Raw genomic sequence first — 57,671 nt, 5'->3', positions numbered from 1 at the left:
TTCGCCTTCGCCGCAGCATCCCTGACCTTCGCCCTCGCCCGATAACGCCATCCCGACTCCAGCGTTGCGCGCAGCCGGCTTCCGAGGCGGGTTCGAACGCCTGCGCGGCCGCCGCGAGTCGGTTCGCTCAGGCGTCAGCGTGGTTTTCCGCGAGGCGGTTCGGTTCGTGCAGTAGTTCGCGGGTCAGGAGAGTGGCGCCCGCGACGGCACCCGGCATGAGGAATACCGCGACCAGCGGCACCAGAAAAGCCAGCCCCAGGGGCACGCCGAAGCCCCATGCCAAGCCTTTGCGGGCGCGCAGCAGAGCCAGCTGCTCGCGCAGGTGAACCGTGCGTCGCTGGAGTGCGACCGAGGTGAGCTCCTGCGTGAGGAAGAACCCGGTGACGACCACCGCGACAACCGGAATCACAGTCTGACCGACGACGGGGACGAACCCCAGCACGAACAACAGCACAGCCCACACCATGGCCCGCACCAGAATCCGAACACTGTCCCGAACCGACACCCACAACTCCCGCCACCAGGAAAGCCCAGACTCCGGCGCAATCCCATCCGGCGAGACCGACCGATCGGCCCGCTGCGAAATCACGTCATAGAACGGCGCCCCGATCACCAAGGTCACAGCGGTGAACGTGAGCACCGCCGCAAGCACCGCAAGCGCAATCAAAGCGATGTCCAACGCCCCGCGAAACAACCCCGCCCAAGGGCTCGGCCAGTGATCGGCGAACGGCGTCACCGTCTCCGTCACATCCCCGCCCCACGTGACCAGCGCAGCCAGCGCCCCCACATACAACACCAACGTCACCAACGCCGGCACGATCCCGAACCCGAAATCCCGAGGATGCTGAGCCACCCACCGCTGCCCCCGAACAAGATAGGCAAACCCAACCCCGAAATCACGCATCCCCGAACCCTACTGGCGCCCACTCACCGCCACCCGCCCGATGCGCTACGGGTTTGCGAGATGGTCCGGTGACGAGCGCCGGAACGGAGCAGGCAGTGGACGCCATCGTTGCCAACCATCCGTCGAGAAGCGTTGAGCAGCTAGGCTTCATCGGTGACCTTCACACCGAATGAGCAGCAGTTTCTCGCCGAAGCCGGGATCGGCCGGCTGGCCACGGTCTCGCCCGACGGCGTTGTGCAGAACAACCCGACCAGCTATCGGGTGAATGCCGACGGCACCATCGACATCGGCGGTATGCGCATGCACACCAGCCGCAAGTTCCGCAACGTCGCGGCGGGTAGCCGGGTTTCCTTTGTTGTCGACCAGCAGGTCTCGCTGGAGCCGTACGTCATTCGCGGCATCGAGGTGCGTGGTACGGCCGAAGCGCTCGACGACCAGGAGCCGCCGTTCCCTCCCCAGGAGCGCTCGATCATTCGGATCCATCCAGAACGGATCATCTCCTGGGGCATCGACGGCGACTCCTTCGATTTCGCCAGCCGCACACCCGGCAACTGATCGTTTTCGCAGCAGGGCCGGATCACCTGCGCTGCAACGGCAGCCGACAGCGCGCCCGCGAAGCGCCCCGACTACGGCCGGGGCGCATTCATCGTTTCTGCGCTCGGCGGCCGATCAGTTGCCGTCATCTTCGGGTTCGGGTCTTCGGGAACCTGACTGTGTAAGCCTTCGATCACATGGATCGGGGGCTTGGTTCATGTGCGGGCGCAAGCGATGAGCTCGGGGCAACCTCGAACGACTGTTGCCGACCGTGTCCGCAGGTGAGAACTTACTGTCCCTGCACGACGACGTTTTCCGCCTGTGGGCCCTTTGCTCCCTGTACCACGTCGTACTCGACGCGGTCGTTTTCCTGCAGCGATTTATAGCCGGTCGACTGGATCGCGCTGAAATGGACGAATACGTCCGGTCCACCCTCGTCCTGCGTGATGAACCCGAACCCTTTGTCTGCGTTGAAGAACTTCACAGTGCCTGTTGCCATTGGTGCCGGTCCCTTCAGATCGGACGAGTGGACCGCTCGAGCCTACCGGCCAACGTGTCTCCGCACTGGCCGGACACGGCGAACGAGGACCCTTCGGTTCGTCGCAGACCGCCGCTCGGGGGTTTGGGCCCGGGGTCCGCCGCCCGACCGGGGATAACGATTCGGTCGCTTGACCTATCGGTTGCCGGGTCATCTCGTACGGTCTGTGGCTATTCGCCCGAGCTCGACCGCGAGGACCTATACCGTGAATCTGAAGTACTGCCTGTCCACTATTGCGATCGTCGCCGCCGGGACCCTCGTCGGTATCGCCCCCGCTGCCGCCGACGCCGGCACGAAGTATGTGGCGCTGGGGGATTCGTACGCGGCGGGAGTCGGGATCTCCAATATCCTCGACAAGACCTGCTCACGCTCCGATCGCAACTACGCCCACCTGTTCGCGGCGGCACGCGGTTACAGTCTCACCGATGTCACGTGTGGCGGCGCGACGACCGACTCGGTGACCAGCACCCAGCTCTCCGCTGTCACCGCCGACACCAATCTGGTCACCCTGGGCGTCGGCGGCAACGACATCGGCTTCACCGACATCGTGAAGGACTGTGTGACGGCGGGAACCCTCGGCACGGGATCCGGGACGGGCAGCGCCGTATTCCAAAATCTCGGAACGGGAATCGCCAGCGGTAGTGCCGAGGCGCTGCTGGGGTGCAAGAACAAGTACGACGCCTCGATGCCGGCCCGGCTGTCGCAGGTCGCGGCCAAGGTCGCGAAACTGGTGTCCGACATCAAGACCCGAGCCCCGCAGGCACGGGTCGTCCTGGTCGGTTACCCGCACATCCTGCCCGACAACGCGGCCCTGTGCGCCGGGCGGCAGCCGGTGCTGCCCGCCGATGTCGACTGGGCGCGTGACACCGTCGTCGGCGGATTGAACACCATGCTGCGTTCCCAGGCCGGCACCGAGTACTTCAGCACCTACGAGATCTACAACGGTCACGACGTCTGCGAGGCGATCCCGGACCGCTGGGTCAACGGCACCTCGGTCGACAATGGCGAAGGCGCGCAATTCCATCCGAATCAGTACGGGCACGCGGCGACCGCGCAGAAGATGGCAGCCACGCTCTGATGGCCTGCGCCGCGGCCTCCCTCGTCTCCATCCCCACCGCCCGGGCCGCAGTGCCCAGGCTGCCCTGATCGTCGATGGCAAACGAGTAATTCGAGCAGACCCAGGTCGGGGCGGTGAGCTCGGATTTACCATGAGCGAGGTCGAGGATTGGATGCATCGAGGGGAGCGGGGATGGCGTGGCCGGCAGCTGATTACCCGAGCGCGATACCGGTCGGAGTGGACGCCACGCGCGCCAGCATCGCCCGCGTCTACGATGCGGCGCTGAACGGCAAGGACAATTTCGAGGTCGATCGCCTGGTATTGGATCAGGTCCGCACGGTGGCCCCCGGCGTCGCCGAATTGGCCTGGGCCAACCGGGATTTCCTGATCCGTGTGTGCCGCTTCCTGGCCAAGGAGGCGGGCATCGACCAGTATCTGGATCTGGGCTCGGGCCTGCCCACCACCGAGAACACCCATCAGGTGGTGCAGCGCGTCGATCCGGATTCGAGGGTCGTCTATGTGGACAACGACCCCATGGTGCTGGCCCACGCCCACGCCCTGCTGGTCGGCAGTCCGAACACCTCCATCGTCACTGCCGACATCTTCCGGCCGTTCGAGGTGTTGAAACATCCCGAGGTCCGCGACGAGCTCGACTTCACCCGCCCGCTGGCGATGTTCCAGATCGGGACACTGCACCACTATCCGTCCGACGATGCCGCGGCCCTCATGCGCACCTACATCGACGCATTGCCCTCGGGTTCCTACGTCGCGATCGCCCATTTCTACGATCCGGAGGCCGACGAGTACAGCGATCTGGCCCGCAAGATGGAGGAGAAGTTCGTTCACAGCCCGATGGGCTCCGGCCGCTTCCGCACCCGCGCCCAGATCCAGGCCCTGTTCGGTGACCTGCAGATGATCGACCCGGGCCTGGTGCTCTGCGACGACTGGTGGCCCGACGGCCCCCGCCTGGCCCCCCTGAACGCCGTGCGGCACTGCATCGTCGGCGGCGTCGGCTTCAAACGCTAGCCGGTTCGCGCATTTCGTCACATGGCCGCTCCGTCACCGGGATCCGGCACGACGGGAGCCGGGTAGAGGTGGTGGATGGTGAGGGCGGCGGCGAGCAGCCGGGAATCGTTGGGGTCGCTGGGATCCAGGCCGGTCAGTTCGGCGACACGGCGGAGGCGGTAGCTGAAGGTGTTGGGGTGGACGTGTACCACCGCGGCGGCGGCCTTGCGGTCGGCGGAGCCGTGCCGGATGTGGGCGTCGAGGGTTTCGAAGAGGTGGGGGTGGCTCAGAATCGGGGCGATGCGTTCGGCCAGGCGGTCCCGGGCGGGGCCGGGGCGGGTGAGCTGGTATTCGAGCAGTAGATCGTCGAGGCGATAGGCGCCGGTGGTGCGGCCGAGCAGGCGGGCGAGTTCGGCCAGGTCGGTGGTCTGCCGCGCCGCACCGGGCAGGTCGGCACGGTCGATGCCCCGACATTCGGCGAGGAAGACGTCGACGCCGAACTGTTCGGCGAGGCTCGCCGCCAGGCGTTCGAAGGGACCCGTGCCGATCTCGGGGACCGGACGAGATCTGCTGGGCAGCAGGGCGATTCCGTTCGATCCGTCGAAGGTATTGAGGACCGTCGTCCCGAGCAGCGCGTCGAGTGCCTGCTGGAACTGCCGGATCCGGCGGCGGGTGACCATGGTGTCGGCCACCAGGACCAGCGGGTCGGGGCGCAGGTGGAAGGTGAGGACGTCGTAGCGGTCCGCCAGCGCCATGTCGGCGCGGGCCGCCAGTTCCTCGACCGGCGCGCCACGCAGCAGGGCCGAGCACAGGGCGCGGCGCGCCTCGCGTTCGACCGTGTAGATGGACTGCTCGACGTCGGAGTGCACCTCGGAGATGGTGATGGTGATGTGCATGAGCGCCTCGAGCACCCGCTGGCCGATCGCCACGATATCGGGCAACTCGTGCGGCTCCGCGGTCGCGGCGACCTCGTCCCAGAGATAGCGGGCGCCGCCGAACAGTCCGGTCATGAGCTGGCGCACGGGGATTCGGTCCTCGGCGTGCCGCTCCACCACCGGGACGACGTACTCCGCGACCTCTTCGGCGGTGATCACGCGCCGCTCCTCGATGGCCCGGATGAACGCCACCGTCCCGGCCAGCAAGCTGGGCATGACATCGGCGAAGTGGTCCTCGGGCAGATTCTCGAGGCCGGGCACCGCGCCCAGTGCGGCTTCGAAGATACCGGCGGCAATCTCCGGGAGCCGCGGCAGCAGGCGGGCCAGGACGGGCGAGTCATCACCCAGTGGGGGAACGAGGGCGAGCATCAGCCGATTGTCATCAAGAACAGACTCGAGCACCAAGGAGTGTGTGCGAAATACCAATCGGCACAGCATCATCCCTGGTCGCCATGACACCAAACGGTTGCTTGGCAAGGGGTGCAGTCACTTTCGCTCGATTTCAGTTCGATTGGTTTCGCGAAACCAAATTGCACCGTATTTCTTGTCTCCGAATGCAAAGCGGTTCTTCATCTTTCGCATTCGAGCCAATTCGCGGTTAAGCTCCGGTAGTGTCCCTCTCGACTTCTCGAATGGTGTCAGTGGACGATCTACCGGGGCCCAGAGGATGGCCACTGGTCGGCAATCTCCCGCAATTGACACCCTCCCTGCTGCATCGCCAATTCGACTCCTGGAGTGACGAATACGGGGCGGTGTACCGGGTCGGCATGCCCGGTCGGCGGATCGTGGTGGTGAGCGATCCCGAACTCAATCGGGAGATCCTGCGGGACCGCCCCGGCGGCTTCCGGCGGCAGTCCGCCATCGAGTCGGTCATGGACGAGATGGGCTCCAACGGCCTGTTCTCCCTGGAGGGCGAGGCCTGGCGGCGGCGGCGCAAGCTCGCCATGCCCGCCTTCAACGCGACTCACCTGCGCGGCTTCCAACCCACCCTGGAGACCATTACCGAACGCCTGCGCCGGCGCTGGGAACACCGGTCCCCGGAGGATGTGCGCGCCGAATTGACCCGCTACACGGTCGATGTCACCGCCAAACTGACCTTCGACTACGACATCAACACCATCGAAGAATCCGGCGACGTCATTCAGCGCCATTTGGAGCTGATCTTCCCCATTCTGAATCGCCGGCTCGCCACGCCGTTCCCCTACTGGCGCTATGTGAAGCTGCCCGACGATCGGGCCCTCGAGCGCGCATTGGCGGCCCTGCGGCAGGATCTCACCGCCGTCATCGCCCGCGCCCGCGCGAATCTCCCCGAGCGGCCCACGAATTTCATCGAGGCGTTGCTGCTGGCGCAGGACGGCCGCGGCTCGTTCACCGATGACGAGCTGTTCGCGGAAGCGCTCACGATCCTCATCGCGGGCCAGGACACCACCAGCAACGCCATGGCCTGGCTGCTCTACCATCTGGCCGGGAAACCCGAAGTGCAGCAGCGGATTCGGGAGGAGATCGCCGAGATCCCGTCGGTACTGGACCGGCAGCCCTACCTGGAGGCGGTCGCGGCCGAATCCATGCGGCTGCAGCCCACCACGCCCCTCATCGGCATGGAAGCGATCGTCGACCGGACCATCGCCGGGGTGCACATCCCGGCTGGAACCTGGGTCGTCGTCAATGTCCAGCACGCCGGCCTGCAGGCGGAGAACTTCAGCGAGCCACACGTTTTCGATCCCGATCGCTGGCTGAACGAGGGCCCCGGCAATCACCGACCCGACGCCTCCACCCCGTTCGGCTCCGGCCCCCGTTTCTGCCCGGGCCGTGGCCTGGCCATGCTGGAGGTCAAGAGCGTCACCGGCATGGTGTGCCGCAACTTCGACATCGCGCTGCCGGCGAACAGCGAACCACCGAGGGACCGTTTCCATTTCGCCGTCATCCCGACCGGAATGCGGCTGGATATCACACCCCGGCCGGCCCACTGAGTCCCGAGCACGAAAGGATCGCGCATGGCGATCAAGCGGCTGTCGGCCACCGACGGCGTCTGGCTGTCCCTCGAATCACCCGATATGCCCATGCATGTCGCATTCCTGCTGGAGTTCACCGTCCCGGACGGGGATGCGGCCCGCTTCGTCCGGCGCTGGCGCGCACAGGTCGTCGCGCCGATCGCGGTGCCGCAGCCGTGGAATCTGGTGCCGGTCAATGGCCCGCTGACCCGTCTGGTGGCCCTCATGCGCGAGGCCGCCGAGGTCGATCCGGCCGACCACATCCGGACCTGGCAACTGAACCGGCCCGGCGACCGCCGCGAGCTCGTCGAGCTGGCCGCCCGCATCCACCGCGAACAACTCGATGCGACCCGGCCGCAGTGGGAGATGCACCTGGTCGAGGGCCTGGCGCCTGACCGCTTCGCCCTCATTCTCAAGGTGCATCACAGCCTGTTCGACGGCGCGTCGCTGATGCGGCTGTTCACCGACACCTTCTCGACGGATCCGGCCGACCGGGACACGCCGAACCTGTTCACCGTCGGCCGCGTGAATCCGAATGCGCCACAGCGGGTTCCGTCGGGGAGTCGGTTGCGGACCCTGCTGGTGACGCTGCGGGGCGTGCTCGAACTGGTGCGCGGCATCGGCGCGGCGGGCCGTGACGCCCTGCGCCGCGCCCGCGGCCGGACCCCGGCGCAGCGGGCCTACCAGCAGCCGGTGTCCATCTTCGACGGGCCGATCACCGGCCGCCGGGACCTGTCCCTGCGCCGCTATGACCTGGGCCGGTTCAAGCGGCTGGCCAAGGCCGCCGACTGCACGATCAACGACATCGTGCTGTATCTGGTCGGCACGGCCCTGCGCGACTACCTGACCGACCATGCGGAGCTACCCGCACGCCCGCTCACCGCCGGAGTCCCCGTGGACCTGCGGGAAGGCGACGACGATCGGGTGGGTACCCGCGCGGGCATGATGTTCACCGCGCTGGGTACCGATATCGCCGACCCTGCCGAGCGCCTGGCCGCGGTCCGCGCGGCCATCCGCGCCGCGAAGCAGCAAATGGCGGGCCTCCCGGCCAATACGGTCATCGGCTACGGTCTGGCCGTCACCCTGCCGTGGATCATGGGACTGACCTGGGGTCGCACCAACACTCCGGCGTCGCATCCGATGGGCATCTCCAATGTTCCCGGACCCCGAAATCCGTTGTACTGGAACGGTGCCCGGCTGGAGTCGCTGTACCCGATCTCGTTGCTCATGCACGGCAACCCGTTCAATGTCACCTGTGTGGGCTACCTCGACGCGCTGCACTTCGGTGTGCTGGGGGCGGCCGACAAGCTGCCGGCGATGGAGTACCTGACCGACGGTTTGGACGCCGCTCTCGACGAGCTGACAGCGCTGCTGCTGCCCGCGGAGGAACGCGCCCTGCCGTCTGCGGGGTGAGACGAAACGACAACGCTCCCGGTCCATTCCGGACCGGGAGCGTTGCGCTGTCCTGGTGTGAGCAGACCAGGACGGCAGGGGAAATCAGGACGGCAGTGCGGACAGTCCGCCGATCGATTCCGCCCACGCCACATAGCGATCCAGCCCGTCACGCAGGGAAATCGTGGGGGCATAGCCGAAATCGCGCCGGGCCGCGCCGGTGTCGTAGGTGCTCGACACCGTGAGCGCCGCGACCGTCCAGCTGGACAGCGGGGGCGCGACGCGCGACTGCAGCCCGGGGATCCTCCAGACGGTGTCGAAGACCGCGATGATGCCGTCCAGCACCGGTTTCGGAATGGTCCTGGTCGGCGGTGTCAGGTCGAAGGCCCTCGCCAGATCGCGGGCGAAGCCCCACAGGTCGACGTCCTCGGCGTCGGCCAGGAAATAGGGCTTCCCGGCCACCGCGTCGGACCGCGACGCCTGCACGCACGCGCGAGCGGCATGCTCGCAGTAGGTGATCGACACCAGCACCGGCTTGCCGCCCGACAGATCGGGTAGGCGGCCGGAGCGAATCTTGTTCAGCAGCAGCGTCATCCAGCCGCCCGAGCGCGGCCCCCAGATCATCCGGGGACGCAGCGCGCAGGTGGTGAAGTCGGGCCCGTTCGCCGCCAGCACCTCACGCTCGGCGATCGCCTTGGTCTCGACGTAGTAGCTCTTCGGCTTGCGCACATAGGGTTCGGACTCGTCGATGCCGAACCGCTCGCGATCGTATTCGGTGGCCACACTCGGGCTGCTGACGAAGACGAAACGGCCCGTGCCGGCGCGCCGCGCGGCATCCATGAGCCGCCGGGTGCCCTCGACATTGGCCTCCCAGAACTGGTGGCGGTGGCCGGTCTCGGCCACCCGGCCGGCGCTGTGGTGCACCACCTCCACGCCCTTGCAGGCCGCGGTGAGCAACTCCGGGTCGCCGAGGTCGCCGTGCACGATCTCGACCTCGGGCAGCGAGCGCAGATAGCCGAGATCGGCGGTGGGGCGGGCGAGTACGCGCACCTGGTCGCCCGCGGCCAGGGCCTGGTCGACGATGTGGCTGCCGAGGAATCCGGTGCCGCCGGTGACGAGGACTTTCATCGCTGTTCTCCTTCACTGTCGTAGCCGAGGCGGGCGCCGGCCCACTCCGACAGCACCTCGCGGCCGATCTTGGCGTTGTGCCGGATGTCGACCGGGAAGCCGTCGTGCCGCAGGAAGGTGCGGATCGGCGTGGTGATCTCGTGGGACTCGGCCAGTCGCCGCAATTCCCGCTCGATGCGGGGGCCCGCGCCACGATCGACGCCCGCGCGCGGCTCGTAGCAGAGCACCGGCACCTGCGCGCCGGCCCGGCCGACGCCGACCAGCGCAGTGCGGTGGACATCCGGGTGGGTATTGAAGATCTGTTCGCACTGCACGGTGAACAGATCCCCGGCGCTGGTGCGTACCCGCTGGGAGATGCGGCCGCAGAACCACAGTCGGTCGTCGGTATCCCGCCAGGCGAGGTCGCCGATGCGGTGCCAGCGGCGCAGCGTGCCGTCGGGTAGCCGTTCGTCGATCTTGGCGCGCGCATCGGCGGCCGGGTTGTCGTGGTAGCGCTGGCTGACCTGGGGTCCGGCGGCGGCGATCTCACCGATCTCGCCCGGCGCGACCTCCAAATCGTCTGTCCAGAATGGTATTTCGTCATCGGTGATGCGAATGATCCGCACTCGGGTATCACTGTCGGACTCCGGCAGTGCCCGTCCCACGCAGGTTCCGGCCCCGTCCCGGGTCCGCTCCCGCAGCGTTTCGAGTTCCGACCACTCCAGGGTGGTCAGCGGAAGCGCCTCGGTCGCACCGTAGGTGGTGAAGACCCGGGCCCGCGGTCCGAGCGCGTTGCGCACCGCGACCAGCGCCTCCAGGTTCGCGGGCGCACCCATCGAAATGACCGTGGTGAGGCTGGGCAGCTCGCTTCCGGTCCGGTCCAGATAGGCGCCGAGGGGGCCCAGCAGGGCGGGCGAGGCGGTCAGATCGGTGATCCGGAAGGCGCGGGCCACCTCGACCAGCAGCGCGGGATCGGCCTGGGACACCTTCACCGGATCCACCGGCCCGAGCACCACGTGCGCGCCCTGCATCAGATCGAACAGCCCGAACAGCGGCACTGTCGCCAGTGAGACGAAACCGTCCGCGCGATCGTGCAGATCGGTGACCACCCGCAGCGCGGCGGCGAAGCCCGCGCGGGTGAACTCCACCCCCTTGGCGGGGCCCGTGCTGCCGGTGGTGAACGCGATCATCAGCAGATCCCCGGGCGCGTGGGCGACCGCGACCGGCTCGCCCGCGCGGCCGCGCTCGGCCAGCTGCGCCAGTGTGTAACCGCCCCAATAGGAGCGAGCGCCCGCCGTGACGTGCACCCGTACCGAGCGGAAGGTGCGACGCGCGGCGATGCGGATCAGGTGGGCCTCCGGAACGCCGATGAACGCCTGTGCGCCGACACTGCGGAAGCAGTGCAGCATGCGATTCACGCCCATGCCCGGGTCCACGACCACCGGTACCGCGCCCACCCGGAACAGCGCGAAGATCACCGCGAACAGATCCGGGTCCGGCCGGACCATCACAATCGTCTTGACGCCCTTGGTGATTCCGATCTCGGTGAAGGACCGCGCGTAGGCGTCGATCCGCTCGCCGAGGTCGGCGAAGGTCAGCGCGTCGAAGGCGGCACTGACGCCGACGCCGCCCGCGCCGCCCAGCGGCCGGGTCCGATAGCTGACGGCGGGCAATCCGGCGTACTTCTCGATCTGGCGCGCCAGCAGCAGATCCGGATCGTCGAGTACCGGATTCACGCGGCCCCTTCCACTCGGTAGCTCACGCACCCGGCCATCGGACCCGAACCCGCCGCCAGGAATACCAGTTCGGCGCCCGGCGTCAGCGCGCCCTGCTCCCGAAGTTGATGGTAGGCAATGGCCAGGCCCGAGCTGCCGGCGTCGCGGTCGCCGGTCATCGCCTGGTAGCCGCGGGCGAATCCGAATTCCTCCGCGAGGCCGCTCGCGAGTCCGGGCACCGGGTTATTGGTGACCAGAATGCTATTGCCCGTGTCGATTTCGGGCTGATCGGCCAGGTAGCCGCGCAGCGTGTCGGCCGCCGTCGCGGTGATCACCGTGTCGTAGTCCGGCGCGATCTCGACCGTAATCGTCTGCTGCCCAGCGCTTCCCATGGCCTTCAAGTCCAGATACCCGCCGACGCCCGGATTCGAGCCCGCCGCTCGGCCGCGTACCGGGGAAATACGTAGCGGGCCGAAACCCGTCTCCCGATCCACCCCCTTGCTCAGCAGCCAGGCCGAGCCGACGGTTGCGTACCGGAAGTCGTTCGGCCGGTGGGCGATTCCGCCCGGATGCGCATCACTGCTGACGACCAGCACCCGTTGCGCGGTGCCATTGGCCAGCAGCGCGGTCGCGGCGTGTACGGCGTTCAGCACCCCGCACGCGCCATTGCGCAGGTCGAACGAGAAGGTGGAGCGGCCCGATCCCGCCTCGTAGTCCAGGTGCATGCGCAGCCCGAGCTGGATGAGCGCGGAGTTCGCGGGCTCGACCACATTGCCGTCCCGATAGACGCCGACATTGACCAGCACGTCGATATCGCCGGGCTCGATTCCGGCCCGCTCCAGGCATTCCCGGCCCGCGGCCACGGCATGGTCGATGGATCCCGCGGTGGCCGGGGCGGCGCTGATCGCGGATTGTTCGATGACAACAGACATGCTCATCCCACCAGAGAATCGAGAGTGGCCGACATGACGCCGAAGATCATTCCGGAGGCGGTCGGCACCACGCAGATCTTGGAACCCTTCGGTATTTCGCCCCGCGATATGTAGTCGTATATCGCGAGGAAATGCGTGCTGGCACCGGTATTCGCGTATTTGTGCACCGTCGCCAGCCGCGGGGGCATTTCCGCCTCGTGGATCTTGGCGCCGGATTCGGCCAGCTTCTCGGTGAAGGCCACCCCGAGTTGATGGAAGACGATGAAATCGAACTTCTCGTCGGCGAAGGTGGTGCCGCGCTTGACGAGCCGATCGCGGTGCAGTTTCGCCCAGGTTTCCCGGCGGGGGGCCGCCTGCATGGTCATATTGTCGGTCAGCATGATCATGTTCTCGGAGGCGCCGCTGGGCTTGGCGATACACAGCGGCGAGAACTCGGCGCAGGTGATCATGTCCACGTAGTGGATGCGGTCGTGTTCGTCCTCGGCACGGTCCACGATCACCGCGACGGCGGCGTCGGCCAGGGTGAGCGCCGGGAACTGCAGATCGCGCGCGTCCTTCGCCTCGGCGAGTGCGCCCTCGGTGACCGGGGAGATGATCTCCGCCGTCACCACCATGCCGGTGCGCACCAGACCGGCGCGAATCATGTTCTCCAGCAGGTAGATCGCGGTCATCGTGCCACCGCAGGCATTGACGACGTCGTAGCCCATGGCATGGTCCGCGCCGATCCGGCGGGCGATCTCGTGGGCGGCGGCGGGCTCGAACACCATGTGGAACCCGTCGTGCACCGTGGTGCCGGCGCTGATGATCACATCGAGGTCGGTGGCCTCGTACCGCGAGCGCGCCAGGCAGTCCTGCGCGGCGCGTGCGCCGAGCGAGAGGCTGTCCTCGCCCGCGGACCGGTCGACCGTGCGCCGGGTGCGGATTCCGGTGATCCGCTCGACTTCGAATTGCCCGCCGCTCGACATTCGGGCCAGTACTTCGTCGGTGGTGTATTCGCGCTGGGGGAGAGCGGCTCCCAGCGCACCGAGGCGCGCGGCACTCACAATCGTGACTCCCGATCGTAATGGGATGGATGGAACCGGCGAGTGGGCCGTCCATGTGAATCGAACGAGGCGAACAGTGACTCGGTTCGGATTCCACGGACGCTAGAGACGGGCGCCATACGGTGTCAAGGAAACTCGGTCCCGAGAGCGACAGACATCACCCGGAGGCGTTGTCATATCGAATGCGACTGCTCCCGGAAAACCAATAGCGACAATGGATTTTGGCTCCGGAGACAAAGACGAAGGTCCGGTTGCGACGGCATGGAATTCCTGGTTACGCTGGCCGAGACCGGCACCGTTCCGGCAATCGACAGTCGGGCCATCGCCCGCAATTACCAAGAGTCCGCGCGTCGTCGCGCGATCCGGCCCGCCAGATTTGGAGCACCTTCGCGATGACATCCACCGCCACCGTTACGCCGATCGCGCATCGCGCGGCGCCCATCGCGCCCGGCGCGATCCCGCTGCTCGGCCACTGGCCGCGGTTCGGCCGCCGGCCCTACCGATTCCTGTCCACGCTCTCGTCGGTGGGACCGGTTGTGCGCGTGCAGATTCCCGGCTACGACACCTACGTCGTCACCGATCCCGAGCTGGTCCGCGAGGCGTTCGTGGCGCTGTCGGACCAGGGTCTGATGATCGAACGCGCCGAGGCGCTGCTCGGTGAGGGCGTGACCGTGCTCCAGGGCCAGCGGCATCGGCGCGAACGGCGCATGATCGCACCCGCCTTCGCGAAGTCCCGGATCGCGCGCTACGCGGCGGTCATGACCCGGCTCGGGGCGGAGCGCGCCGCGTCCTGGCGCAACGGTGATTTCCTCGCGGTCAACGAGCAGATGCACGACCTGGCGCTGCGCACCGTGGCCGGATCGCTGTTCACCGGCGAACTCGGTTCCGAGACAGCCGAACACATCCACCGCCTGCTGCCGCCGGTCATGACCCTGCTCTCCCGGCGCGTCACCCGGCCCGCCTGGATCGACCGGCTGCCGCTGCCCGGCAATCGCCGGTTCGACCGCCTGGTGGTGGAGATGAAGGCTGCTACCGGCACCATCATCGCCGCGTACCGCGCCGAACTCGCCGCGGATCCGGACCTCGATCACGGTGATCTGCTCGACACGCTGCTCAAGGCCCGCGACGAATCCGGGGGTGCGCTCACCGACTCCCAGGTGCACGACGAGCTGATCAACTTCCTGGTCGGCGGCACCGAGGCCATCGGGGCGACGCTGGCCTGGGTGTTCCACGAGCTCGGGCAGAATCCCGAGGTGGAGGCCGCGCTGCACGCCGAGGTGGACGCCGTGTTGGGCAGGCAGGGGGACCCGCGGGCCGCGGAGTTCGGCGACCTGGCCGAGCTCGAGATCACCAAGCGCATTGTGCTCGAGACGCTGCGCAAGTATTCGCCGTGGCTGACGGTCCGGCACGTGCCCACCCCGTACACCCTCGGAGATATCGAAATCCCGGGTGGCAGTATGCTTTTCGTCTGTCCGGTGGCAGTGCACCGAGATCCCGTCGTGCATCCTGATCCGCAGCGTTTCGATCCGGACCGGTGGCTGCCCGAGCGGATGGCGGGCATGTCCAAGGGCGCGCACATCCCATTCGGCATGGGCGCTCGGCAGTGTCCCGGAAACGTGTTCGCGCTCACCGAGATCGCCCTGCAGGTCGCGACCATCTGCGCCCGCTGGCGGCTGCGGCCGGTGCCGGGTATTCCGGTGCGGGAGACCGTGATCGGCGCGCTGGTGCATCCGGAGAAGCTGCTCATGCGGGCGGAGGCGCGCTGACCGTGGTGCGATTCGTAGTGCGCAGGCATCGTGCGGTGCTGGTCGTCGCCGGGGTGCTGGCGGTGCTCGCCGGGCTGGCGAGCACCACGCTGTTCGGCAAGCTGCAGGGTGGCGGTTACTTCGACCCGAGTGCGGAATCCAGCAGGGCCGCCGATGCGCTGCGGGACCGCTTCGGGCAGGGCGCGCCGAACCTGGTGTTGCTCGTGGACGCCGGCCGGACCATCGATGATGCCGAATCCACGCGTGCCGCAACGGAGCTTGTGCGGCATCTGCAGGCCGAGTCCGATGTCTCCGGGGTGATGTCGTACTGGACCTCGGGGCACCTGCCCGCGCTGCGCGACAAGACCGGCCGTCAGGGCCTCATCGTCGCGACGATCATGGGCGATGAGATGCGGATCGACCACCGGATCGCCGATCTGGCACCGGAATTCGGCGGTACGCACGACGGGATCGAGGTCCGGGTCGGCGGGTACGCCATGATGATGCACGAAACCGTGCAGCAGGGGCAGAAGGACGTGGCCGCCGGTGAGGCCGTGGCGTTTCCGCTGACTCTGATCGCGCTGCTCGTGGTCTTCGGGACCGTGGTGGGCGCGGCGCTACCGCTGATCACCGGAACCGTCACCACCATGCTCACCATGGGTGTGCTCTGGCTGCTGGCCGAGTTCACCGAATTGTCCTCCACCGCAACCAATGTGGCCTCACTGCTCGGGCTGGGCCTGGCGATCGACTACAGCCTGCTGATCGTCAACCGGTATCGCGAGGAGCTCGCCACGGCCGCCGATCCGCGCGCGGCGCTGGTCGCGACCATGGGGTCCGCGGGGCGGACCGTGGCCTTCTCCGCGCTGACCGTGGCCGTCGCGCTGTCGTCCATGCTGATCTTCCCGCTGCTGGCGGTGCGGTCGATCGGGTATGCCGGGATCGCCGTGGCGCTCACCGCCGCCGTGGTCTCGCTGACGGTCTTGCCGGCGATTCTGCTGGTGGCGGGCGACCGCATCGACAGGTTCCGGATCGGCCGGAAACGGATGTCCGGCAGTGACTCCCGCGCGCTGGACCAGGGCTTCTGGCATCGACTCGCGACCATGGTCATGCGGCGGCCGATTCCGGTCGCCACCGTCACGGTGGCGTTGCTGCTCGCCCTGGGGCTGCCGTTCCTGCGCTTCCACCCCGGTTTTCCCGACTATCGGTCCATGCCGGCGGGGTCGTCCGCGCGGCAGGTGGCCGAGACGGTACAGCGCGAGTTCGATGCGGCCGAACTCAGCGGACTGCTCGTGGTGCTGCCGGACAGCAAGACCGGGGTCGCCGAGTACGCCGTGGCGCTGTCGTCGCTCGACGATGTCGCACGCGTGGATACCGCGACGGGCAGCTACGTCAGGGGCGCGCTCGCGATACCCGCCACCACCGCCCATCACCGGTTCGAAACCGAAGATGCCGCTTACCTTTCCGTGGTGCCCACCACCACGGACCCGCGGACGGTGGACGCCGTCATCCGCGCCGTCCGCGCCACCCCCGCACCGTCACGGGCGCTGGTCGGCGGGGTGGACGCGGCCAATATGGACGCCATCCACGCCCTGACCGCGCGAGCGCCCTTCGCGCTCGGCTTTGTGGTCATCGCCATGGCGCTGCTGCTGTTCCTGCTGACGGGCAGCGTGCTGGTGCCGGTGCTGGCCCTGATCCTGAGCGCGCTGAGCCTGACCGCCACCTTCGGCGCACTGGTGTGGATCTTCCAAGAGGGCAGGCTGTCCGGGCTGCTCGGGTTCACCCCCACGGGCGACCTGTCGGCGGTGGTGCCGGTCATGCTGTTCGCCGTCGCCTTCGGACTGGCCATGGACTATCAGGTCTTCCTGCTGGCCCGCATCCGTGAGGAGTACGAGAACACCGGGGATGCAACGGCTTCGGTCGCGATCGGGCTGGAGCGGATCGGCCGCATCGTCACCGCGGCCGCGGTCCTCATCTCCATCGTGTTCCTGGGCTTCCTCGCCTCCGACATCACCTTCATGAAGGCATTCGGCATCGGGCTGCCGCTGGCGGTGCTGGCCGACGCCACCGTGGTGCGCGGATTCCTGCTCCCCGCGACGCTGCGCCTGGGCGGACGCTGGACCTGGTGGGCTCCGCGACCACTGCGCCGCTTGCACACCCGATTCGGACTCCGCGAGAGCGGCGCCGCGCCCGCCGAAGTCGCGACCGTCTCCGCCTGACGATTCGCCGCCCATCACTACTTCTCATTCACGAACCGAGGTGCCCGCATGTCCGAGTCCTCCTCCGGCCCCGACCGTTACGACGTTGCCATCATCGGCACCGGATTCAGCGGTCTGGCTGTGGCGATCAATCTCCGCCGCCTCGGCATGGACGACTTCGTCATGCTCGAGCGGGCCGATGCCATCGGCGGCGCCTGGCGGGACAATGTCTATCCCGGATGCGCGGTCGATGTGCCCTCGGTGCTGTATTCGTATTCGTTCGCACCGAATACGGAGTGGACGCGCCTCTACGCGCCCCAGCCCGAGCTGCGCGCATACACCGAGTCGGTGGTGGATCGCTTCGACCTGCGACGGCACGTGCAGCTGAACAGCGAAGTGGCCGATGCGGATTTCGACGAAGCCGCCGCGGAATGGGTGATCCGGCTGAGCGACGGCCGGACGGTGCGGGCGCGTGCTGTCGTCATGGGGTACTTCTCACTGCACACCGCCGCCATTCCCGACATCCCGGGCCGCACCGAATTCACCGGCCCGCAAATGCATTCGAGCGCCTGGGATCGGGACTTCGAGCCGGCCGGCAAGCGTATCGCCGTGGTCGGTGCGGGCGCGAGCGCCGTGCAGATCGTGCCCGCCCTGGCGCGCACGGCCGGAGGGGTGGTGTCCTTCCAGCGCACCGCCGCCTGGGTGCTGCCCCGCGGCGATCGCCCCATCCCGCCGGCGGTCCGCACCCTGTTCCGCCACATCCCACCGCTGCGACTCGCCGCCCGCGGCTTCGTCTTCGCCGTCCTGGAGGCGCTGCACTTCGCTGAGTTCCACCCCCGCCTGGTGCGACTCTACGAGCGAATCTGCCTGGCCGCCTTGCGGCATCAGGTGCCCGATCCCGAAGTTCGCCGAAAGCTGGTCCCCGACTACCGCTTCGGCTGCAAGCGCCCGATGGTGTCCGACGAGTACTACGCCGCCTTCGCCCGGCCCACCGTCGACCTCGTCACCGAAAAGATCATCGAGATCACCCCCACCGGCCTGCGCACCGCCGACGGCGCCCACCACGACGTCGACGCCATCGTGTGGGCCACCGGCTTCCACGTCCAGGACTCCATCGCCCGCTTCCCCGACTTCCGCACCGAAACCACGTCCACTCGAAAGAAATTCGCCGAGGACGGCTTCACGGCCTATCGCGGCATAGCCTTCGCGGGCCTCCCCAACCTCTTCGCCGTCACCGGCCCCAACACCGCCCTGCCCCACACCTCCCAATTCCTGGCCATCGAACCCACCGCCCGCCTCATAGCGCGCACCATCGCCCACATGAACACCCACGCCGTCCCCCGCTACACCCCTGCGCCATCCGCCGAACGCGCCTGGGTATCGCGAGCCCGCACTCTCCTCGGCACCCGAATCTGGTCCACCGGCGGTTGCACCAGCTACTTCGTAGACCCCGAGGGCACCAACACCCTCACCTACCCGGGCGGCACCTGGACCCTCCGCCGCGACCGCCGCCACCTCCGCCTCGCGGACTGGCAGCGCGGGTTCCGACCAACGGAGACCGGCCGCGGCCGGACGGGTAGCGCAGGGGACCTCCGGCGAAGCTGTTGACATTCGCTGCCGGACTGCAATGGGACCGGCCGCTCTTGCAGGTAGCAGGAATATCGGTCCGAGGGAGAGAATAGAAGCTCGATGTTATGTGCACCATCAATATTGGGGGTATGTCCCTGACATACGCCGTGTCCGTTCAGCGGGGTGCCCGAAGCGGGCAGTGCCGTTGTGAATGAACTCTTTGCGCCCTTTTGTTGGAAATACGGGCAGCCTCCTGATATCGCTGCCTCGATATCCGATTCGTGACCAGGGGACTCGATGAAACCCACGGTAACGACCAGCCCGGAATCTGTGGGGCGAGCCGACCCCGGGCCGCCGCCACGTACCGGAGTGTCCACGACCGATACCACTGCTTCGGTCACCGAAACGCCGAGCCGGGCTGGGCCGCATCGCTGGGGCTTCGGCATCGACGTGGGCGGTAGCGGCGTGAAGGGCGGCGTCGTCGATCTCGGCACCGGGCGGCTGATCGGCGACCGCTTCAAACTCCCGACCCCGCGGCCGGCTACTCCGGAGGCTCTCGCCGATACGATCCGCGAGGTGGTGAAGCACTTCCAGTGGGACGCGCCGCTTGGCGTCACCTATCCGGGTGTGGTCAGTGGCGGAGTAGCCCGTACCGCCGCGCACCTCGACAAGTCTTGGATCGGAATGAACGCCCAAGAGGTGATCAGCGCCGAACTCGGCGGACAGCCGGTGACCTTGCTCAATGACGCCGACGCGGCGGGATTGGCCGAAGTCCAGTTCGGCGCCGCCAAGGACAATGACGGCGTCATCGTGCTGCTGACATTCGGCACCGGCATCGGTTCGGCGGTGATCCATGACGGGGTGTTGTTGCCCAACACTGAATTCGGTCACATCGAGGTCGGCGGAATGGAGGCCGAGCATCGGGGCGCCACGTCGGTCAAGGAAAGACACGCCTGGAGCTACAAGCGGTGGGCCTCAGAGGTGACGAAGGTGCTGGTCGCCATCGAAAACGCGATCTCGCCCGACCTGTTCATCGCTGGTGGCGGGGTCAGCCGCAAGGGCGACAAATGGATTCCGTTGCTGAAGAACCGCACGCCGGTGGTGGCCGCCGCGTTGCAGAACACTGCGGGGATCGTAGGGGCAGCCGTGGCTGCGCATGCCGATCCAACGCACGCAACCAGCCCGCTCGGCGGCAGCGGTCGTCTTCGCTGGGTTTGATCAGCGGGGCCCGGCCGGGGTGGCCGGCTCGTGAGGTACGGCGTCGTGAGGATGCTCAGCACGGCGACCCGGTTCTCGGCCCGGGATTCATCGATGAGTTCGGTGATGGTTGCGCAGACGCGACGGGAAACCGCGGATCGAGAGTTCGGGTGACCGCGGCGCTCCGCTATTGGGTGCCCCGCCATTTTGATGTGGTTGGCGTGCGTATCCGTCATATGCGCAGCTCAGGTGCCGAGGGAACTCCCTTCATGAAGCCCCGCGTATGGCGGCGACCTCGGCGATGACGTCGACGACCTCCGCGAGCAGGTGGTCAGGGATCATGAGGATTGTGCGCTGGGAAAGCCTATCGCTCGATGACGATGACGTTCTCTGCCTGCGGCCCCTTTGGCCCCTGGACAACGTTGTACTCGACTCGGTTGTTCTCCTCGAGCGACTTGTAACCGCTGGACTGGATTGCGCTGAAGTGCACGAAGACGTCCGGTCCGCCGTCATCCTGGTTGATGAACCCGAATCCCTTGTCGGCGTTGAACCACTTCACTGTGCCTGTTGCCATGAGCGCAAGTCCCTTTCATGTCAGTCGAGTGGAGAGCTCGAGCCTACCGGCCGACTTGTTTCCGAATTGCCTGGACACGGCGGAATACAAAGGCCCTCACCGACGCGGCGGAAATCCATCGGCATGCAGCCGCTCGGCACCGGCATCAGGGCCGGCGACTGCCTGCCCGAGCTACGCTGCAGCCACGCTGTACCGGCCGGTGGCCGGTACACTGGCCAGTGGCTTCGGTGATTGCCGAGGGCGTCCAAGGCTTCTGCGGATCTCATATCGCGGTGCCGCCCTGATCCCGCGAAAGGGTGAATGTGGCAACCTCCGCCGACGAAACGAGCGACCAACCTTCATCGGATGTCGATATGACTCCGGTAAACATCGAAACCGATGCGCCGCAAGAGGATTCAACCTTCGAGGTCGAAGTCGACCCAGTGGTGCGAGGTGGCGCCGGGGATGATTCCGAATGGGATGACGGCGAGTCCTCGGCACTGCGACGGGCGCGCAAGGAAGCCGCGCTCATGGCCGGTGGGGATTCGACGCGCGCGTACCTGAAGCAGATCGGCCGTGTTCCCCTGCTGTCTGCGGAAGAAGAGGTGGATCTGGCGATCCGGATCGAGGTTGGACTGTATGCGGCGGAGAAGCTGCGCGAGGAGCTCGAATCGGGGTCCGGTATCACCGCCGCGCGTCGCCGCGACCTGACCTGGGTCGTGCAGGACGGCGTCAAGGCCAGGAACCACTTGCTCGAGGCGAATCTGCGGCTGGTGGTATCGATCGCCAAGAGGTACACCGGGCGCGGTATGGCCTTTCTCGACCTGATCCAGGAAGGCAATCTGGGCCTCGTTCGTGCGGTTGAAAAGTTCGATTACCGCAAGGGATTCAAATTCTCGACCTATGCCACGTGGTGGATTCGTCAGGCGATCAGTCGCGCCATGGCCGACCAGTCTCGCACCATTCGCGTCCCGGTGCACATTGTGGAGATCATCAACAAGCTCGGACGCGTCCAGCGTGAGCTGCTGCAGCAATTGGGCCGCGAGGCCACGCCCGAAGAGCTCGCGGAGGAACTGGACATCACACCCGAGAAGGTCCTGGAGATCCGGCAGTACGCGCGTGAACCGATCTCACTGGATCAGACGATCGGCGACGAGGGTGACAGCCAGCTCGGCGACTTCATCCAGGACACCGATGCGGTCGTCGCGATCGACGCCGTGTCGTTCACCCTGCTGCAGCGCCAATTGCAGTCGGTGCTCGACACGCTCCACCCGCGAGAAGCAGGCGTGATGCGCCTGCGCTACGGCCTGAATGATGGGCAGCCCCGGACCCTCGACGACATCGGGAAGGTCTACGGCGTCACGCGTGAACGAATCCGCCAGATCGAATCGAAGACCATGTCGAAGCTGCGCCATCCGTCACGCTCACAGGCCCTGCAGGACTACCTCGACTGACCGGTCGGCCTCTGTTGTTCCCCAGCTGTCCGGCCCTGGCCATACCGAACTTCCCGGGGCCCGAACGGCTCTCGACGCACCAGCGTCTGATCGGGGCGGTTGGTGTGTAGCGTCAACGAGAAAGGCCCCTCCCGTTCAGCGGTTTCGCTGTTGGAAGGGGCCTTTCGTGGTGCGCCATCAGGGACTCGAACCCCGAACCCGCTGATTAAGAGTCAGCTGCTCTGCCAATTGAGCTAATGGCGCGTGTTACTCCCAGGGGGCTTGGGCTTTCGCTTGGGCCGCTCTGCGGTGCGAGAAGAACATTAACAGGGTGGAGTGCGGAAAGTGAAATCGGGTGTCTGAGCTGCGGGTTTGTGGAGGGTTGGGGAGTTGTTAACGCGGCGGGGGTGATCACGGATGTTTCGGACGAAGCCCCTGTGGGCCGGACGCTTGGTTGGAAGCCGGGGTGGTTGTGACTGCCAGGGCGGGGGTCTCGGTCGGATAGGGGTGGTGATCGAACAGGCGTGGTCGGGGCCGGGAGTTGTGCGGTGGCCGGTTGTGCACCGAGTTGTGAAGCGGGGTTGCGATGAGTGAAGGTCGGGGGCGGCGTCGGCTGCTGGGTGCCGGGGTGATGGTGTCCGTGCTGGCGTTGGCGCTGGTCGGGTGCTCGTCGGGGGATAAGGGTCAATCCTCGACGGTGGCAATCGATTCCAATCCCATCGGCGAGCTCATGAAGCCGAAGCTGATCTCACCGGTGAAGGACGGCGACAAAGGGGTGTCGCCCGGGGAGCTGACGTTGCAGGTGGAGGATGGCCGGCTCACGACCGTGGCGCTGACCAATCCGGACGGCCGGCCGGTACCGGGTGAGCTGGCGGCGGACGGCCGTTCGTGGCGGCTGACCGAGCAGTTGGGGTTCGGGCGCACCTACAGGTTGAGCGTCGATGCGATCGGCCTTGGCGGCGCGACCAATTCGACGATGAGTTTCACCACTATCTCGCCCGATAACCGCACCCACCCGTACCTGTTGCCGGCGGAGAACGACGTGGTCGGTATCGGCCAGCCGGTGGCCGTGCAGTTCGACGAGAACATTCCGGATCGCCGGGCCGCCCAGGCGGCGATCAAGATCACTACCACGCCCGCGGTGGAGGGCGCTTTCTACTGGGTCAACAATCGCGAGGTGCGCTGGCGGCCGCAGAACTTCTGGGCCCCGGGCACCAAGGTCGACATCGCGGTGAACGCCTACGGCCGGGAGCTCGGCAACGGCCTGGTCGGCGACAGTGACATCCATTCCAGCTTCACCGTCGGCGACGCCACCGTCTTCACCGCCGACGACGACACCAAGATGGTGACCGTCGAGCGCAACGGCGAGGTGATCAAGACCATGCCGACCTCGATGGGCAAGAACTCCACACCCACCGACAACGGCGTCTACATCGTCGGCGACAAGTTCGACAAGATCATCATGGATTCCTCCACCTATGGCGTCCCGGTGAACTCGCCGGCCGGCTATCGCACCCCGATCGACTGGGCGACGCGGATCTCCTACTCCGGCATCTTCTTCCACTCGGCCCCGTGGTCGGTGGGCGCACAGGGCTCGGTCAACACCAGCCACGGCTGCCTGAATCTGAGCCCGGCCGACGCCAAGTGGGTGTACGACAACGTCAAGCGCGGCGACATCACCATCGTCAAGAACACCGTCGGCGGCACGCTGTCGGGTCTCGACGGGTTGGGTGATTGGAACATTCCGTGGGAGCAGTGGAAGGCCGGCAACGCCGACGACAACCGCTGATCCCCGACGCCCGCTGCCGATCCCGGACACGGCGAAGGGGCATCAGCGTGTTCGCCGATGCCCCTTGGGACGCGCTCGATCTCGGGGGTGGGGGGGTCAGCCGATGGTCCCCGGCCCGATGCCGCCGCCACCATTGAGGTTGCCGCAGCCCAGTCCCGCGTAGCCCGCGAGCGCCGCGGCGCTGCCGGCGACGGTACAGCCGTTCTTCGACGAACCCGTGGTCGCCGAACCGCTCGCGCCGCCGAGCTTGATGGCGGAGGACCCGAAATTGACATCCGACTCCATCGGGTTGCTGTCCGCGGTCGGGTCGGTCGTCGTGCCCGGAGTGGTGGTGGTGCCCGGCGTGGTGGTGCCCGGGGTGGTCGTCGTGGTGCCGGGCGTGGTCGTGGTCTGCGCGGCGTCGGTGAGAACGATCTCCGCGGACGCGGCGGGCGCGGCGGGCAGAATGGCCGCAACGGCTAGCAGAGTGGTTACGGCATAGCGGTTCACGTGCGAAGTCCTTCGGATCGAGCATGGATCGGGGCCTCGACTCCCCGGTGTCCAGAGCAGTGTACGGAGATCGCGTGACCCGCGCCGCAAAGTGCGACACACTGGTGTTTCTGTCACACTCCGAGACGCGCTGGGTCAGTCGCCCAGAAGCGCCACGGCCCGCACCGGAGCGCCGTCCGCACCGGGCAGATTGAGCGGGAACATCGACACCTCGACCCGCTGCCCGGACTGCTGCGCCGCGAGCACCTCGCTCAATCCGGTCAGATTCTCGGCGATGACCGCGTTCGCCCCACACAGAATCCGGTGCACCGGGATCTCCTCGGTGGGCGTCGGGTCGACACTGAGCGCGTCGATCCCGACCGTCCGCACGCCCGCCGCGATCAGATACTCGGCCGCCTCTTCGGTCAGATGCGGATGGTTCACATACGCGTGGGTGCCCCAGTGTCGCGACCAGCCGGTGGCGATCAGCACGATCTGCCCCGCCGCCACCCGGTCCGCGAAGTACTCGCGCCCGATCGCCCCGCCCGCCCCGGCCGCCCGCGCGTCGATGACCAGGCCCGGACCGGTGAACCGGTCCAGCGGCAGCTCGTCCAGCGTCGGCAGCGAGTCGTCGATATGTCGCGGCGCGTCCACATGCGTGCCCGTCTGCGATCCGAGATCCAGGTGCAGCACGTTCACCCCGTCGGCGGTCACGGTGAGCGCGGGCCGGATGGTGACCTCCGGATCGCCGGGATACACCTGCATACCGGACCGAATCGGTACCGAAAGATCGATGATGCGCACTTTCCGCCTGCCTCCCTGTGGATTTCACGCGATGATGACAGTCAGCAAGATCGAATACAGTCGCCGATGAGGAATTCGAGAATCGCTATGTCTGCCATACATATTGCCGTGTTGAACCGCAGTACCGTACTGACCGACGCGCAGGTTTCTGCCGTGGTCCCGGCATTGCAGACGCAGGTGCACCGGGATTGGGCCCCGGCGTGGGGGAGTGACGCCGACCTGAGTTTCGTGGCGACCGGCGCACAGCCTCCGGCCGGCGCCTGGTGGCTGGTGGTCTCCGACGACTCCGATCAGGCCGGGGCGCTCGGCTATCACGACCTCACCAATGAGGGTCTGCCGATGGGAAAGGTGTTCGCGCGCAGCGACATCGATGCCGGCCTGCAGTGGACGGTCACGGCCAGCCACGAGCTGCTGGAGATGCTCGGTGACCCCGATATCAACCTGGCCGCCTACGTGTTCTCCAGCGCCACCGCCGGACGCATCTACGCCTACGAGGTCGCCGACGCCTGTGAGGCGGACCAGTACGGGTACGCGATCAATGGAATCCAGGTGTCGGACTTCGTGTTTCCCGCCTGGTTCGAGAACTTCCGCAAGGCGGGCAGCACCCGGTTCGACTACGGCAACCACATCACCGCGCCGTTCCAGCTGCTGCCCGGCGGATACATCGGCGTGTTCGACATCAATGGCGGCAGTGGCTGGCACCAGCTGACCGCGGAGAGCAAGCCCGCGCAGTACACCATGCGGCCCCGGGTCGGCAGCCGCCGCGAGCGCCGCCGCACGCCCCGCGACCAGTGGCTGCTCAGCGAAGTGCGATGAGATCCGGCAGTTTCCGGAGGTCCGGCCGCGTCAGGGAGCTGTCGCGGCCGGTCAGCGAGCCCGGGCGTCGAGCAGCCAGCATGCGGCGGTGAAGCGGGCCTCGTCGCCGTGCACGAAGGGTTCGAAGGCCGCCCGCACGGTCTCGATGACCCGCTGCCGGGTGGCTTCGTCCACCTCGAGCAGCGCCAGGCCGACGGGTCCCAGCCGCGAGAGGTAACCGACGAGCGCAGGTTCGGGCATGACACAGTCGACATCGAGCGGGCGGATGCCGATATCGGCCCAGCCGCTCGCCGCCAGCATCCCGGCCACGTGATCGTGGTCGGCGAGGGCGAATTGGCCTGGTGAACCGGGGATTCGGGGTTCGAGATTCGACAGCAGCGGCGCCGCGGCGCGTTCGGCCGCGGTGAAGAACGGATTCGCCTCCGGATCGCGCCAGACGATGCACCCGAGCCGGCCGCCGGGCCGGGTGGCGCGGCGTAGGTTGGTGAAGGCGGCGACCGGGTCGGCGAAGAACATCACCCCGAACCGGGAGGTGATGAAGTCGTAGGCGGCGGCCTCGAAGGGCTGGGTCTGGGCGTCGGCGCGAATGAAGTCGACGGGCAGGCCTGCTCGCTCTGCGTTGGCGCGGGCGGCCGCGATCATCGGTTCGGCGATGTCGACGCCGGTGCAGTGCGCGCCGGTTTCCCGTGCGAGGGCGAGGGTGGTGCCGCCGGTGCCGCAGCCGACGTCGAGGACGTCCCGGGCTCCGGTGTCGCGCGCCAGTGTCACCAGGATGTCCTGGAGCGGTTGCATCACCTGGGCGATGAGGTCCTGGGCGTCGACCCAGGCATTGCCGGAAGCGCCGTTCCAGCGGGCGGATTGGTCATTGTCGAGCGGTGTCGTCATGGTCGCTGTCCTTCGTCGGTGGACGGGCCGGAGAGCTACACTGTCCCAATTCAAGTCGGCTGGAGGTCAAGCTCCGAGGTGATCCCGTGAGCAGTCTGGATATCGCCGAGGTCGTTCGCCGATCGGGCGTCCCGGCCTCGACACTGCGCTACTACGAAGAGCGGGGCCTGATCGCCTCGAACGGCCGGCGTGGGCTCCGCCGTCAGTTCGACGAATCCGTGCTGGAACAGCTGGCCCTGATCGCGCTGGGCCGCACCGCCGGTTTCTCCCTCGACGACATTGTCGTCGCCTTCGGTCCCCAGGGCGACCTGCGCGTGGACCGTGCCGTGCTCCTCGGCAAGGCGGACGAATTGGACCGCACCATCACGCAATTGACCGCCGTGCGCGACGGCCTGCGGCACGCCGCCGCCTGCCCGGCCCCGAGTCACGCGGAATGCCCGACCTTCCGGCACCTGCTGCGCGAGGTCATGGCGGGCCGGATCGCCGCCATCGACGCGCTGACTCCGTGACAACCGCTGTGCCGCACGGCATCTGAGCGATCCCACGGCACGCGGGCGTCACTCCGTCTGGTAGCCCGGATGCACGCCCGGGGCCAGTCCATGGTCGGCGGCCAGGCCAACCAGCAGCCCGGACAGGCCTACACCACCGCGCATGCCGGGCTCATCGATGTCGGAGCGCTGTTACTGGTGTTGTCCGCCGCGCCGCTGGCCATTGCCGCCGGGCTGATCCAGCGGGTACTGCGCGGTCCGTCCATCGCCACCATCGGCGGTGCGCTCGCCGCCGGCGGGCTCACCTTCAGCGCCCTGTTCTCCTGGGCCGGCGGGCGGCTGAACGATGCCGCCGCACCGGAACTGGCCCGCGCGATCGCCGCTCAATGTTTCCGGGGGCCGGTAACTTTCGGCGGGCATGTCCCGTCATATGGGTATGAGCACCGAAGACCGGCCGGACGACGCGTTCGCCGGAGCCTGGCGGCGGCATCGCGCGTACGTGGTGGACCTGGCCTTCCGGCTACTGGGCGATATCGGCGCGGCCGAGGACGCCGCGCAGGAGGCGTTCACCCGGCTGGCCCGCATGCGACCCGGTGAGGTGAGCGACGAGCGCGCCTGGCTGACCGTCGTCACCAGCCGCCTGTGTCTCGACGAATTGCGCAGTGCGCGAGCGCGTCGCGAGCAGGCCGGGGATCCGGGGCAGCTGGAGGCCGAGACACCGGTCGCACATGCTGTGCCTCTCGACCCGGTCGACCGCATCACCCTCGACGAGGAGGTGCAGCTGGCGCTGTACCGCATGCTGCAACGCCTCGCACCCGCCGAGCGGGTGGTGCTGATCCTGCACGATGTGTTCGCGGTGCCGTTCGAGCTGGTCGCCGACACCGTCGGGCGTCCGGTCGGCACCTGCCGGCAGCTGGCGCGCCGGGCACGGATCAAGATGTCGGAGGCGCGGCGGCCCGACGGCCCGGTGGCCCCGGCCGAGCACCGCGCGGTGACCGAGCGGTTCATCGCCGCCTGTGCCGGTGGGGATCTGGACGAATTGCTGGCGGTACTGGATCCGGAGGTCTGGGGCATCGCGTCGTTCCGGCCGGACTCGCCGATCGTGGCGCGGCCGAGCCGCGGGCCGGAGACGGTGGCCGCCAATATGATCGCGTTCTGGGGGCCCGGGGTCACGCTGGTCACGCATTCGGCGTTCGGGCGGCCCGCCCTGCTGGCCTATCGGGACCGGGAGCTGTTCGGCGTGCTCGTGCTGACCATTGCGGGCGATCGGATCGTGAGCATCGAGGCGACGGTGGATGTGTGAGGTAACTTTCCGGGCGGGCGTCCCGTCTTGAATTCATGACTCACAACAGGTTTCGTGCACGACACGGAAAACTCGCGGTAGCGGCACTGTTCGGGATGATGCTGACCTGGAGCGCGCCGGCCGCGCACGCCGATCGGGCGGCCGATGCGGACCGGTACCTCGGCGTCTGGAACTACGACCAGCCCAACCGCGCGGATGCCGCCGATATCGCCTCGGTCGGGCAGTTCGGCCTCGAGCTGCTGACATTTCCACAGGTCGGGACGGTGGAGTTCGCGAGGAGTGCGGATGGGGACATCACCGGCCACACCGATCAGGGCTGCACATGGCACTTCCGGGTGAACGGCGACGCCCTGGATCTGACCAGCACCGACCAGTACTGCTTCAACTCGGTGATCGGCTCGGGCTACAACATCTACTACTGGCACGTCACCGTGCGCGACGGGCGTGAGCAGGAGGTGATCCGCGCCAACAGCTATCTCCCGTACGGCACTTTCGATTTCGAACTCGCCAACGGCAGGCGGACCAGAGCCGACGCCGCCGATCCGGGAGACGCGGCACGGTTGTTCACCGGCTCCTGGGCGTACGACCCCGTGAATCTCGCCTACCTGAACAACCTCACGTCCCCGGGATATCAGCCGAAAACAGGTGTGGTGCAGATCGATTCGAGTGCCGGACCGCTGACCGCCCACACCGGCGACGGCTGCTCGTGGACCCTGGACGCCCACGGCAACACCGCCGAACTCGCACCCGCCGGCCAGACCTGCCGAACCCCCGGCGGCACCGTCACCATGTCGTTCTGGTCGATGGCCAGCGATGGCACACACCTGATCTCCATCATGAACAGCACCGACCCGCACGGCGATTCGTCCTTCCTCGCCAGCGGCAGCTCGACCCGGCAGCCCTGACCCGCGGCGGCTGCCGGGCCCGCGGGGCTAGCGGACGGCCCCGACGGCCGCCTTGGTGACGGCTGCGACCAGCGAACTGTCCGGAGTGGCGGTCTGCTCCGGTTTGTCGGTCAGGACGGCGATGACCAGCGGTGCGGAACTGCCTGCGGGCCAGGTGATGGCGACGTCGTTGGCTGCTCCGTAGCCGTCGCTGGTGCCGGTCTTGTCGGCGGTCTTCCAGTCGGCGGGGACTCCGGCCCGGATGCGTTCCTTGCCGGTGGTGGTGGCCAGCAGCCAGTCGGTGAGCTGGGCACGCTCGGGTGCCGCGAGCGCGTCACCCAGCACCAGGGCGCGATAGTCGGCGGCCAGGGCGGCAGGGGTGCTGGTATCGCGTTGGTCGCCTGGGATATTGGAGTTCAGGTCCGGTTCCCAGCGATCCATGTGGGTGACCTGATCGCCGATCGACCGCAGGAAGGTATTGAGACCCTCCGGGCCGCCGATCAGCTTCAGCACCTGGTTGCCCGCCGTATTGTCGCTGATCGTGATGGCCGCGTGGCAGAGCTCGCGCACCGTCATGCCGGAGTCGACCCGGGTCTTGCTGATGGCGCTGCCGCCGATCACGTCGTCGGCGGTGAAATGGATGACCTGGTCCAGGAATCCGCTGGCGAGTGGGTGCGCGTGCAAGAGCGCGCCGCAGGCCAGACCCTTGAACGTCGAGTCGAAGCCGAAGCGCTCGTCCTGGCGATGGCCGAAGGATTTCCCGGTGCCGGTGTCGGTGACGAATACACCCGCGCGGGCTCCGTGGTCGCGCTCGAGCGTCTCGATCGCCGTGTCGGTGCTGGTGATCGAGGTGGAATTGCTCGGGGCGGATCCGCTTTTCGTCGCCGACGTGCAGCCGGCGGCGAGCGGCGCCAGCAAGAGGAGCGAAATCAGCGCATGGTATTTCAGGGTCGACAAAACAAGCCTCTCAATCTGTTTCGAGTGCTGAAGGTGTATTCGGCTCGCGCCGTACGGAATTGGTGTCGTGGGGAAACGGAATCGGTGTCGGGGGAGTCAGTGCGGGGCGCGCAGCATGCGGCCCGCGGCCTGCACGGCGGGCTCGGAGCTGCCCGCGTCACTGATGAAGACGGCGAACGCGAGATCCCCGTCGATGCCGACGAACCAGCCGTGCGCGTGCTTGTCGTCGATGTACTCGGCGGTGCCGGTCTTGCCGAGCAGACCGGGAATATCACGCAGTTCCGTGGCGGTGCCGCCCGTAATCGTTTCCCGCATCATGGATTTCACCTGATCGGCAATCCCCGGCGGCAGCGCGGGCGGCTGCCTGTCGGGCTTGCCGGGCTGGCCCTGGACCACCGTCGGCGGTTGGACCGTGCCCTGCGCCAGCGCGCCGGCCAGCAGCGCCATGCCGAACGGTGAGGCGGTCACCTTGCCCTGCCCGATGCCCTCCTCCACCCGCAGTGCGGGCGTGTCGGCGGTGGGCACCTTGCCGGTGACGGTGGTCAGTCCGGGCGTCACATAGTCGATGCCGAGCCCGAGCTGTGCGGCGGCATTGGTCAGCCCGTCCGGTGCGAGCTGGACCGCCAGCCGGCCCATGGTGGTGTTGCAGGACTTGGCGAAGGCGGTGTGCAGCGGCACCTGGCCGAGGTCGAAGTTGTTGTCATTGGGGATCTCCCGGCCCTCGATGTTCTCCTTGCCGGGGCAGGCGACCATGGAGTCGGGAGTGACCTGGCCGGCCTGCAGCGCGGCCGAGACGGTGACCGTCTTGAAGGTCGAGCCCGGCGGGTACAGCCCGGTCAGCCCGATCGGTCCCTGCGCGTCACCGGCCGCGTTCTGTGCCATGGCCAGCACATTTCCGGTCGACGGTTGCACCGCGACAATGGCCGCCGGAGTGGTGATCGGAGCCAGCGCGGCCTCTGCGGCCCGCTGCAAACCGATATCGAGGGTGGTGTGAATATCGGTGACCGGCTTGGGATCCGGGCCGCCCACCCGCTGCGTGCCGTCACTGCCCTGGGCGCGCACGGCCCAGCCGGCGGCGGCGTCGGCCTGCTGCTGCCACAGGTCGGAGAGGCCCGAGAAGGTCGGGGAGGACAGGGCCTTGTCCACGGCCAGCAGCCGGGTCTGCTGGGTAGTGGTCACATTTGCGAGCTTCGTGAGGGCGGCTTGGACGGTGGCGTAATCGGATTCGCGCAGGGTGACCGCCGTGATCGGTTTGCCCTGGGCCGCGGCCAGATCCGATTGCAGGCTCGCGGCCGTGACATCCGGTGCGACCGGTTGCAGGGCTGCCGCGACGGCCGCCGGATCGGCTCCGGGCGCGACGTTGACCAGCGTCACCACCTGCTGGGTGAGCAGATCGCCGCCGGCGCTGTCGAGGACCTTGGCGGGGTTGGGGTAGACGAGGCTGTAGGACAGCGGGCCGACATCGAGGCCGGGCGCGACGGTCGCGGGATCCCACCGGATCTTCCAGTCGCCGCCGGACTGCGTGGCCCGGCCCGAGGTGGTGTACGTCCACTCGTTCGTGCCGTCCTTGCCCAGCTTCCAAGTGGCGGCCAGCGTGAAGGTGCCGCCGTCGTCGGTCTTCTCGACCTTGCTCGCCGCGAAATGCACCTGCTTGCCCAGGCTGTCGTAGAGCGGGCCGAGCGCGGCGGAGGCCTTGGCCGGGTCACTGGTGGCGTTGGCGGCCGCCGGTACGTCGTCGCGGTTCAGAGCGTCCGCGAAGCCGTCGACCGTCTTGGACAGTCCGGACGTGGCATCCGATCCGGAGCATGCCGTCGCCGTGACCAGCATGGCCGCGGCGCAGACACCGGTGAGGGCCTTCCTGCTGAACTCTGCCATGACAGCCACCCCAACATGGATCACCGGTGGCTGTCCAAGACCAACACGGATGGGAACCGATATAGCAATCGATATCGTCGCAGCGTGCGGGGTGTCGAGCGGCGGCGTCACGGGCGGTTGACGGGCCGATCGGGGCACCGGGAATGCTGGAGGAGTGGACGAGATCTTCCGGACGGCCGGTGTCGAGGGCCGGGTGCATGCCCGTTGTTTCGACTGTGACGGCGAATTCGGCTGGGGCGCCGACGAACCGGTGGTGTTGTCCTCGGTGGTGAAAGTGCCGCTGGTGCTGGAGTTCGCGCGGCAGGTGGCGGCGGGGCAGCTCGATCCGGCCGATCGGGTGCGGGCCACGGCGGCGGACCGGCTGGGCGGGGTCGGCACCGCGGGCTGCCACGACGATGTCGAATTCAGCCTGCGCGACGCCGCCTACTTCGCGCTCACCGTGAGTGACAATACCGCCGCCGACCTGCTGTTCGATCGGGTCGGCGTGGAGAATGTGCGGTCGCTGGCGCGCGAGCTCGGGCTCACCGGCACCCGGATCATGGGCGCGCTGCGCGACATCCTCTACAGCATGGCCGAGGACATCGGTGCGCGTGACCTGCACGAATTCGCCCGGCGCTACCCGGAATCCAGCGCGGCGGAGGTGTTCGGCTCGCGCGCGGTGGATCCGCTGCGCACCACGGCCGGGACCGCGCGGGATATGACCCGGCTGCTGTGGCTCATCGGCGAGGATCGCGCGGGTTCGCCCGAGGCGTGCCGGTTCGTGCGGGATCTGATGCGGCAGCAGGTGTACGGGCATCGGCTGCCGTCGGCGTTTCCGCCGGGCACGGACATCTGGTCCAAGACCGGGACGCTGCCCGGGATCCGCAATGAGATCGGGGTGGTCGGGTATCCGGATGGCAGCCGGTACGCGGTCGCGGTATTCACCGTGTCACACAGCCTGGCCGGGCGGCAGCCCGCGGTCGATCGGGCGATCGGCGCGGCGGCGCGGCTGGCCGTCGAGCGCATCGATCACGGCCGACCCGCGACCACATCCCACGGCCGGCGTTGCGTCCTGTCTTGAATCGGGGCCGGTCGGGACGCGCCGTCACCCTGCACGACCGCGACGATGAGGTCGGCGAGTTCCCGGACCAGCGGGTGCGGGGCGGCGGCGGGCCAGGTCAGGGCGAGCCGCCAGGTCAGCGTGCCCTCGGGCAGTGGCCGCCACACCACGCGCGGCTCCTTCTGCGCCACCAGGCCCTGGTCGAAGGCGACGCCGCGGCCGGAAAGCACCATGCCGAGCACGAATTCGGGATTGCGCGCGTGCTGCACCGAGGTGGGGCGGAAACCGTGCTCCCAGCAGGTGCGCAGGGTGGCGTCGTAGAGGCCGGGCGCGGCGGCGCGCGGGAAGATCACCAGTCCGTGCCCGGCCAGATCGGCCAGGGTGAGGGCCGCCCGCGCGGCCAGCGGGGAATCGCGCGGCAGCACCACGCCCAGCGGGGTCTCCACCGCCGGGCCCGATTCCAGGCCGACCACATCCACCGGGTATTGCAGCAGCCCCGCGTCCAGTTGCCGATCGGCCAGCAGCCGCACCTGTTCGGCGGTGGTCAGCTCCTGGAGGTCGACCCGCACCTGGCGGCTCTCGAACGCGGTGAGGATGGCGGCCAGCACGCGGCCCGCCAGTTCGGGCGGCACGCCCACCCGCAGTGCGTCGATCTCACCCCGATGCGCCTTGCCGACCAGCGATTTCGCCCGCTCCCAGCGTGCGATCAGGTCCCGCGCCTCCACCAGCAGGATCTGTCCCGCCTCGGTGAGCTCCACCCGGCGGCTGTCGCGTTCCAGCAGCCGGGCCCCGATATCGGTCTCCAGCTTGCGGATTCGCTGGCTCAGCGCCGGCTGGGCGATCCGCAGCCGCTCGGCCGCCCGGCCGAAGTGCAACTCCTCGGCCACGGCGATGAAGTAGCGCAACTGACGCAGCGGATCCACCCGACCGACGATATCGGTTTCCTTATCGCCGGGTCAGGCCCGGGCGCGCACCTCGAGAATCTGCAGGCACCGCCCGATCGGCCCGCGCTCGTCGTGCAGCACGGTCGAGCACATCCCGACCCCGTCCGGCCCGATCGACGTCTGCACCGCGAGCCCGATCCACTCGCCCTCCGGTAGCCGGAACAGGTCGATCGTCAGGTCGGTGTTCAGGAACGTCCACTGATACGGATCCAGCTGCGCCCCAATCCCATTGGCCACATCCGCCACCGAGAACACCCGCACCAGCGGTGAGATCTCCTCCCCTTCGACCACCTCGACCAGGGGCCGCACCCACACCCGCCGGGTGACGTCGTCACTCTCCACCGCCCGGATGTCCACCGACTTCACATACCCGACATCCCACCCGTCCGGCACGCCCCACCCGATCTCGGACGCCTCCGGCACCGCCGGCAGCGGCGCGTCGGCCGTATGCACCACCGACGAACTGTCCGACGTGGCAATCCGCCACGCCGAAGCCTTGGCCACCGCCCGCCGGCTCCCATCCGCCTGCGTCGCCACCAACTCCGCCCCCACCAACTCGACCCGCCGCCCCGGCCGCTCCACCCACGCCCGCACCTCGACCTCCCCCACCGGCACCGGCCCCAAAATCTCCATCGTCAACCGGGCAACCCGCGCCCCCTCCCGAGGCGCACACCGTTCCACCGCCCGAGCCAGCAACGCCGAAGGCGGCGCCCCATGCTGCATGGAAGCCGCCCACACACTCACCGTCGACCCAGTAGCCCCAAACCGCTCGAACCCCTCATCCCCCACCCCCTGCGCGATGTAATAGGCCTTGGTCCCCGCCTCCTCCAACTCCGCCCGCTCCACCACTGTCACGTCATGCATCTGCGTCACCCAGCCAACGTATCAGCCCACGTCCAACCCACTAGACGCTGTACGACAAACACCCGATTCCACTCCGCGATGAACGCAGCGCGGGCGCAGTTGAAACGCGCGAGCGGCGGTCGATTCCCGAGGTAGTGGGGTCAGAGTTTGTAGCCGATGGCGCGGAGGAGGTGGTGGCGGTCGGTGCGGTCGGTCTCGGTTTCGATCCCGAGGGGCGGTGCGCCGTCGACGACGCCGATGATGCCGCGGCCGAGGGAGGTTTCGGCTATGAGGACTTCGACGGGGTTGGCGGTGGCGCAGAAGATGGTGCAGAGCTCGGGGATGTGGCGGATCGCGTTGAGGACGTTCACGGGGTAGCCGTCGCGGAGGAAGACGATGAAGGAGTGGCCGGCGGCTAGGGCTGTTGCGTTCTTGGTGGCGAGGTCGACGAGGTCGTCGTCGTTTCCGGACCAGCGGATCAGGCGGGGGCCGGAGGCTTCGCAGAAGGCCAGCCCGAAGCGGAGTTGCGGGCCGGTGCCGACGAGGGCTTCGTGCATGTCCTCGACGGTCTTGATGAAGTGGGATTGCCCGATGATGACATTGAGCTCATCGGGATTCTCGATGGGCACCGCTGTCAGTTCCATCGGGCTATCGTCCCTCGTCACGCGGCCGGGGAACAAGATCAGGGAGCTGTCGGGGTGGGAATTCGGGCGAATTCCCACGGTGACAGCTCCCTGATCTTGTTCGGGCCAGGTTAGGGGACGGGGTCGGGTTCGGCGGCGGGGATCGATTCGGCGGCAGGGATGGATTCGGCTGCGGGGGCCTGCCGCTTGCCGAGGATGGAGTGGCGGCGGCTGTAGGTGAAGTAGATGACGACGCCGAGGACCATCCAGATGACGAAGCGGAGCCAGGTTTCGATGGAAAGGTTCAGCATCAGCCAGAGGCAGGCCAGCGCGGCGAGGATGGGGATGACGGGGACGAGCGGGACGCGGAAGCCGCGCTTCAGGTCGGGGCGGGTGCGGCGGAGGATGGGCACGCCGAGGGAGACGAGGACGAAGGCCACGAGGGTGCCGATATTGACCATTTCCTCGAGGGTGCCGAAGTCGACGAAACCGGCCAGGAGGGCGCAGACGACGCCGACGATGACGGTCAGGCGGACGGGGGTGCCGTGCTTGCCGGTGTGGGCGAGGCTGCGGGGGAGCAGGCCGTCGCGGGCCATGGCGAACAGGACGCGGGTCTGGCCGAGGAACATGACCATGACGACCGTGGAGAGGCCCGCGAGCGCGCCGATGGAGATGATGTTCTTCACCCAGGTCGCACCGTGCAGGGCGAAAGCGGTTGCCAGGGTGGCGTTTCCGCTCGCGAGCTCGGTGTAGGGGACCATGCCGGTGAGGATCAGCGAGACGGCGACGTAGAGCACCGTCACGATGGCCAGCGAGCCGAAGATGCCGCGCGGGACATCACGCTGCGGGTTGCGGGTCTCCTCGGCGGTGGTGGCGACCACGTCGAAGCCGACGAAGGCGAAGAACACCAGCGAGGCCGCGGCCAGCAGGCCGTACCAGCCGAAACTCGTTCCGCCGGAACCGGTCAGGAAGGAGAACAGCGACTGGTGCACGCCGCCGGCCTGCGCGGAGGGCTGCGACGGCGGGATGTAGGGGCTGAGGTTGGACGCCTTGAAGTAGGTGGCGCCGACCACCAGCACGAGCGCGATCACGGCCAGCTTGATGGCCACCGCCACGGCCGAGACCCGCGAGGACAGCTTGGTGCCGGTGGCCAGCAGCACGCCGACGATGGCGATGATGACCACCGCGCCCCAGTCGAACGAGATGGATCCGACGTGCGCGACCGGATTCACCAGGCTGCCGAGCACCTCGCCGAGATACTGCGACCACCCCTTGGCGACCACCGAAACGGCAAGGGCGAACTCGAGAATGAGGTCCCACCCGATGATCCAGGCGATGATCTCGCCGAAAGTGGCGTACGCGAACGTGTACGCACTGCCCGCCACCGGCACGGTCGAGGCGAATTCGGCGTAGCACAACGCCGTCAGCCCGCAGGCGATGGCCGCGAACACGAAGGCCAGCGAGACCGAGGGTCCCGCGACCGTGCCCGCGGTCCGGGCGGTGAGCGTGAAAATGCCCGCCCCGATGACCACCGCGACACCGAAGATGGTGAGATCCCTCGCCGTCAGATCCTTGCGTAGCTTGGAATCCGGCTCATCGGTATCCCGGATCGACTGCTCGACCGATTTGGTGCGGAACACTCCGCTCGCGAACGCCACTTGTCGTCTCCTCTCTGAAACTACGGTGCGGCGATCAGAGGGCCCGCGGAATGGCGTCGAGACGCCGCTCCGCGAACCTGTTGGCCGCCGCTCCGGTGCCGATTCCCTCGGCCTTGGATTCCGCGATGATGTCGCGGCAGCGGTCGAAGATGCCCCTCACCGCATCTTCGACCTCGGCCGGTGCTGCCTGACGCAGTTCACCGGCCACCTGAACGAGCCCACCGCCATTGGCCACGAAATCCGGGACCCAGGTGATGCCTCGCTCGTTCAGGGCGTATTCCACTGCGGGCGTCGCCAACTGGTTGTTGGCGGCGCCGCAGACGAGTTTCGCCTCGATGGCCTCGGCGCTGGACGCGGTGAGCGTGCCGCCGAGGGCGCAGGGGGCGTAGACGTCGACCGGAGCGGTGGATACGTTGCTCAACAGTCGAACCGACGGATTGTCCTTCGAAATGCGTTCCAGCGCCGCCTCGTTCACGTCGGTCGCGCAGACCTCCGCGCCGTCGGCGAGCAGCAGCTGGATGAGTTCGCGGCCGACCTTGCCGACACCCTCGACGCCGACCGTGCGACCCGCCAGTGTGGGTGCGCCCCACACGGATTCGGCGCCGGCGCGCATGGCGTTGAACACGCCCAGCGCGGTGAGCCGGGCGCTGTCGCCGGAACCGCCCGCCGCGGTGCTGCGGCCGGTGACATGGCTGGTGTAGCGGCCGATGGCGTCCAGATCATCGGTATTGGTGCCCACATCGCCCGCGGTGATGTAGCGCCCGCCGAGGGATTCGACGAACCGCGCGTACGCCGCGAACAGCTCCTCGCTCTTGTCGAGGGCCGGATCGCCGATGATGACGGCCTTGCCGCCGCCCAGGTTCAGACCGGCGGCGGCCGCCTTGTAGGTCATGCCCCACGACAGTCGCAGCACATCGTCCAGCGCCGCGGCCTCCGAGGCGTAGGGGTACATCCGGGTGCCGCCGAGCGCCGGACCCAGCGTGGTCGAGTGAATCGCGATGATCGCCTTGAGTCCGCTCTTGTCGTCCTCGCAGAACACCACCTGCTCGTGGCGCCGGGCGCTCAACTCGTGCGAGCGGCCGAAAACCCCTGCGTCGGTGTGCATTGCGGTCACAATCGATTCCTTTCGTGGACGCCGCTTGTGGCGGCTGGGTGGTGGCCGCGTGGTGGGCGGCCGGGTGTCGTGCCCGGATTCCGGGCACAGGTCACCGCGGTACGGCGGCGGGAACGATGCCGCCGTACTGCGTCGGGTGTGGAGTTGGAAGGGTGAGCGGCCCGGGTCAGCCGTCGAGGCCGAACTCGCGGAGGCGGGCGCGGTAGAGCTCGACATTGCCGAGCTTCACGTCCTCGTAGCCGCGGACCAGGTCGGGCAGGGCCGCCGCCTCGGTGGCGGTGGCGTAGCCGTCGGTGGTGAGATCGGCCGCGAGGCGGCGGACCATATCGGTGTAGTGGGACAGCAACTCCCGCTCCACCTTGCGGACATGGGCGTAGCCGAAGGGGTCGAGCTTGGTGCCGCGCAGGGACTTGCCCTTGGCGAGCAGCTTCAGGGCCACATGGGATTTGGGGGTGAGGCCGATCTTCTTCTTGCGGCCGAGGGCGCGGAGCACCGGGGGATGCAGCTTGTAGGTGAGGTTCTCGCCGCCCGGGACCTGGGCCCGCACCTCGTCGAGGAAGGCCGGGTCGACCAGCAGGCGGGCCACCTCGTACTCGTCCTTGTAGGCGGTGAACTTGTACAGCCCGCGCGCCACGGCCTCGCTGAACTCAGTGCGCTCGGTGACCGCACGCTCGGCGCTCCAGGCGGCCTGGACGGTGTCGATGTAGCGGCGGGCGACCGTGGCGTTCTGGTAACCGATCAGCTCGGCGGCCCGCAGTTCCACCAGTCGCCGGACCTCGCCCTCGAAGCTGGTGCCGGCCAGTAGCTCGGCGGGGGCGATGCGCGGAGTGCGCTGTGCCGCAGCAGTATCGGTGGCAGCCGCGAAGGCGGCCGGATCCGCGATGGCCACGCGACCCCAGCGGAATGCCGCGATATTGGCCGACACCGCGACCCCGTTGATGGTGATCGCCTCTTCGATCGCCGCGGCGGGCAGCCGCAGGCCGCCGGTCTGGAAGGCCGCCCCGACCATCAGGAAGTTGGCGGCGGCGGTGTTCCCGAACAGCTGCTGCGCGGCCGCCAGGGCATCGAAGCCGAACTGCGAATCCGACACCGCCGCAAGCCGATCCAGCAGCGGCCCGGTCTCCGGGTAGGTGACCGACTTGTCGTAGACCATGTCACCGGTCGGGGTCTGGCTGGTCGAGGCGACCACGACCGTCGCAGCCGGATTGCCGTACTGCAGGTTCTTGGGATCGGCGGCGGTCAGCAGATCGATGGCCATGATGCAGTCCGCGCTGCCCGGGGTGAGCCGGTTGGACGGCTCCAATTCCGTTGTGGAGAACCGCAGGTGGGACAGCACCGGCCCGGCCTTCTGGCTGAGCCCGATCTGGTCCAGGCTCTCGACCGCGTACCCGGCCCGCAGCGCGGCGGTAGCCAGCACCTGGTTCACCGTCACGATGCCGGTGCCGCCGATGCCCGCGATCAGCACGTTCTGTGTACCCAGTGGAGCGCCGAGCCCCGGATCGGCCACCATGGGCGGCTCGGCAGCCTTCCGGCGCTTCGGAGCGGTCGACTTGGAACCCTTGCGTCCCTTGGCATCCGGGTTCAACTCCACCGTCACGAACGACGGGCAGTCGCCGTCCAGGCAGCTGTAGTCGGTATTGCAGGAGGTCTGGTCGATGCGCGTCTTGCGCCCGAACTCGGTCTCCACCGGCTGCACCGACAGGCAGTTCGACTTGGTGCCGCAGTCGCCGCAGCCCTCGCACACCGCCTCGTTGATCACGACGCGGGTATTGCGCACCGGCAGCGTGCCGCGCTTGCGCTGGCGGCGGGCGTCGGCGGCGCAGTGCTGGTCGTAGATCAGGACGGTGACGCCCTCGATCTCGCGCAGCATCTTCTGCGCCTCGTCGAGCCGGTCGCGATGCCACAGCAGCGTGCCCTTGGCCAGCGCCTTCCTGTTGTGCCGCTTGGGATCGTCGGCGCAGATGACGATCTGCTTCACACCCTCGACGGTCAGCTTGTGGGTCAGCTTCGCGACCGTCAGCCCGCCCTCCACATCCTGCGCGCCGGTCATGGCGACGACCTCGTTGTAGAGCAGCTTGTAGGTGATGTTCACCCCCGCCGCCACGCACGCCTGGATGGCCAGCTGCCCGGAGTGGAAGAACGTCCCGTCGCCGATGTTCTGGAACAGGTGCGGCACATCGGTGAACGGCGCCTGCCCGATCCACTGGCTGCCCTCACCACCCATCTGGGTCAGGCCGGTGACCGCGCTGTCGCTGCGCCCGGACAGGGTGACCAGGGTATGGCAGCCGATGCCGCCACCGCCGATCGAGCCCTCGGGCAGGGCGGTGGAGCGGTTGTGCGGGCAGCCGCTGCAGAAGTACGGGGTGCGCTTGGCGGACAGCACCTCCAGCGAAAGCGCCGGCGGCGGAGCCTTCTTCAGCTCGACCCGCTCGCGCAGCACCCGCCGCAGCGGGGCCAGCAGCCGGCCCGCGGTGAGCTCGCCGTCGAACGGCATGAGCGGCAGGCCGTTTCCGTCCAGCTTGCCGAGGATCCGCGGGGCATCGACGGTGCCGTACAGGATTTCGCGGATCTGGGTCTCGATGAACGCGGTCTTGTCCTCGACCACGATCACCTGCTCCAGCCCCCGGGCGAACTCGGTGACCCGCTGTGCCCCAACCGGATACGGCATGCCGATGCGCAGCAGGCGAATGCCCGCGCGGTGCATGGCCGCCTCGTCCACACCCAGATCGACCAGCGCCTGACGCACCGCGTCGAAGGTGGTGCCGGTGGCCGCGATACCGATCCGCGCGTGCGCCGGATCCACCTCGATGACGTCGAGATCATTGGCCGTCCCGAAGGCGCGCACGGTGGCCCAGCGCGGCCCGTACAGGTCGGCCTCGGCCAGCACACTGTCCGCGGGCGCCGCCATCGGCCGCTGCCGGTAGGCGAAAGTCTTTCCCTCCCACTGCACTTCGGGTACCGAGATGGGGAGCTCGGCGACCGAGGAATCCACCGTCCACGCGCCGTCGGCGACATCCGCCACGATCTTCAGGGCCACGATGCAGCCCGAGGCCCGCGACAGCGCCACCCCCTGCATGCCCATGGTGATGATCTCGCGGGCATTGCGCGGGAACAGCACCGGCACCCCCATGGCCGCCAGCGACCGCTCGCTCACCGCGGGTACGGTCGAGGACTTCGAGGCCGGATCGTCGCCCACCAGCAGCAGCACGCCGCCACGCGGATTCACCCCGTACATATTGGCGTGCCGGATGGCGTCGGTGGCCCGGTCGACGCCGGGGCCCTTGCCGTACCACACACCGACGACGCCGTCGTGCGTCGCCGTCCCGGCAGGCAGATCCGCCTGGCTACCCCACACCGAGGTGGCGGCGAGCTCCTCGTTGAAGCCCGGCACGAAGGCGATGTCGTGTTCGGACAGCACATTCGGCATGCCCAGCAGCATCTTGTCGACCCCGCCCAGGGGGCTGCCCTGATACCCGGACACGAAGGTCGCGACCCGGTGGCCGGCGCGCATATCGCGGACATGCTGTTCCACCAGCAGGCGGGCGATGGCCTGCACACCGGTGAGAAGGACCGGGCCTGCGCCGGACCGGTAGCGGTCGGCGAGGTCGTAGGGCGTAGCCGGTTCGGCCTGTCGGGCAGGCGCGCAGGCAACGTCGGTCATGAACAGTCACCACACTCTCCACAGCCCAGATCGTGAGCTGCAAACCAAGGGACCAAAGCGATCGGTGCAGCGAAATCTGCCGTGGTGTGTGATCCGTGTCAACAGATGCGCGAAAAGTTGATCAGACTGCTCAAAAGTGATCTGGAACACTGTGACGTACGTAGCATTTTGCTCGAGCGTCCACGCGGAAGTCCGCTCGAGTGTCCCCGGCTCCGGCCCATCCTGATGCGCCGGGGCCGGTTCGTCATTCGGCGGGCCGGCTCGTCAGATGCTCGACGAGCGGCAGCGACCGGTACTCGACCGGAGTCGCGAGGGCCAGCATGGTTTCGGTGTGCTTCACGCCGGGAATCGCGTGCACGCGCTGGATGATGGACAGCAGATCCGGCTGGGACCGGGCCGCGATCCGCACCAGCAGATCTCCGCGCCCGGTCGTCGCGTGCACCTCGAGCACGTTCGGGAACTCCCGCAACGCCTCGACGATGTCGTTCATCTTGTTCTGGTTCAGCTCGATGCCCAGGAACGCGTGCACCGCGAACCCGATGGCCTGCAGATCCACGTCCGGCGGATACCCCCGCACCGCGCCGGACGCCTCGAGCCGCTTCATCCGCGCCTGCACGGTGTTGCGCGCGATCCCCAGCCGCTGCGCCAACTCCAGAATCGGCACCCGCGGATCGGCCGCCAACTCCGCGAGCAGCGCGGAATCGAGGCCGTCGATCTTGATGCTCATGCCGCATTGTCGCACAGCGGCAGGCCGGGGCCGGCGGGCCGGAAAAGTCGCTCCGGCCCGCCGGTCGTGGCTCAGCTCAGGTCCAGGACCACGGCATTCCCCTCGTGATCGCCCGTCGAGGGTCGTTCGCTACTCGCGATTGCACCGCGCAGGGAGGTGAGCAGTGCGGGGGATACGGGGACGATCAGGTCCACGGTGCGATCGGCCGGGGTGCCCGCGGAGTGCGGTCCGCCGACCCGGGTGGGCTCGTTGAACGACAGCTCGCGATGCAGGGACGCGAGGTCGAGCAGTTCCAGGGCCGGGCCGGGCCGTTCGGGGGCCGAGTGATCGATCATGGTGGAACGGATGATCAGGTGATTCGAATCCTGCTGGGGGAGGGCCAGTTCCAGTAGGCGGGTCTGGCAGGGCCATTCGCACAGGCCGGAGGTGAGTACGTGCCAGAATCCGCCCGCGGGGTCCTCCTGCGGATCGGGACGGTGGCGCGGGGTCACCTCGTTGCGGTGCTCGTGCCCGGCGATCCACAGCACCACATTGCCGAAGCGGTGCAGCAGCGCCTCCAGATCGGCGGCGAGATAGCGGGTTTCGCCGTGCGGGTCGGGCGTCGTGTTGGTCAGCATGCCCAGACCGTGGTGGGAGGCGATGATCACGACGCGGTCCCGGTTCCCGGTCCGGACGATCGCGCCGTCCTCGCCGCGATACGACGAGTGCGCCGCGATCAGCTGATCGACCAGCCAATCCCATTGGCGTGCACCGATACTGCCGGTGACGTGGCCGGCGGGGTGGGTGGAGTCCAGCACGATCATCCGCACGCCGTGGACCGCGTCGTAGCTGTAGTAGGTGGTGCCCTCGATCAGGTTCTGCTCGGTGAAGCCGTGGCCGCGCGGCTCGGTGGGGCTGTCCAGATGGGCGCGCACGTATTCGGCCGGGCTGATGACCCGGCGGTCGGCCCGGGCGGCGATGGGTACGGCCGGACCCTGCGAGAGCACGGTCGGATCGGGCAGGTACCGCCGCATCGGATCGGCGGGCGGGTCGATGCCCAGCGCAGTCGGTGCGCTGTCGCCGGTGACCAGCGCCTGATACTCCGCTGTGACGGGCGCGCGGCCCTGGACCAGGCAGTCGTGGTTGCCGAAGCAGGCCAGCCAGGGCACGCCCAGGCCGCGGGTGCCGAAGGGGCGGGCTGCGGCCGCCAGCAGGCCCCGGACGTCGGGGAATCCGTGCTCGCGCTTGTAGACGTCGCGGGATTCCGGTTCCGGGTTGTAGAACTCGGCCGAGACGGCGTACGCGGGCAGCGTTTTCGTCTCGGCCGCACCGAAGTTCGGGTCGAGTACGGTGTCGCCGTCCAGCAGGGCGAGCAGGGCCGACAGCTCGTTGGACTGCGCGCTGTCGATATTGTCGCCGGTGGTGACGACGAAATCGATGGTGTCCGTGCCGAGTTCGCGCAGTGTGCGAATGGTGGCCTCGAAGGCATGCAACGCCACCGGTTCCTGCGGGCGGTAGGCCGGGAACATGAACTCCCACCCGGGCCGGCCCGCCAATCCGTGCAGAAAGGTGAGGCGGCCTGGGGAGACGGGATCGGCGATCTGGAAGTCGGTCAGCTGGACGAATCGCGCCACGGTCGCGCCCGGGTCGAGGGTGGCGCCGGGGGCGAGCTCGGTGCGGACCGACCGCGGTTCGGCCGGACCGCGTTCCAGGCCCCGATACCGGCCGTCCGCGTCGAGTGCCGCGCCCGGCCGGATCGTGTGATCGGGAAAGGTCACCGGTTCAGCCCACGGATTCCGGTGCGGCCGAATCGGATTGCGCCCGGCCGGAGATCTCCGCCGAGAGCTCTTCCAGCGTGCGGCCCTTGGTCTCCGGGGCCAGCGTGGCCGCGATGGCCAGGCCGATGACACTCGCGCCCACGAACAGCCACAGCACGTGGTGCAGGCCCCACGACTTGATCAGCGTGGGCAGCCACAGGGTGCCGATGATCGCGCCGATCCGCGACACCGCGGTGCCCAGGCCATTGGCGGTGGCGCGCACGGCGGTCGGGAAGACCTCGCTCGGATAGACCAGGTTCACGATGCCCGGCCCGGAATTGGCGAACAGCACCGCCGCGCCGAGCAGCACCACCAGGCCGGTCAGTCCCGGGTTCTGCCACAGCGCCAGCGCCGTCAGGGCGAAGAACATGCCGATGAAGCCGACGATCAGCAGCGGGCGGCGGCCCACCCGATCCACCAGGGCGACACCGGTGAACGCGCCCGCGACGCCGACCAGGGCGATGATCAGCGAACCCGTGTAGGTGCCGGTCGTACTGGTGGTGACCTGCTCGAGGATGGTCGGCGTATACAGCGTGATGCCGTAGTAAGACAGCGTGTACATGAACCAGAACCCGCAGCAGAAGAACGTGTAGCGCAGCAGTGGCATGGTCAGCAGCGTGCGCCACGGCGAATCATGCTGCGGCGCAGCGGGTCCGGACAGCGGTGCGGTGGTGTCGCCGAGTCCGGTGAGCACCGCGTTCGCCTCCTCGCCACGGCCCTGGGCGGCCAGCCAGCGCGGGGATTCCGGGATGCTGCGCCGCATCCACAGCACGATCAGCGCGAATATCGCACCCAGGACCAGCATCACGCGCCACCTGGCGTCGCCGAGCGGGAGCAGGGCCAGCGCGAAGGCGTAGGTGGTCGCCGCGCCCACGAACCAGGTGGCGCCGAGGCGGCACATGAGGCTGCCGCGTCGTTGGGCGGGCGCGTATTCCGCGAGCAGTGAGGTGGAGATGGTGTAGTCCGCGCCCAGGGCCAGGCCCAGCAGAAAGCGGCAGACCAGCAGCTGCCAGACGTCCTGGGCCAGCGCGGCGACCAGGGCGAAGAAGACGAACCCGATGAGGTTCACCAGGTACATCTTCTTGCGGCCCAGCCGGTCGGTGAGGCCGCCGAAGACCAACGCGCCCACGAACATTCCGACCACCGCGGCCGCGGAGAGCGCACCGGCCATGAAGGTGGACAGGTGCCACTGCCTGGTGACGGTCGGCAGCGCGACCGCGATCACCGTGATGTCGAAGCCGTCGAGGAACATGCCGGCGGCCGAGAGCACGGTCACCTTGCGGTGGAAGGTGGTCAGCTCGGTGGAGTCGAGGACTGAAAAGGCATCGCTGGACACGATGGTCCTTCCTGGGAGATCGAATTGCTCAATCGTTTTAGCAAAGGTAGAGGCGTCGAAGCGAGCGCTTGCCCCGGACGTTGTCGAGAGTTCAGAGCGCGGTCATCCGAGTTCAGCCTCCGTTCGCTAGTGTTTCTCTCCGTGGTAGCCGGGAGCGAACCGATCACGCAGCGCGATGTGGCGATATCGCTCGGAGTCTCCATTTCGGCGGTCAGCCTGGCACTCGCCGGGCGGCCCGGCGTCAGCGACCAGCTGCGAGAGCGCATTCTCCAACGCGCCGCCGAACTCGGCTACCGGCCCAATGCCTCCGCGGTCGCCCTGCGCACCCGGCGCACCCGGGTACTGGGACTGCTCATCCGCAACCTGCGCAACCCGCACTTCCTGGATGTGATCGACGGCTTCGACGAAACTTGTTCCGCCGCGGGCTACGACGTCATGGTCGGCTCCTCGCGCTACGACGCCGGCCGGGAGCGGCAGCTGCTCGACGCTTTCCAGCATCGGGCCGTGGACGGGCTGGCCATCGCGCCCATCGGCACGAGTCCGCATGCGCGGGAATGGCATTCGGTCACCCGGCGGCCCGTGGTGCTGCTCGACACCGCCGACCGCGAGCATCCCGGGCTCACCATGAGCGTGCGCTCGGACCAGGAGACCTCGGTCGATCTCGCGGTGCGGCATCTGCTCGGACTGGGACACCGGCGGCTGGCCATGGTGGTGGCGCCACCGGAGAAGTCCCCGGATCCCGAACGGCTGGAACGCTTCCGGCGGCTCGGCGGCGAACTCGGCTTCACCGCCCTGCCCGTGACCACCGAACTCTCCGCCGACGCGGCCCGCCCCGCCGTCACCGCGGCCCTGCGGGTGCACCCGGACGATCGGCCCACCGCGTTCATCACCAACAGCGACTACATCGCCCACACCGTCTACCTGTCCGCCGCCGACTGCGGACTCCGTGTACCCGAGGACGTTTCGGTCATCGGCCACGACGACCTCCCCACCTCCCCCTCCCTGTCCCCGGCCCTGACCACCCTCGCCGTGGACCGCCACGCCATCGGCTGCCGCGCCGCCACCCTCCTGATCGACGCCCTCCACTCCCGCCCGATCGACCAGCCCAACATCGTCGTCCCGGTCCACCTCGAGACCCGATCCTCAACCGCCCCACCACCCCGCCCCACCTAGATCGCACCGCGCCCCGGCTCGGCCGGCAGCCGCCGCTGCGTCGGATCGGACCGGCCGCGCAGCCGCCCCGGGGCGTTCGGGCCGCGCCGCCGCTTTGAGATCGGCCGGCCGCGCCGCAGGTCCGGTCGGCTGGCCGCGTCATTGGTCTGGTCGGCTGGCCGTGCCATTGGTCTGATCGGCCGGCCGTGCCACAGGTTCGGCTCGCGGGCGCCGCCGCTGCGCCGGATCGGCTAGGACGCGCTGTCGGCCTGGATCGCTCGAGTCGTGCCGCTGGTTCGGTTCTGCTCGACTCGGGTGGCGCAGTGGAGAAGTTGGGCCGCGTGGGTGGCCGGGGGTGATTGCTTCCGCCAGACGGCGCGGAAGTGGCGGGTCAGTACCGCGTCGGCGACCGGAATTTCTATCAGGGTGCCGGTGCGGAGGTCGGCGTCGGTGAGGAGCCGGCTCAGGATGGCGGGGGCGACGCCGGTCCGGGCGGTGGCGAGAATCGCTGCCGTCGAACCGAGTTCGGCGGCGGGGCGGGCCGGATCGGAGTCGGTGGTGAGCACCTCCCAGACAGTGGCGCGGGTACCCGAGCCGGGTTCGCGCCACAGCAGCGGGGTGGCCGCCAATTCGTGCACGGTGACCGGGGCGTGGCGGCGGGCCCACGGGTGATCGGGGCCCACCACCAGCACCAGATCGTCGGTGCCGAGTATCCGGGCGTCGAGTTCGATCGGGGGATTGGGGCCCTCGACGAAGCCGAGATCGGCCTGCCCCAGCCGCACCCACGACTCGACCTGGCGCGAGTTGCCCACCTCCAAGGCCACCGTCACCTCCGGATGCGTCTCCCGGAGCACGCCCAGCCACTGCGACATGCGATGGTCGGCAATGGTTTTCGACGCGGCGATATGCAGTCGCGGCCGGTCCGGGGTGCGCAGGGCCGCGACGCCCGCGCCGAACGCCTGCGCGGCGGACAGCATCGGCCGTGCATACTCGACCACCTTGCGCCCCGCCTCGGTCAGCGTGGACCCGGTCGGCCGGCGGTCCAGCAGCCGCAAACGCAACCGCCGCTCCAGCGCGGTGATCCGCTGGCTGGCGGCCGGCTGGGTGATGCCGTGGCGGCGAGCAGCGGCGCCGAGACTGCCCAGTTCGGCCACCGACGTGAGCAGATCCAGCACCTTCAGGTCGGGGGTTCCCGGGGGCAGGGTCATAAGGCTCGATTATGCGGGGCTGGTGCGGCCGCGCATAAGCCCGGCTTATGAGGTGCTCGATATTCGACGGCTACCGGACCGTGCCTCCGACGGTCAGGCTGGAACCGTGCCCGCCCGTGACCGATCGGCCGCGGCATCGAATCCTCGGGAGACAACATGACTTTCGTCATCGGAGCCGACTGCGTCGACGTCCTGGACCGTGCCTGCATCGAGGAGTGCCCCCTCGACTGCATCTACATCGGCGACCGCATGGCCTACATCAACCCCGACGAATGCACCGACTGCGGCGCCTGCGAACCGGTCTGCCCGGTCGAGGCCATCTACTACGAGGACGATATGCCGGATGGGCAGGAGGGGTTCATCGCCGAGAATCGGCGGTTCTTCGACGAGCCGCTGCCGGGCCGCACCGAGGCGCTCGGAGCGCCCGGCGGGGCCTTCCGATTCGGCAAGGCGGGTGTCGACACGTCGTTCGTGGCGGCGTATCGGAGGTAGGGGCTGGGGCAGTTCGGCGAATCGCTTGTGGCAGAACGCGGCACCCGCCGACGGCATGCCGGCGACCCCCGTATCGGGACCCTGCCGCTAACGCGAGTTCCTGGCACCCCGATGATCTAGAGGTGACACGTGCGCGGCGGGATGCCATCAAGACCAGGTCAGTGGCGATTCTCGCGATGGGCGCTGCCCTCGCGGCGGTGGCCACCGGCTGCGGGACCACCACCACCTCGACCGGCCCCAGTTCCACGGCCCCCACTTCGGCTCCCGCCGCCGCCCAGCAGTCCGACGCCCCGGCGGGCAGCGGCCACGGGCTCTGCCTCGACATCAATTCCGACCTGGCCCGAGAGGCCATCGCGCGGCTGTCGCCGCCGCCGGTCGGCGGGTGGAAGACAGGTCAGGCCGCCGATGACCAGATCTCCGCGGGTTGTGCCGGGGTGCTGTCCTGGATGACGGTCAATTCCGACACCAACCACCCGTACACCCACGTTCTGCTCTTCACCAACGGCACGTATCTGGGGACGGCCACCCCCAACCCGTACATGTACACGATGGTGACCGGCAAGACCCGCACCTCGCTGTCGCTCACCTACCACTGGCTCAACGGCAACGACCCCATGTGCTGTCCCCAGGGCGGACCCAGCGTGGTCACCTTTACTCTCACCGGCACTACTGTGAAGGCCGACGGCCAGCTCCCGCCGCACAATTGAACCGTCCGTCACCCGAGGAGACGTCCCGCGTGCGAGTTGGAATCCTGTCCTTCGCGCTGGTCGCCGCCACCGCTCTGCTGACCGCCGACACCGCGGCCGCGCCGCCGCGTCCCGCCCCGATCGCGGCGGTCGGCGGCCGGCTCACCCCGCCCATGGGCTGGAATTCGTGGAATTCCGGAATTCCGCTGACCGAGCAGAACATCCACGAGGTCATCGACACCATGGTCGGCTCCGGCATGCGCGACGCCGGATACCGCTACGTGAATCTGGATGCCGGATGGGCTGCCCCGAAACGCGACGCCACCGGGAACCTGCGGGCCGATCCGCGGCGGTTCCCGCACGGCATGGCCGCGCTCGCCGACTACGCGCACGCGCGCGGCATGTATCTGGGCCTGTACTCGAGCCCCTACAACGAGACCTGCGGGCAGACGCCCGACAATGCCGGTCGCGGGCACGAGACAGCGGATGCGCGGACCTTCGCGGGCTGGGGCGTCGACTTCCTCAAGTACGACTGGTGCCGGGCCGACACCGACCTCGCCGAGCAGGTGCCCGCCTTCACCGCCATGCGGGATGCCCTGCGCGCCAGCGGGCGGCGGATCGTCTACAGCATCAACCCGAACAGTTCCGGCAACCTGCACGCGGGCGGGGACTACGACTGGTCGACCATCTCGGATATGACCCGCAATACCGCGGATCTGATTCCGCTGTGGCACAACGGGTCGCCGGATCAGCGCCTGGCCACCCGATCCGGCCGCGGCCTGATCGGTGTCACCGACGAGCTGGGGGCGGCCGAACCGCTGGCCACCCGCGCCCGCCCCGGCTACTGGAACGATCCCGACATGATGGTGGTCGGGCTGCCGCTGACCGAGTTCATCGGCGCGCATCTGGCGGGCTATCCCGCCGATGTCCTGGCCGGGCCGTTGACGACCCGCCAGATTCTGGAACTCGAGACGTCGTTCGATCTGTCGCCCGAGGTGGTCGGCCGCCTGCGTGATCCGCAGTTCAGCCTCGATCCCGAGGAGCAGCGCGCGCACTTCTCGCTGTGGGCCATGCTCGCGGCGCCGCTGATCGCCGGCAACGATGTGCGCGCGATGTCCGAGCAGACCCGCGCCCTGCTGACCAATGCCGATGTCATTGCCGTGGACCAGGATTCGCGGGTGGCGCAGGCGACGCCGTTGCCGGGGGACGGGCGGATCCTGGTCAAGCCGCTCGCCGGCGGCGCGGTGGCGGTGGCCGTGTTCAATCCCGGCGATCGGGCGGCGACCATCGAAACCGGGCTGGCCGCAACCGGATTGCGGCAGGCGGAGTGTTACTCGGTGCGCAATCTGTGGACGCACACCGACACCACGACCACCGGTGCGCTGAGCGCCGCCGATATTCCAGCGCATGGTGTGGCCATGTTCGAGGTCGGTTCCGGCTGCGCGGCAATCCCATCCGAAGAGTAGACAGTAGAACTATCCGATAGTTACGCTATCCATTATGGATGCCAGCACTGAGCCCGAATCCGCCGCTGAACCCGGCCCCGCCTCGGGGGTCAGCAGGCGACGGCTCCTCACCACCACCGGAGTCGCCGCGACCCTCACCGCGGCGGCGGGCGCGGCCGGCGGCATCGCCCTCGTCCAGGGCGGGGCGCCGACCCCCGTGGTAAAGCCTTCCGGCGCACGGCGTTTCGACCGGAAGGTAGTGCTGATCACCGGCGCCACCTCCGGCATCGGCCGCTCGGCCGCCCTGATGTTCGCCGCCGAGGGCGGGCACGTCGGATTCTGCGGCCGCAGAGAACAACTCGGCCGCCAGGTCGAACAGCAGATTCGGGCGGCGGGCGGGGAAGCCACCTACATCCGGGCCGATGTCCGGGTGGAATCCGATGTGCGCCAGTTCGTGGACGCGGTCGCCGACAAGTACGGCGGGCTCGACGTCTGCTTCAACAATGCGGGCATCACGCTGCAGAAAGCCTTGCACGAGTACAGCTCCGCCGAATGGGACGACGTCGTCGACACCGACCTGCGCGGCAACTTCCTGGCCTTGAAATACGAGATCCCGCACCTGATCGCCCGCGGCGGCGGGGTCGTGGTCGTCACCTCCTCGTCCAACGCCATCGCCACCACCGAGGGCCGGGCCGCCTACACCGCCGCCAAACGCGGGCTGGTCGGCATGGTCCAAGCGGCCGCCTACGACTACGCGGACAAGAACATTCGCATCAACACCCTCATCCCCGGCACCACCGACACCGAACTGGTCCGGCGCGCGGCAGGCGCGATGAACCTCCCCGACGAGGTATGGAAGACCATGACCGAGGTCTACGGCAAACAGCACGTCCCCGGCCTGCGCCGCATGGCCACCCCCGACGAGATAGCCGCCTTCGCCCTGGCCCTGGCCTCCGACGACTTCCCGTACATGACCGCCGCCCAGATGGTGATCGACGGCGGCAAGACCGCCTACGCGGGATAGCCGTGACTTCGGATCAACGGGTCTGCGTGATGCGGCTGTGGACCTCGGCGGCTACCGCGGAGTCGCCGCGGGGAGTGGGGTGGAAGGGGAGGCCGACGAGGTTCACCTTGGGGTCCAGGATGGAGAGGAGCCAGGGGTCGGGGGAGCAGAGGCCGTGGCCGGCGGTGGGGGTCCGGGCGTCGACGAAGTCGATGGAAAGGGCTTGGGCGGCATCGCGTTCGGCGTCGTCCAGGCGGTTCCAGAATTCGTTGATAGCGGTGGCTCGGGGCTGGACGTAGCGGAAGACGCCAAGGACGTCGAGACACCAGGCGGTCGAGTTCGCCGGGGCCAGTTCGGGATAGCCGACCAGTTCGATCTTGGCGTTGGGGGCGTAGTACTTCACATAGTCGACGACTTTGCGGATGCGATCGGCGTAGGCCGGTCCGTTGACCGTGTCGAGGTCGGGCCATCGGCCCTGGGACGCCGCGTCCGCGTCGCAACCCTGAGAGATGTTGAACGCGCAGGTCAATTGGGCGGGGGCATCGGCAGTGGTCGCCGAATCATGCGGCCACTCGTCGTTGGCTCCCAGCTGGATCGCCACCACCTGGGTGCGTGGCCCGAACGCCCCGTTCTTGGCGGCCTTGATCGCCAGCTGCGCCAGGGTGTAGCCGTCGCGGCCCGGAACCTGCTGCCCGCTCGAGGTCACGGGGCCGCTGTCGATCGACGCGTTGGTGCAGGTGGCGTTCTCGAAGTCCGAGGTTCCGGCGACGCCCATGAGCGCGCTCAGCTGGACGGGCCAGGACGTGTCGCGGTGCAGGCATTCGTGCGCCGCGACGTCGTTGTTGCCGTCGCATTTCACCAGGACCCCATCGCACGGCGGGTTCGCGGCGAACGAATCACCCATGACCACAAGCGTTTTGCCCTCGACGGGAGCGGGTTCGTCGGCGGCGGCGGTGCCTATCGAGCCGGCCGCGGCGAGAACGGCGACGGCGGCGGCCAGCCTGAGTGGAAGCACGGCCCCGCCGCTGGTCCTGAAACTGATCAATGCAAATCCTCGATGACGTCGGCACTCTCGCTCAAGAGGCCGGTGGGACAACCATATAGGTCAACTTCGGCCAGGCGACGGACATGGGAACCAGGGGCTCGCGGCAGATCCACACGGTCACGTGGTGATTCTGTCCGGGGATGCCGAGCGGGTTGTCCATCTGCAAAGCCGGTGTGGTGTGGGCGAAATTCGCCAGGAAGGCCCGCAGCTCCGGTCCGTCGTTGTAGCCGACATACATGACGGTCGTGGCCGAGTCCGGCGGCGGACCCCATTCGGCGAAGCCACGATTGGGGCTGTAGACCGGCGGAATCCATTGGGACCGGCCGTAATGGTCGAGCGCCCCGGCCTCGTTGTAGGCCTCGGTGACGACGACGGCGCCGGCCTGTTCCTCGGCCGGCAGGCCGATCGCCACCTTGTGCACCGCGTCGGCCAGGTCCTCCCAGTTGTCGTTGCCGTAGTGCTGCAGAAAGCCCCAGTAGCCGGTGTCCGGCACGTCGATCCAGCTCTTGGGGTAGGGGAGCAGCGCCAAGCAGGCGGTCAGCACCGCCGAGAGGACGGTGAGGCCGGTGAACAACCGCCGCAGCAGCAGGGCGCGGGTACCCGCGGCGTCCAGGAAGCCGTTCAGGATCGACGCGCCCGCGCCGAAGATCGCGGGAACGATCCCGGCGACGTAATAGGACCGGCCGTGTCCGACGACGACCAGAACCACCATCAGCAAGGCGGCGATCAGCACGAACCGATACGGCCGCAGCTTCGGCTCCCGAGCCAGGCCGTACAGGCCCAGCACGCCCAGCCCGCCGCCGAGGAATCCGGTGACCACCATGATCGCCACGACCGTCCCCAGCTGTCCGCCGTCGCTCCCCGCCGTTTCCTGGGCGATGGCGCTGTTGGTCGCCAGCTGTGGCCAATGGTGGGAGGCCTGCCACAGCAGGGCGGGCGTCATGGCGGCCGCGAAGATCGACAGCCCTGCCCACAGTGCGGGGCGGCGCAAGACCTCGCGGGGTCCGACGGCGAGAATGCCGAGGGCGACACAGGCCCCCAGCATCAGCACCAGCCATTTGTCCTGCACGTCGATCGCCGCCGCCACACCCGCGGCGATGAGCAAGCGGTCCCGGCGGGTGCGCACCCAGCGAACCAGCAGCCAGATGATCAGCGCCTGGAACGCCACGTCGAATGCGACGCTGTCCAGCACGGTGTAGGCGACGACGAACGGTGAGACGGCGTACCCCGCCGCGGCGAGCATCTGGTAGCGCGGCCGCGCACCGCATTCGCGGGCCACCGCCGCCGCGAGGACGGACACCGCGATCAGCAGCAGCAACCCCGGGATCCGCAGCGCGAGAACCGATCCGGGGGCGATCACGTCGGCTGCCCGCGCGATCAGCGGTATCACCGGTCCGTTGTCGACGTAATCGACCGCCAGGCGCCGGCCACACGCGAGGTAGTACAGCTCGTCACCGGCGAGCTGGAACCGGGCTGCGGAGATGGACCAGACGAGCGTGATCAACCCCGAGACCAGCAGGACGCCGCGCCACGCGAATTCGGGTGGCGCCGAGGTCGATTCGGATTCTGGGGTGTACGTGAGCGTCATTGCTTCTCCGATGGATGCGCCACGGCGGTACTCGTCCGGCTGGCAGGGTGAGGCCGTGTCAGTGCGCGACGTGGCTGTAGACGGTGGCGGCCACGACGGCGTCCCCGCGGGGTGAGGGATGGAAGGGCAAGCCGGCCAGGTTGATCTGCGGATCGAGGAAGCCGTTGAACCACGGATCGGCAGAACACAATCCGTGGCCCGCGGTCGCCTGCTTCACGTCGACGAAGTCGATCTGGAGCATCCCGGCCGCGTCGCGTTGCGCATCCTGGAGCCGGTTCCAGAACTCGACCATGGCGCGAGCCCGCGGCTGCACCCAGCGGACGAGGCCGAGGAAGTCGAAGCACCACTCCGAGGCGCCCTCCGGCGCCACCTCGGGATAGCCGACCAGTTCGATCCTCGCGTTCGGCGCGTAGTACTTCACGTAGTCGACGACTTTGCGGATGCGGTCGGCGTAGGCCGCTCCGGTGATCGCATCGAGCACCGGCCACCGGCCCTCGGCCACCGCGTTCTCGTCGCAGCCCTCGACGAGGTTGAACACGCAGGTGAACACCCTGGTCGCATCGGCGGTGATCGCGTCATCCTTCGGCCACGCGTCGTTGAAGCCCAGCTGGATCGCCACCACCTGGGTCCGCGGCCCGAACGACCCGTCCCGAGCGGCTTCGAGCACCTCCTGCGTCAGGGTGTATCCGTCCCGGCCGGGAACCTTCTCCCCGGTCGATGTCACCGGACCGGTATCGATGGTCGCGCTGGAGCACGAGTTGTTCTCGACGTCCTCGGCGGCGATGCCCATCAGCCCACTCAGTTGAACGGGCCACGAGGTGGGGCCGTGTAAACAGGCCTGCAGACCGGTGCTGTTCTCGTCCGCGCATTTCACCAGCACCGCATCGCACGGTGGGTTCGCGGTGTACGAGTCACCGAGCACGACGAGCGCGCGGCCCGGTGCCGGTGCGGGTTCGGCGTCGGCCGTACTCACCGACACGGCCGCGGCGAGCACGCCGACGGCGGCGCCCAGCCGGAGCCGGAACACGGCCCGGCCTGTAGTCCAGGAACTGGTCAATGCAAATCCTCATCGGGCCACGGCCAGCCCGCATAGGGTGTCGACCATGACGCAGGTCACAGCGTCTGACAGATAAAGCAAAATATCTTCTTTTCACTTTCTCGGCAAGCAAGCGGCTGGTGGACTGCCGGACTCGCCGGGGGGTGCTCCGGCTCACGGGGTGGGGTGACCCGAAATTCACTCAGTCGACGCCTGATTCGGGTTTCGGGCAGCGAATCTGCTGTCCTCATACTGTTTTTCGCCTCGTGGCGGCCATTCGAACAGGCCGAATGATGCGTGCGGCGTCCGGTGCTCAGTTCCCGTAAGTGATTGGCGGAGTGGTTGATTCGGACAAACTGCCCATCGATAGGGGTCTCAGGGTTGCGGCGAAACACCCGTGCGAAACTCGAGCCGATGATCACCTACTTGCAAGCCGCTGTCATCGGCGCCGTACAGGGTGTCACCGAACTGTTCCCGATCTCGAGCCTGGGGCACTCGGTCCTGGTCGCGGATTGGGTCGGTGGTAGCTGGAAGCAGGTGACAGTGGGAAGATCCGGCCGGGGTGCGACCTATCTGGCCTTCGTGGTGGCATTGCACGTGGCCACGGCGATCGCGTTGCTCGGCTACTACTGGCGTGACTGGCGGGCCATCATCGCCGGTTTCCTGGCCACGTTGCGAACCCGGCGCGCGGAAACCGTTCCGCAGCGACTCGCCTGGCTGATCGTTCTCGCCACTCTTCCCGTCGCGGTCCTGGGCCCTTTCCTGGATCGCCCGCTGCACGCGCTGTTCACCACGCCCGTCGACACCAGTGTCTTCCTGACCTTGAACGGTGTCGTGCTCGTCATCGGCGAGGGATTGCGCAGGCGCAACGAACCGACATTGGCGGAATACGGTCGCCGGTTCGGCCGCCGTGAGGCCCACCGGTCTGTTCACCCCGCCGGACCGAAACGCCCCCGTCAGACCGACCGCCCGCTGGCTGCCCTGAGCCCCCTGGACGCCATCGGTGTCGGCTTCGCCCAAGCCGGCGCACTGCTGACCGGCTTCAGCCGCGCGGGACTCACCATGGTCGGTGGCCTGTGGCGCGGTCTGGAAAATGAGCACGCCGCCAAATTCGCCTTCCTGCTCGCCACTCCGACGATTCTGGGCGCCGGCCTGGTCGAGCTGCCGGAGCTCGCCGAACCGAGGATCGCCGCCATCCGCGGCCCGGTCCTCCTCGGCGCCTTCGTCTCCGGAACCTGCTCATGGTTGGCGGTGCGCTACCTCGAGCGCTACTTCCGCACCCGCACCCTCCTCCCGTTCGCGGCCTACTGCATCATCGCGGGCACCCTGTCGACCATCCGATTCATGTGAGACAGAACCGAATCCCCAGCGCGTTCTCCAGCGGCGCTATTGAACGTGAAATCCCCAGCTGCAGAGCAGATTCTGTGAACGTGGGGGCAAGTTGGGGCGGGAGCGAGTGACCACGGGCGCTCGGCCGACCTCGAGCCCGATGGTGTGGATCGATCCCGTCAGTGCATCCGCAATCCCATGTTGCTCCGGAGGTATTCGCTGAATCCTTGGATTCAGTCCAGGTGCCGGCGTACTTCGGCGGCGAAGCCCGATACCCCGGATCGGTCGAGGACATCGAGCAGACCCTGGAGGTGTTTCGGGGGTCGCTTGTGTTGGGCGACTTGCGTTTGGAGCAATCGGACTACCTGCCCGGGGGCTAGATCCAGCATGTCCAGTAGGAAGTCGTCCGGATGCATCAGTTCGGGGAATCCGTCGCCGATGGGTCTGACCTTGAAGTCTTTGATATTGAAGGTCAGCAGCGCGTCGGCATTTCCCTGTAGCGCGGCCGCAAGGACGTGTCTGTCCTTGGGGTGGTTCTCCATTCGTTCGGTCAGCTCTTCATAACCCTCGACCATGGCGTCGGGGAAGAACGTCCGCAATGTGTCGATCAAGCGGTCTACTTGTGCGGTCCGGCGGGCGTCATCGCCATGCGCGGCTGCGAGATTGCGTTGCAACTCGGCCAGGACCTCGGCTGACCACAGCGGTTGTATGAGATCTGCTTCGGCTAGGTTGTGTCTCGAAGTGAGTGATGGGGTGGCACCGCGCAGCGGTGCCACCCCATCAGCATGTTTGATGAAAGTATTAGAAGAAGCCAAACGCCCCCACAACCAGG

At 68.0% G+C, this 57,671-nt stretch carries 51 protein-coding genes and 1 tRNA gene (1 of these 52 running past the window's edge); 23 read left to right on the top strand and 29 right to left on the bottom strand.

Features of this window, described 5'->3' with window-relative positions:
- A protein-coding gene (locus ACWEKS_RS35180) for a DoxX family protein (RefSeq protein ID WP_452344105.1) crosses the window boundary here: on the top strand, positions 1-45 show its final stretch. The gene continues 306 nt to the left of window position 1, outside the view; the window shows 45 of its 351 coding nt (coding positions 307-351); its start codon lies off the left edge, out of view; it ends in the stop codon at positions 43-45.
- Positions 46-127: 82 nt separating this feature from the next.
- Here ACWEKS_RS35180 and ACWEKS_RS35175 read toward each other — a convergent pair whose 3' ends face one another.
- Positions 128-904 carry an EI24 domain-containing protein gene (locus tag ACWEKS_RS35175; RefSeq protein ID WP_452344104.1) on the bottom strand — a complete coding sequence of 259 codons (777 nt, stop codon included), beginning with the start codon at positions 902-904 and terminating at the stop codon, positions 128-130.
- Between the two features lie 153 nt (positions 905-1,057).
- Between ACWEKS_RS35175 and ACWEKS_RS35170 the strand changes: the two genes are divergently transcribed.
- Entirely contained in the window at positions 1,058-1,459 is a 402-nt protein-coding gene (locus tag ACWEKS_RS35170; protein ID WP_452344103.1) for a PPOX class F420-dependent oxidoreductase, read from the top strand.
- 268 nt (positions 1,460-1,727) lie between these two features.
- Here ACWEKS_RS35170 and ACWEKS_RS35165 read toward each other — a convergent pair whose 3' ends face one another.
- Positions 1,728-1,937, bottom strand: coding sequence for a cold-shock protein (locus ACWEKS_RS35165; RefSeq protein ID WP_452344102.1), 210 nt, complete (start codon positions 1,935-1,937; stop codon positions 1,728-1,730).
- A 244-nt stretch (positions 1,938-2,181) separates the two neighbouring features.
- On the opposite strand from ACWEKS_RS35165, the gene ACWEKS_RS35160 reads away from it, so the two are divergent.
- Both ACWEKS_RS35160 and ACWEKS_RS35155 read left to right on the top strand, forming a co-directional pair.
- Entirely contained in the window at positions 2,182-3,054 is an 873-nt protein-coding gene (locus ACWEKS_RS35160) for an SGNH/GDSL hydrolase family protein (protein WP_452344101.1), read from the top strand.
- Positions 3,055-3,225: 171 nt separating this feature from the next.
- On the top strand, positions 3,226-4,059 hold the full coding sequence (locus ACWEKS_RS35155; RefSeq protein ID WP_452344100.1) for an SAM-dependent methyltransferase: 834 nt from the start codon (positions 3,226-3,228) through the stop codon (positions 4,057-4,059).
- A 17-nt stretch (positions 4,060-4,076) separates the two neighbouring features.
- On the opposite strand, the gene ACWEKS_RS35150 is transcribed toward ACWEKS_RS35155, so the two are convergent.
- Positions 4,077-5,342: a PucR family transcriptional regulator gene (locus ACWEKS_RS35150; RefSeq protein WP_452344099.1), complete on the bottom strand. Its 1,266-nt coding sequence runs from the start codon at positions 5,340-5,342 to the stop codon at positions 4,077-4,079.
- Between the two features lie 263 nt (positions 5,343-5,605).
- On the opposite strand from ACWEKS_RS35150, the gene ACWEKS_RS35145 reads away from it, so the two are divergent.
- Complete coding sequence (locus ACWEKS_RS35145; RefSeq protein ID WP_452344098.1) at positions 5,606-6,943, top strand: cytochrome P450; 1,338 nt, start codon at positions 5,606-5,608, stop codon at positions 6,941-6,943.
- Between the two features lie 24 nt (positions 6,944-6,967).
- Positions 6,968-8,377 carry a wax ester/triacylglycerol synthase family O-acyltransferase gene (locus ACWEKS_RS35140; RefSeq protein ID WP_452344097.1) on the top strand — a complete coding sequence of 470 codons (1,410 nt, stop codon included), beginning with the start codon at positions 6,968-6,970 and terminating at the stop codon, positions 8,375-8,377.
- An 84-nt stretch (positions 8,378-8,461) separates the two neighbouring features.
- Here ACWEKS_RS35140 and ACWEKS_RS35135 read toward each other — a convergent pair whose 3' ends face one another.
- From ACWEKS_RS35135 to ACWEKS_RS35120, 4 genes are read right to left on the bottom strand one after another with little or no spacing between them, the layout of a single operon-like run.
- Positions 8,462-9,484 carry an NAD-dependent epimerase/dehydratase family protein gene (locus tag ACWEKS_RS35135; RefSeq protein WP_452344096.1) on the bottom strand — a complete coding sequence of 341 codons (1,023 nt, stop codon included), beginning with the start codon at positions 9,482-9,484 and terminating at the stop codon, positions 8,462-8,464.
- Positions 9,481-11,199, bottom strand: a complete 1,719-nt coding sequence (locus ACWEKS_RS35130) for a fatty acid CoA ligase family protein (protein WP_452344095.1) — start codon at positions 11,197-11,199, stop codon at positions 9,481-9,483. Before ACWEKS_RS35130 ends, ACWEKS_RS35135 begins: the two co-directional genes overlap by 4 nt.
- Positions 11,196-12,116, bottom strand: coding sequence for a hypothetical protein (locus ACWEKS_RS35125; protein WP_452344094.1), 921 nt, complete (start codon positions 12,114-12,116; stop codon positions 11,196-11,198). Before ACWEKS_RS35125 ends, ACWEKS_RS35130 begins: the two co-directional genes overlap by 4 nt.
- The gene (locus tag ACWEKS_RS35120) at positions 12,113-13,153 is read right to left on the bottom strand and encodes a 3-oxoacyl-ACP synthase III family protein (protein ID WP_452344093.1); all 1,041 of its coding nucleotides are present in this window, start codon (positions 13,151-13,153) and stop codon (positions 12,113-12,115) included. The genes ACWEKS_RS35125 and ACWEKS_RS35120 overlap by 4 nt, the downstream gene beginning before the upstream one ends.
- Positions 13,154-13,545: 392 nt before the next feature.
- Between ACWEKS_RS35120 and ACWEKS_RS35115 the strand changes: the two genes are divergently transcribed.
- From ACWEKS_RS35115 to ppgK, 4 genes are all read left to right on the top strand, one after another.
- Positions 13,546-14,919, top strand: coding sequence for a cytochrome P450 (locus ACWEKS_RS35115; protein ID WP_452344092.1), 1,374 nt, complete (start codon positions 13,546-13,548; stop codon positions 14,917-14,919).
- A 2-nt stretch (positions 14,920-14,921) separates the two neighbouring features.
- Positions 14,922-17,114 carry an MMPL family transporter gene (locus ACWEKS_RS35110; protein ID WP_452344091.1) on the top strand — a complete coding sequence of 731 codons (2,193 nt, stop codon included), beginning with the start codon at positions 14,922-14,924 and terminating at the stop codon, positions 17,112-17,114.
- 48 nt (positions 17,115-17,162) lie between these two features.
- Positions 17,163-18,701, top strand: coding sequence for a flavin-containing monooxygenase (locus ACWEKS_RS35105; protein WP_452344090.1), 1,539 nt, complete (start codon positions 17,163-17,165; stop codon positions 18,699-18,701).
- A 330-nt stretch (positions 18,702-19,031) separates the two neighbouring features.
- Positions 19,032-19,880 (top strand): polyphosphate--glucose phosphotransferase, encoded by an 849-nt coding sequence (gene ppgK / locus ACWEKS_RS35100; protein WP_452344089.1) that lies wholly within the window; start codon positions 19,032-19,034, stop codon positions 19,878-19,880.
- A gap of 343 nt (positions 19,881-20,223) precedes the next feature.
- On the opposite strand, the gene ACWEKS_RS35095 is transcribed toward ppgK, so the two are convergent.
- Entirely contained in the window at positions 20,224-20,433 is a 210-nt protein-coding gene (locus ACWEKS_RS35095) for a cold-shock protein (RefSeq protein ID WP_452344088.1), read from the bottom strand.
- Between the two features lie 302 nt (positions 20,434-20,735).
- On the opposite strand from ACWEKS_RS35095, the gene ACWEKS_RS35090 reads away from it, so the two are divergent.
- A complete protein-coding gene (locus tag ACWEKS_RS35090) occupies positions 20,736-21,866 on the top strand; it encodes an RNA polymerase sigma factor (protein WP_452344087.1) in 1,131 nt (376 codons plus the stop codon).
- 167 nt (positions 21,867-22,033) lie between these two features.
- On the opposite strand, the gene ACWEKS_RS35085 is transcribed toward ACWEKS_RS35090, so the two are convergent.
- Positions 22,034-22,109, bottom strand: a tRNA-Lys gene (locus ACWEKS_RS35085).
- Positions 22,110-22,431: 322 nt separating this feature from the next.
- On the opposite strand from ACWEKS_RS35085, the gene ACWEKS_RS35080 reads away from it, so the two are divergent.
- On the top strand, positions 22,432-23,634 hold the full coding sequence (locus ACWEKS_RS35080) for a L,D-transpeptidase (protein WP_452344086.1): 1,203 nt from the start codon (positions 22,432-22,434) through the stop codon (positions 23,632-23,634).
- Positions 23,635-23,730: 96 nt separating this feature from the next.
- Here ACWEKS_RS35080 and ACWEKS_RS35075 read toward each other — a convergent pair whose 3' ends face one another.
- Together ACWEKS_RS35075 and ACWEKS_RS35070 are read right to left on the bottom strand one after the other, a co-directional pair.
- Positions 23,731-24,123: a hypothetical protein gene (locus ACWEKS_RS35075; RefSeq protein WP_452344085.1), complete on the bottom strand. Its 393-nt coding sequence runs from the start codon at positions 24,121-24,123 to the stop codon at positions 23,731-23,733.
- A 135-nt stretch (positions 24,124-24,258) separates the two neighbouring features.
- Positions 24,259-24,906, bottom strand: a complete 648-nt coding sequence (locus tag ACWEKS_RS35070; protein ID WP_452344084.1) for a cyclase family protein — start codon at positions 24,904-24,906, stop codon at positions 24,259-24,261.
- 111 nt (positions 24,907-25,017) lie between these two features.
- Here ACWEKS_RS35070 and ACWEKS_RS35065 point away from each other — a divergent pair, with 111 nt between their 5' ends.
- Positions 25,018-25,722 (top strand): hypothetical protein, encoded by a 705-nt coding sequence (locus ACWEKS_RS35065; RefSeq protein ID WP_452344083.1) that lies wholly within the window; start codon positions 25,018-25,020, stop codon positions 25,720-25,722.
- A 51-nt stretch (positions 25,723-25,773) separates the two neighbouring features.
- On the opposite strand, the gene ACWEKS_RS35060 is transcribed toward ACWEKS_RS35065, so the two are convergent.
- Positions 25,774-26,607, bottom strand: a complete 834-nt coding sequence (locus ACWEKS_RS35060; protein WP_452344082.1) for a class I SAM-dependent methyltransferase — start codon at positions 26,605-26,607, stop codon at positions 25,774-25,776.
- Between the two features lie 86 nt (positions 26,608-26,693).
- Here ACWEKS_RS35060 and ACWEKS_RS35055 point away from each other — a divergent pair, with 86 nt between their 5' ends.
- Positions 26,694-27,116, top strand: coding sequence for a helix-turn-helix domain-containing protein (locus tag ACWEKS_RS35055; RefSeq protein WP_452344081.1), 423 nt, complete (start codon positions 26,694-26,696; stop codon positions 27,114-27,116).
- Positions 27,117-27,287: 171 nt separating this feature from the next.
- On the opposite strand, the gene ACWEKS_RS35050 is transcribed toward ACWEKS_RS35055, so the two are convergent.
- Positions 27,288-27,515, bottom strand: coding sequence for a hypothetical protein (locus ACWEKS_RS35050; RefSeq protein ID WP_452344080.1), 228 nt, complete (start codon positions 27,513-27,515; stop codon positions 27,288-27,290).
- A 16-nt stretch (positions 27,516-27,531) separates the two neighbouring features.
- Here ACWEKS_RS35050 and sigI point away from each other — a divergent pair, with 16 nt between their 5' ends.
- Positions 27,532-28,398, top strand: coding sequence for an RNA polymerase sigma factor SigI (gene sigI, locus ACWEKS_RS35045; protein WP_452344079.1), 867 nt, complete (start codon positions 27,532-27,534; stop codon positions 28,396-28,398).
- A 35-nt stretch (positions 28,399-28,433) separates the two neighbouring features.
- Complete coding sequence (locus ACWEKS_RS35040) at positions 28,434-29,303, top strand: hypothetical protein (protein WP_452344078.1); 870 nt, start codon at positions 28,434-28,436, stop codon at positions 29,301-29,303.
- 27 nt (positions 29,304-29,330) lie between these two features.
- Here the strand turns inward: ACWEKS_RS35040 and bla are convergent, their stop codons facing one another.
- Together bla and ACWEKS_RS35030 are read right to left on the bottom strand one after the other, a co-directional pair.
- Entirely contained in the window at positions 29,331-30,239 is a 909-nt protein-coding gene (gene bla, locus ACWEKS_RS35035) for a class A beta-lactamase (RefSeq protein ID WP_452344077.1), read from the bottom strand.
- Positions 30,240-30,335: 96 nt separating this feature from the next.
- Positions 30,336-32,114 carry a penicillin-binding transpeptidase domain-containing protein gene (locus tag ACWEKS_RS35030; protein ID WP_452344076.1) on the bottom strand — a complete coding sequence of 593 codons (1,779 nt, stop codon included), beginning with the start codon at positions 32,112-32,114 and terminating at the stop codon, positions 30,336-30,338.
- A 154-nt stretch (positions 32,115-32,268) separates the two neighbouring features.
- Here ACWEKS_RS35030 and ACWEKS_RS35025 point away from each other — a divergent pair, with 154 nt between their 5' ends.
- On the top strand, positions 32,269-33,174 hold the full coding sequence (locus ACWEKS_RS35025; RefSeq protein WP_452344075.1) for a serine hydrolase: 906 nt from the start codon (positions 32,269-32,271) through the stop codon (positions 33,172-33,174).
- Here ACWEKS_RS35025 and ACWEKS_RS35020 read toward each other — a convergent pair.
- From ACWEKS_RS35020 to ACWEKS_RS34980, 9 genes are all read right to left on the bottom strand, one after another.
- Positions 33,123-34,076: a LysR family transcriptional regulator gene (locus ACWEKS_RS35020; RefSeq protein WP_452344074.1), complete on the bottom strand. Its 954-nt coding sequence runs from the start codon at positions 34,074-34,076 to the stop codon at positions 33,123-33,125. The genes ACWEKS_RS35025 and ACWEKS_RS35020 overlap by 52 nt on opposite strands.
- Positions 34,077-34,109: 33 nt before the next feature.
- Positions 34,110-34,961, bottom strand: a complete 852-nt coding sequence (locus tag ACWEKS_RS35015; RefSeq protein ID WP_452344118.1) for a thioesterase family protein — start codon at positions 34,959-34,961, stop codon at positions 34,110-34,112.
- A gap of 140 nt (positions 34,962-35,101) precedes the next feature.
- Positions 35,102-35,584, bottom strand: coding sequence for an adenosine-specific kinase (locus ACWEKS_RS35010; protein WP_354834347.1), 483 nt, complete (start codon positions 35,582-35,584; stop codon positions 35,102-35,104).
- Positions 35,585-35,694: 110 nt separating this feature from the next.
- On the bottom strand, positions 35,695-37,221 hold the full coding sequence (locus tag ACWEKS_RS35005) for an amino acid permease (protein WP_452344073.1): 1,527 nt from the start codon (positions 37,219-37,221) through the stop codon (positions 35,695-35,697).
- Between the two features lie 34 nt (positions 37,222-37,255).
- Complete coding sequence (locus ACWEKS_RS35000) at positions 37,256-38,326, bottom strand: Glu/Leu/Phe/Val family dehydrogenase (RefSeq protein WP_452344117.1); 1,071 nt, start codon at positions 38,324-38,326, stop codon at positions 37,256-37,258.
- Between the two features lie 175 nt (positions 38,327-38,501).
- Entirely contained in the window at positions 38,502-41,996 is a 3,495-nt protein-coding gene (locus tag ACWEKS_RS34995) for an indolepyruvate ferredoxin oxidoreductase family protein (RefSeq protein ID WP_452344072.1), read from the bottom strand.
- A 244-nt stretch (positions 41,997-42,240) separates the two neighbouring features.
- On the bottom strand, positions 42,241-42,723 hold the full coding sequence (locus tag ACWEKS_RS34990; RefSeq protein WP_452344071.1) for an Lrp/AsnC family transcriptional regulator: 483 nt from the start codon (positions 42,721-42,723) through the stop codon (positions 42,241-42,243).
- A gap of 71 nt (positions 42,724-42,794) precedes the next feature.
- Positions 42,795-44,480, bottom strand: a complete 1,686-nt coding sequence (locus tag ACWEKS_RS34985) for a hypothetical protein (RefSeq protein WP_452344070.1) — start codon at positions 44,478-44,480, stop codon at positions 42,795-42,797.
- Positions 44,481-44,484: 4 nt separating this feature from the next.
- The gene (locus tag ACWEKS_RS34980; RefSeq protein ID WP_452344069.1) at positions 44,485-45,855 is read right to left on the bottom strand and encodes an MFS transporter; all 1,371 of its coding nucleotides are present in this window, start codon (positions 45,853-45,855) and stop codon (positions 44,485-44,487) included.
- A 141-nt stretch (positions 45,856-45,996) separates the two neighbouring features.
- Here ACWEKS_RS34980 and ACWEKS_RS34975 point away from each other — a divergent pair, with 141 nt between their 5' ends.
- Positions 45,997-47,028, top strand: a complete 1,032-nt coding sequence (locus ACWEKS_RS34975; RefSeq protein ID WP_452344068.1) for a LacI family DNA-binding transcriptional regulator — start codon at positions 45,997-45,999, stop codon at positions 47,026-47,028.
- 230 nt (positions 47,029-47,258) lie between these two features.
- Here the strand turns inward: ACWEKS_RS34975 and ACWEKS_RS34970 are convergent, their stop codons facing one another.
- Positions 47,259-48,215 carry a LysR family transcriptional regulator gene (locus tag ACWEKS_RS34970; RefSeq protein WP_452344067.1) on the bottom strand — a complete coding sequence of 319 codons (957 nt, stop codon included), beginning with the start codon at positions 48,213-48,215 and terminating at the stop codon, positions 47,259-47,261.
- 156 nt (positions 48,216-48,371) lie between these two features.
- On the opposite strand from ACWEKS_RS34970, the gene fdxA reads away from it, so the two are divergent.
- The 4 genes from fdxA to ACWEKS_RS34950 all read left to right on the top strand — a co-directional run bounded on the left by fdxA (position 48,372) and on the right by ACWEKS_RS34950 (position 51,862).
- Positions 48,372-48,707: a ferredoxin gene (gene fdxA, locus ACWEKS_RS34965; RefSeq protein WP_452344066.1), complete on the top strand. Its 336-nt coding sequence runs from the start codon at positions 48,372-48,374 to the stop codon at positions 48,705-48,707.
- 122 nt (positions 48,708-48,829) lie between these two features.
- Entirely contained in the window at positions 48,830-49,414 is a 585-nt protein-coding gene (locus tag ACWEKS_RS34960; RefSeq protein ID WP_452344065.1) for an LppP/LprE family lipoprotein, read from the top strand.
- Positions 49,415-49,443: 29 nt separating this feature from the next.
- The gene (locus tag ACWEKS_RS34955; RefSeq protein WP_452344064.1) at positions 49,444-50,859 is read left to right on the top strand and encodes a glycoside hydrolase family 27 protein; all 1,416 of its coding nucleotides are present in this window, start codon (positions 49,444-49,446) and stop codon (positions 50,857-50,859) included.
- Positions 50,860-50,893: 34 nt separating this feature from the next.
- Entirely contained in the window at positions 50,894-51,862 is a 969-nt protein-coding gene (locus ACWEKS_RS34950) for an SDR family NAD(P)-dependent oxidoreductase (RefSeq protein WP_452344063.1), read from the top strand.
- Between the two features lie 13 nt (positions 51,863-51,875).
- On the opposite strand, the gene ACWEKS_RS34945 is transcribed toward ACWEKS_RS34950, so the two are convergent.
- From ACWEKS_RS34945 to ACWEKS_RS34935, 3 genes are read right to left on the bottom strand one after another with little or no spacing between them, the layout of a single operon-like run.
- Positions 51,876-52,886 (bottom strand): SGNH/GDSL hydrolase family protein, encoded by a 1,011-nt coding sequence (locus tag ACWEKS_RS34945; RefSeq protein WP_452344062.1) that lies wholly within the window; start codon positions 52,884-52,886, stop codon positions 51,876-51,878.
- 31 nt (positions 52,887-52,917) lie between these two features.
- A complete protein-coding gene (locus ACWEKS_RS34940; RefSeq protein ID WP_452344061.1) occupies positions 52,918-54,474 on the bottom strand; it encodes an ArnT family glycosyltransferase in 1,557 nt (518 codons plus the stop codon).
- A gap of 58 nt (positions 54,475-54,532) precedes the next feature.
- Positions 54,533-55,531, bottom strand: a complete 999-nt coding sequence (locus ACWEKS_RS34935) for an SGNH/GDSL hydrolase family protein (RefSeq protein ID WP_452344060.1) — start codon at positions 55,529-55,531, stop codon at positions 54,533-54,535.
- Positions 55,532-55,924: 393 nt separating this feature from the next.
- On the opposite strand from ACWEKS_RS34935, the gene ACWEKS_RS34930 reads away from it, so the two are divergent.
- The gene (locus ACWEKS_RS34930; RefSeq protein WP_452344059.1) at positions 55,925-56,860 is read left to right on the top strand and encodes an undecaprenyl-diphosphate phosphatase; all 936 of its coding nucleotides are present in this window, start codon (positions 55,925-55,927) and stop codon (positions 56,858-56,860) included.
- A gap of 212 nt (positions 56,861-57,072) precedes the next feature.
- Here the strand turns inward: ACWEKS_RS34930 and ACWEKS_RS34925 are convergent.
- Positions 57,073-57,671: PIN domain-containing protein (locus tag ACWEKS_RS34925; RefSeq protein ID WP_452344058.1), on the bottom strand; the 599-nt coding region annotated here is incomplete at its 5' end.

The sequence above is a fragment of the Nocardia sp. NPDC004711 genome, from assembly GCF_053601595.1.
This window is presented reverse-complemented; position numbering and strand designations above follow the sequence as displayed.

What these genes read in the sequence shown, in the direction of transcription:
- ACWEKS_RS35105 (WP_452344090.1), top strand. Translation starts at nt 17,163, where the DNA reads ATGTCCGAGTCCTCCTCCGGCCCCGACCGTTACGACGTTGCCATCATC.
- ACWEKS_RS35010 (WP_354834347.1), bottom strand. Translation starts at nt 35,584, where the DNA reads ATGGAACTGACAGCGGTGCCCATCGAGAATCCCGATGAGCTCAATGTC.
- ACWEKS_RS35140 (WP_452344097.1), top strand. Translation starts at nt 6,968, where the DNA reads ATGGCGATCAAGCGGCTGTCGGCCACCGACGGCGTCTGGCTGTCCCTC.
- ACWEKS_RS35155 (WP_452344100.1), top strand. Translation starts at nt 3,226, where the DNA reads ATGGCGTGGCCGGCAGCTGATTACCCGAGCGCGATACCGGTCGGAGTG.
- ACWEKS_RS34940 (WP_452344061.1), bottom strand. Translation starts at nt 54,474, where the DNA reads ATGACGCTCACGTACACCCCAGAATCCGAATCGACCTCGGCGCCACCC.
- ACWEKS_RS34970 (WP_452344067.1), bottom strand. Translation starts at nt 48,215, where the DNA reads ATGACCCTGCCCCCGGGAACCCCCGACCTGAAGGTGCTGGATCTGCTC.
- fdxA (WP_452344066.1), top strand. Translation starts at nt 48,372, where the DNA reads ATGACTTTCGTCATCGGAGCCGACTGCGTCGACGTCCTGGACCGTGCC.
- ACWEKS_RS35030 (WP_452344076.1), bottom strand. Translation starts at nt 32,114, where the DNA reads ATGGCAGAGTTCAGCAGGAAGGCCCTCACCGGTGTCTGCGCCGCGGCC.
- ACWEKS_RS34930 (WP_452344059.1), top strand. Translation starts at nt 55,925, where the DNA reads ATGATCACCTACTTGCAAGCCGCTGTCATCGGCGCCGTACAGGGTGTC.
- ACWEKS_RS34950 (WP_452344063.1), top strand. Translation starts at nt 50,894, where the DNA reads ATGGATGCCAGCACTGAGCCCGAATCCGCCGCTGAACCCGGCCCCGCC.
- ACWEKS_RS35150 (WP_452344099.1), bottom strand. Translation starts at nt 5,342, where the DNA reads ATGCTCGCCCTCGTTCCCCCACTGGGTGATGACTCGCCCGTCCTGGCC.
- ACWEKS_RS35135 (WP_452344096.1), bottom strand. Translation starts at nt 9,484, where the DNA reads ATGAAAGTCCTCGTCACCGGCGGCACCGGATTCCTCGGCAGCCACATC.
- ACWEKS_RS35125 (WP_452344094.1), bottom strand. Translation starts at nt 12,116, where the DNA reads ATGAGCATGTCTGTTGTCATCGAACAATCCGCGATCAGCGCCGCCCCG.
- ACWEKS_RS35080 (WP_452344086.1), top strand. Translation starts at nt 22,432, where the DNA reads ATGAGTGAAGGTCGGGGGCGGCGTCGGCTGCTGGGTGCCGGGGTGATG.
- ACWEKS_RS35015 (WP_452344118.1), bottom strand. Translation starts at nt 34,961, where the DNA reads ATGCATGACGTGACAGTGGTGGAGCGGGCGGAGTTGGAGGAGGCGGGG.
- ACWEKS_RS35115 (WP_452344092.1), top strand. Translation starts at nt 13,546, where the DNA reads ATGACATCCACCGCCACCGTTACGCCGATCGCGCATCGCGCGGCGCCC.
- ACWEKS_RS35040 (WP_452344078.1), top strand. Translation starts at nt 28,434, where the DNA reads ATGACTCACAACAGGTTTCGTGCACGACACGGAAAACTCGCGGTAGCG.
- ACWEKS_RS34995 (WP_452344072.1), bottom strand. Translation starts at nt 41,996, where the DNA reads ATGACCGACGTTGCCTGCGCGCCTGCCCGACAGGCCGAACCGGCTACG.
- ACWEKS_RS35000 (WP_452344117.1), bottom strand. Translation starts at nt 38,326, where the DNA reads ATGCACACCGACGCAGGGGTTTTCGGCCGCTCGCACGAGTTGAGCGCC.
- ACWEKS_RS35060 (WP_452344082.1), bottom strand. Translation starts at nt 26,607, where the DNA reads ATGACGACACCGCTCGACAATGACCAATCCGCCCGCTGGAACGGCGCT.
- ACWEKS_RS35050 (WP_452344080.1), bottom strand. Translation starts at nt 27,515, where the DNA reads ATGCCCGCCGAAAGTTACCGGCCCCCGGAAACATTGAGCGGCGATCGC.
- ACWEKS_RS35175 (WP_452344104.1), bottom strand. Translation starts at nt 904, where the DNA reads ATGCGTGATTTCGGGGTTGGGTTTGCCTATCTTGTTCGGGGGCAGCGG.
- ACWEKS_RS34990 (WP_452344071.1), bottom strand. Translation starts at nt 42,723, where the DNA reads ATGAGCATCAAGATCGACGGCCTCGATTCCGCGCTGCTCGCGGAGTTG.
- ACWEKS_RS35095 (WP_452344088.1), bottom strand. Translation starts at nt 20,433, where the DNA reads ATGGCAACAGGCACAGTGAAGTGGTTCAACGCCGACAAGGGATTCGGG.
- ACWEKS_RS35145 (WP_452344098.1), top strand. Translation starts at nt 5,606, where the DNA reads ATGGTGTCAGTGGACGATCTACCGGGGCCCAGAGGATGGCCACTGGTC.
- sigI (WP_452344079.1), top strand. Translation starts at nt 27,532, where the DNA reads ATGAGCACCGAAGACCGGCCGGACGACGCGTTCGCCGGAGCCTGGCGG.
- ACWEKS_RS35165 (WP_452344102.1), bottom strand. Translation starts at nt 1,937, where the DNA reads ATGGCAACAGGCACTGTGAAGTTCTTCAACGCAGACAAAGGGTTCGGG.